Genomic DNA, 56,455 nt, shown 5'->3' with positions numbered 1-56,455 from the left:
GGCCCAGCGGGCGCGCGCACTGCTGCCCGTCCGGTTCGGGCGGCTGGCCCTCGCCGCGGCCTGCGCGGCGAGCAGCGTGCCGGCACGCGCCACCGAGGGTGGCGGCAACTCCTACCCCATCGGGGTCGACAATCTCTATTCCGGGCTGATGCTGCCCGAGGGCGCCAACTGGCTGCTGTTCTACCAGCACTACGATGCGGGCAGTTTCAAGGACAACACCGGCCACGACAACCCCAAGCTGGCCAGTTTCCACTTGCGCCTCGATGCGCTGGCGCCGCGGTTGTCGTATGTGTGGCCCGACGTCAGGCTGTTCGGCGCCAACCTGGAAACGCGCGTGGTGGTGCCCGTCGTGTCGGCGAATCTCGCCATGTCAGTGGCCAGACAAGTTCCCCTGCCGCCGCTCGCCAAAGGCGGTAACAAGACTGGCCTGGCCGACATGACGCTGGCGCCGGTGGTCCTCGGCTGGCACGGCGGCGCATTCCACCAGATGGCGGGCGTGGAGTTCCACCTCAAGACCGGCGCCTATGATGTTCACGACCCCGTCAATATCGGCCGGAACTACTACCAGATTGCACCGAGCTACGCCTTCACCTGGTTCCCCACGCGCAACGTCGACATCAGTGCCAAGCTCCGCTACGGCTTCAACACGCGCAATGAGGCCACCGGCTACCAGTCGGGTAACGAGGCGACCATCGAGTTCAGTGCCGGCTACCGGGTAACGCCGAGGCTGACGCTGGGCCTGAACGGCTATTACTACGTCCAGACGACCGACGACACGCAGAACGGCGCGCGCGTCAACGGCAATGGCAACCGTGGCCGGGTCACGGCGCTGGGGCCGGATATCTGCTTCCAGCTCACCGACAAGGTCAGCTTCTCTCTCAAAGGGCAGTTTGAGTTCGGCGCCCGCAATCGCCCCGAAGGCAACCGCATCTGGGCCATGGGCCGAATCTCGTTCTGACTGGCCTGAACCATACCGAGCAGCATTGGAGACCCTACGATGAACGCATTCCAGTACTCCTCCCGTGCCCAGCGCGTCGTCTTCGGCGCCGGCACCATCCAGCGGGTTGGCAAGGAAATCGATACGCTGGGCGCGTCAAGCGTTCTGGTGCTAAGTACACCCGAACAGCGCCCGCTGGCTGAACACGTGGTGGACCTGCTTGGCGCCCGCGCGATCGGCATCTTCGGTGGTGCAGTGATGCACGTGCCGGTCGAGGCGGCTCGCGCGGCCTGTGCGATGGCATTTGAACTGGGCGCCGACAGCGTGGTGGCGATCGGTGGCGGCTCTACCACCGGGCTTGCCAAGGCCATCGCACTTGAAATGGGACTGCCAGTACTGGCGATTCCCACCACCTATGCCGGCTCAGAGATGACTGCGATCTACGGCCTCACCGATGCGGGACTGAAGCGCACAGGCATTGACGTGAAAGTGCTGCCGCGCATCGTCATCTACGATCCTGAACTCACTTACTCGCTGCCGGTTGCGGTCAGCGTCACCAGTGGCATCAATGCGCTGGCCCACGCCGCAGAGGGCTTGTACGCCCACGACCGCAACCCGATTTCGGATTTGATGGCGACGGAGGGCATACGGGCCATCGCAGCGGCGTTGCCGGTAGTCGCGACCGAACGGGATACGGCCATGCTGCATGAAGCGCGCGCGCAAGCCTTGTACGGAGCATGGTTGTGCGGCGCCGTGCTCGGCACCGTGGGAGTGGCGTTGCATCACAAGCTCTGCCACACGCTTGGCGGCAGCTTCAACCTGCCGCATGCCGAGACGCACACCATCATCCTGCCGCACGCGCTTGCCTACAACGAGAAGGCTGCACCGGGTGCCATGGCCACCATCGCGCAGGCCATGGGCGCAGCCAGTGCTGCGCAAGGCGCTTTCGACCTGGCACGTACGACCGGCGCCCCGCTCGGCTTGCAGCAAATCGGCATGCGCGAGGATGAACTCGACAAGGCGTGCGAGATCGCGTTGCAAAACCAGTACCCCAATCCGCGTCCGCTCGAAGCCGGTGCGATCCGGGAACTGCTGCAGAACGCCTGGGAGGGACGCCGGCCGGTCTGACGCCGGCGTAACGCTTGACCGCTACCTGCGCAATTCGCAGCAGCGCCGCAGGCTTTCGCACAGGTCACCGTTTCGGACAAATATTCAAAGGTACGAGATGTGGAAGCTTCCAAAGGAATACAACCATTTTGCGTTTGGCGTGATACAGGCTGGCGTCACGTGTGCGGTCGCATCGGCGATCGCAAGCATGCAGTTCGTGGCGGAAGGCACCTTTGTTTCGCATTGGCTGCGTGCGTACTTGTATTCGTGGGTGGCGATGCTACCCGTCGTCGTGGTCGCGGCGCCGTTCATTCGCTGGCTCGCGAACCGAATCACGCGTTAAACGCTGGCGGAGGTTCTGGCGGCCGCAATGCGGCTCGTCTCAACGGTACATATCCATTGGGTGGATAACGATGATCAAACATATTGTGATGTGGAAGGTGAAGGGTTCGACCCCGGAAGAAAAAAGCGAGGGCGTGCGTCGCATACAGGCTGCATTCCACGGACTGGTTGGCGTCATCCCGGGCCTGACGGCTCTGGAGGTGGGCGCCGACGTCAGTCGCATCGACTACGCGTGCGATGTGGTGCTCTACACGGAGTTCGATTCCCAGGAGGCATTAGACTCATATGCTAGCCATCCTGACCACCTGAGGATCAAGCGCGAACTGGGCGATGTCAGGATTGCCCGTCACCAGGTGGACTACGTCATTGGCTTGCGGGCGGGTATGTGCGGCGCCTCCGTGCGGGATGTACCCTGAGCAGCAACATGGCGCGCAAGTCAGCCATCCAGGCATGCCCGTAACGTACGCGCGAGACGGCCCGCTTCGTTCGCATCGGTGATGTTCGCGAAACCCATCACCAGGCCTCGCGGCGTGTCCCGCATACGGCCGTGCGCATACCAGATCGAAAGTGGCAGCACCGCAAGTCCCGCCTGGCGGGCACGCGAGGCAACGGCGACATCATCGACCGGACCATGGGCAGCCTCGGCGAATTGCACTGAGAATTGGATTCCGCCGGACGGCAATTCAACGGTCAGCTGTTCGCCAAACGTCTGCTTCAAGGCTTGCGCAATCAAGAGGCGCCGCTGTCCATACAACGTGCGCATCCGCTTTACATGCCGCGCAAAATGGCCCTGTTCAAAGAAATCTGCCAACGCCGCCTGAAACAGCGTTGGCGCGCCGGCATTCATGCTGCACGCCACCCGTCCAACACGCTCGACCGCGCGCTCCGGCACCACCGTGTACGCGAGCCGCAGACCGGGGAACATCACCTTGCTGAACGTGCCGCAATAGAGCACGCGGTCATGCCGGTCGAGGCTCTTCAAGGCCGGCAAGGGTCGACCCAGGTAGCGGAACTCGCTGTCGTAGTCGTCTTCGATAATCCAGCGAGACCCTGTCTCCGCCCAAGTCAGCAACGCCATGCGCCTTGCGAGCGACAGCGTGTTCCCCAGGGGGCTCTGATGCGATGGCGTGACGAGCGCGAAGCGCGCCTCCGGGTCCCGTTCGATGCCGCGCTCGACATCGATGCCTTCTTCATCGATGGGCACCGGGACGAGCTGCACGCCGGTCTCGGCCAGGAAGCTGCGCGCAAGCAGATAACCGGGGTCCTCGAACCACATGCGGTCGCCGGGGCTCGCAAGACTGCGCAATACCAGCTCGAGCGTCGCGCGGTAGCCACTGGTAATGAACACCTGGTCGGGCAGACACGTGACGCCACGCGACAGGCCAAGATAGGTGGCGATATGCTCGCGCAGCGGCAGATAGCCCACCGGATCCGGGTAGGCAAGCAAAGTGCGTTCGCCGCTGCGCGCACGCCGCGTAACGAGCCGGCTCCATATCTTGCGTGGAAATGCATCAAGCGCCGGGAGCCCTGGCTGCAAGGCTCGCGGCTCGCCGCTCAGGGCGACGGCGATCGCCGACTGGCGTGCCCTTGGCTGGCCGCTGGGTGATGCGTCTGGCGTCTTCGCTGCGCCAGCGGCCTCAGTGGTCTGCGCGTCAGGGGCATCCTGGCTGCCGCCTGCAGGTGCCGCTTGCATCAGGGATTCTGATAGCGAAGGCGATACAAAAGTGCCGGCAGCGCCACGCATCTGCAAGTAGCCCTCGTCGACAAGGATCGTATAGGCCAGTTCGACGGTGCCTCGCGCCGTGCTCAACTGCGCGGCGAGGCCGCGCAAGGCCGGCACCCGATCACCCGGGCGAAGATGTCCCGCCGCAATCGCCGTTCTGAAACGCTCGCAAATCTGCAGATAGATCGGCAACGGCTTCTGGCGGTCGATCTCAATGGCCAACGTCGGGTTTCGTACGGTCATGACAGTCTCGCGGGCAAAAGGGGTGCAGAAAGAACTTGGACTAGTCGAATGGTTAATTCTTGGCCCTTATCCATAGGGCATGATTGTTCCACAATGGCCTCATGCGATGCGACGGGGACAGTCACTTTCAGTGATGCCGCCACACCAGGTGCGCAGCGCGTTCCTCTACCCTCATATGGAAAATCTGCCATGAAGATCGTTGTAATCGGTGGTTCTGGCCTGATCGGCTCACGTCTTGTCACGCTGCTCAATGAGGCGGGCCATACGGCAGTCGCCGCATCGCCGCGTACCGGTGTCAACACGGTGACGGGCGAAGGCCTAAGCCATGCACTGGTGAATGCGGATGTGGTCGTTGACGTGACGAATGCGCCGTCTTGGGAGCCGCAGGCGGTGCTCGACTTCTTCCGCACCTCGGCACGCAATCTCGGCAAGGCCGAGGTGGCCGCGGGCGTGCGCCATCACGTCGCGCTGTCGATCGTCGGTACCGACCGCATGCCCGACAACGCGTACTTCACGGCCAAGGTTGCACAGGAAGCGGTGATCGACGCGGCCGGTGTGCCGTACACGATCGTGCGCGCCACGCAGTTCATGGAATTCATCGGCGGCATTGCGGACTACGGCATGGATGATGGTGGCACTGTGCGCATGGGTGACGGGCTGTTCCAGCCGATCGCTGCGGATGACGTCGCGGCAGCGCTTGCGCAGGTCGCGCTGGCGGCGCCGCTAAACGGCACCATCGACATCGCCGGACCGGATCGCGCACCCTTCGCGGAGATCGTTTCGCGCTATCTGAAGTCGGTGGGCGACTCGCGCACCGTCGTGACAGATCGTGACGCGCGATATTACGGCGGCCACGTCGAGGAACTGTCGCTCGTGCCGCTGGGGGACGCGCGGATAGGCCGCACCAGTCTTGATCAGTGGCTGGCGCGCGCTCATGTGGAGTAAATCCCCGCCGTGGCGGCTCCAGTCAATGGCATCGACGAAATCGCCGGTCCGGAGAGTCAACCGTTCGACGACATTGTCAGCTGCCACGTGGCTATGAGCGGTGACACATGCCAGGTAGCTCGCGACCCCGAAGCGAAGTACTTCGGGCGGGACCGTCGGGCGAGATGTCCCTCGTGCCCCTCCCTCGGCGACGCTCGACTTGGCGCGGCTACACAGGGCGCTTGGTTTCAACGCCAACAGCCCGTCTGCTGATATCGACTGTGAGCGATATACCTACACCCACCGGAGACACAGCATGAAGCTCCTTATCGCGTCTATGATCTTGGCCGCCCTGCCCTTGCAGGCAGCCTTCGCCCAAGACCATTCCGGCCATCAGGCAACTGTGCCAGTGCAAGGATTGGCAACCACCTCCACGGGCGTGAAAGTCACGCTCGTGTACCAGCAGGAAATCCCTAACTTGCCGGGCAAGAGTGTCAAGGGCGTACTGGTGGAGTATGAGCCGGGGGGCGTCAACGCCGCGCATACCCACGCCAAGTCGGCAATGATTTACGCAACAGTGCTGGAAGGCGCCGTGCTGAACCAACTCAACGGAGGACCACTTCGCACGTTCACGAAGGGGCAGAACTTCACCGAAATGCCTGGCGACCGGCACGACGTCAGCGCCAACGCGAGCAAGACCGAGCCCGCCAAGCTGCTTGCGGTGTTCGTCGTGGACACGAATGAGACCGTGCTAACCACACCATTGAAGCGTTAAGGCAACCTTCGTAGCCAAGCCAGCTATCTGACTTGGCTTTGATGGTCTGAGCCTCCAAGATCCGCTTTGGTACGTCATTTCGGCCCGAAGAAGCGGCACCTGACGACCGCGGCGAACGAATGGGCTAGATCGGGTGTTATGTTGAACGAGCGATCCAACTAACCCATGACAGGGCAGCCTACGCATCGGCGAAAGCTGAGGCCGTGCGGGATCGGAGGCACGCCTCCAGTTGAGCAACGACTTTCCAAATCTCAAGCAAGGCAGCCATCTCACTCTGAATCGTCTTCCTCCGGCCGGACCTCCAGCTCCAGTTCTTGCGTTAGTGTTTCGACGCTCGGCAGGCTTTCCTGCAACTCGGCGGGGAGTTCCGCCACGAATTGGTACTGAGCCACGCCGATCGGATTGCCCATGCCACGTAGTGCGTACTCCACCACCAGTCGATTGTGCTCCTGGCAAAGGAGCAGCCCAATGGTCTCCAAGTTGAAAAGCGGCGATCAGTGGACGATTCAGGATGCCCGCGAGTACCTGAGTTTCCAGGTGGCCGACCCTTGGAGGGCTACTGGGACACCAAGCAGGTGTTGACTGGGGCCCTTAAGCGGTTGGGCTAAGCGGTATGTGCCTCAATCGGCCCATGTTCGCGACTCGGCGTCAGACGGGGACTTTCAAGCTTGAAAGTGCTCCTTTCGTTGCCCGGGGCTGTGTTGGACGTAAATCAGTGCCAAAAAAGGCGTTTAATTCAGATTTAGATTTTTCTTACCGCTCGTATGATGTCTCGGCAGTCCTGCTACCGCCCGCATCCATCGTCCCCCCGGCATGCGGGCGCTTTTTTCCTCCGGCGTAACGGAGGCGAGTGTTGGGATAGATCAATTTGCCTAGCACGGTGCGACGGGGCCATACTGAAGGCGGGTAGGGCAATCTTTACCCGATTTCTTCATGGACGTTGCGCGGCTCTCTGCTATTGCTGGAGAGCCGTCTTTTTCACGCCGATCGCCTTTACGCAGAACTCGTGAGGAACCCGCTGAAGTCCCGCGACCAGGCGCCTATTCGCTCAACCCTGCTGCTCAATCAGGAAGCGCTCGGGCCGTTTGCTTAGCCATGCCGGCGTCCGGCCGCGCCCCGACCATGTTTTTCCGGTTTTGGGATCCATGTACTTCGGCGGTAGCGGGGTTTTCTCCGCCCCATCCGATGCGGCACCGGCAGGCCGGCCCCGACGACGGCGGGGTGCCACGTCTTCCGGCGACAGGTCATACCTGAGCATCAGCTCGCGGATCTGTTCGATGACGCCTGCCACTTCGGTGGAACGCGCCTCTGCGATCTGCGCTTCCAAAGCTTCCTTTTGCTGCAGCAGTTGCTGATACGTTGCCATTTTGGCCTCCAATTTATCGATCACCATTAACTTATACGCATTCCAAAGAAGACCTGCAAGGATCGTTTCTAAGTCGGCCGCCAATGCAATTTGGCGTCTATGCTTCTTTCCGACAAAGGCGAAGTACAGAGAAATGGTGCACTGTAAGCGGGTGACATTTGTACCGAATTGCGCTCACTGCCGCGTTCGCAGAAACGGGTACGCCGCTGCACTAGGCGCGAATCACAGCGATGCAAGTTTTCAGTCAAGTCGATGGTATGGAGGCCTTCCTGACATCGTCGGCACTCGAATAGGGAAGGCCTAGTCTTAAGGCACATCTGTGTGTCAGTCTGCACTAACAGTTGCCGGCGGAACTCACCTGTGAACCGGAAGGGCTCTGTCGTGAAGATGTCCAGCGCAAGTCAGAGTAAAAAATCGAAGGTCCGTCGTCAGGTTCGGTCAGTCTGTCCCGATCAAACAGTCGTATTACTTTCAGGAGCCAAGGGCGCTTCACTGCATCTTCAAGCGAGATCGACATTGGCTCAGCCATGGCAGACTGTTTGATGATCTTGCGGTGGATCAAGTAACAGACGCGCACTCTGTGTCAAATTCATGGCATCTACAGGTACTGGGGCGCTTGCGGCGCCTCGGTATTTCCCCGAAGTTGTCTTCACATTGCCTTCCCTGAATAATCGCGCCCTCAGCCAACCATCACGCCTGTGCAGGGAGACGTTGTTGTCCACGAACAAAGGAGTCCACATGTTTCGCTTTGAGTATGGAACGAGCAATGTTTATGCGCAGCTGGGCTTCGCGGACGCCGATGAAATCCCGCTCAAGGCGGGCATTGTGAAAGACATCACGGACCGGATTCGAGCTACCGGGTTGACGGTCTCGCAGGCTGCTGCCCTTCTTGGCACATCTCAGACCGACCTATTGCTGGCAATCGCCGGGAAATTCCAATCCTTTCATGCAGCCGAGCTACGTGGCTGGCTCAAGCATTTAAGCTCGCCGTTGCCGTGTACTACGCAGTAAGCCCAGAAACCAGCGACTAAGCCGTTGTACCTATGGCAAGCGCGTTACTCGGCTTTTCCATCTGGTAATGCAGTCGACGTGGGTATTGCATCCGACGCCGCATCAGCCGGCTGGTGAATACCATTTTGGCGACTTTGGCCGGCCTTGTTCACTTCGCACCAGCGATTACCTGGCACTGCTGCGGCGCAGCACAAACTTGACTTGCCCACCATGGCAAAGAAGATTACGGTAACGGCTCGGTGTGCGCATCCCCTGCGCGTCCTTGCACCGAGGCGTTCATCGTCGTTCTCATCATTCTTCGTGTAGTTCGATCCACGGACCAGCCTGTTGTAGGTTCCGATTTTCCGATCTCGGCAAAGGAGGCCACATGCTAAGTCCACACGAAATCGCTGCATTACTTCTGCTGGGTGATGCACCCGATATCGATGATCTGGAACCTGAGCAACTGGACGGCTTGCTGGCTCACAAACTGGTCACGATGGAACACGGGCATGATGGCGGCAATGCATATCCCCGCCTGACATGCCAAGGACACTCAATGCTCGAGGCAGTCCGAAGCATTCGGTAAGCCCTTGTTCTGGGCTGTTTATCGACGCATTCCGGCACGCCATCCCTACATGCACCCTCGCTGTATGGGGTTTAGGGATGTCGTAAGCGTAACGGCAGTGGCCCGCCCGTAATTGAACTTCCTTGTCCAGACGTTGTTCCCGAGCACGCTGCCCGGGATCGGTCTCAATTTCCACTGGTTGCGCTCGATGTTACGTCGTCGAAAGAAAAGCCCTCGACCAATTGGTCGAGGGCTATGAGTGTTGACGGGTTGTTCGCAGACCCGTCACTGACATCATCGCATTCCAGTTCGCTGGTGGTCGCCCCCCATTAGTGGGTGACCGAAACGAGCGCATAACGACACCGCCGCATCTTTTCGCCCAAGCTGGCCAGCTAGCCTGGTGCAGGCACGGACCTTTTGCTATGACGTCGGAAGCAGTTAAATGCACAGTGCATAACAGGCGGTGGGCAACGTCGGCAGGGACCAAAAAACACTGCCGCAATCGCCAGACGATGGACGGCCGCGCGGTAACGCGGATCTGAACTACCATATTCTCGTTATTGCGCGCGGTCCCACCCCTACCCCATGATGGCTGCCGCCGGACTGCGGGCATTATGGCCTGTTCTCTGGTCAAACCTGGCGTACCGAAGTACTTCCGAGCGTTAGGGACATGACGCGGCCACACGTGTAATCGCCTGTGGTTGGCGTCCGCCCTACCTGCACTATTGCACTCGTGAGGCGGCGATTCTAGTGCCTCTCGGATTTTTGCCGCTCTTGGTGACGCACGCTGCGGTCGAGTCTCACGTCGAAGCACCGCGTCTCGAGCCGCTACGCGTCGTGTCGTTGCTGCTGCCGATACCGAGGGGGCCATTCCTGCCCCCTGCGATTCGAAGGCAACGAACTTAAGAGCGCGGAAGCCGCGAAGCAACAGTCTTTCAGCTCTTCTCCATCGCGACGGACCTAAGTCGACGGATTCCCGCTTACAATTTTGCGGTGCAACAAGACCGGCGGACCGATAAGTGTGTGTAAAGCGGCACATGGCCTGTCGGCGTTGGAGGAGAAAATGGGGATAGTTCAAGCTGCCACCAAAGGGCAGGCGCTGAAGCTCCTGGAAACAGAGGGCGTAACGGTCGTGGATTTGGATTACGAGACTGGTTGGCAAGATGCGGTCGAACTTGGGCGTCTGGGAGACAAGCGTGGAGTACGCGTGCAGTATCGCGGCCATGAGAGCATCGCGGTCAACTCGCCTGCGGCGCTTGCTGCTGGACTGAGTCGGCTGAAGGGTACGTTCCGTCAGCGCAATCTCTACTGCCAATTTGCACTGAGCGACCTGCCCGCCAGTGAACTGGAGCGCCTGGAGTCAAAAGCGACGCAACTCGGCGACTACATCCTCGCGGGGCATTTAATGAGGGATGTCGACGCGGTATGGAGTGAATAGCGGCACGCCAGTCAGGGTGGCAAGCCGAAAGCTCGCCACAAGGCCCGCTTCTGACCTGTATTGCACCGTCCACGGGTCCCGCATTGCAGTTAAGTCCGGCTGATCACCGTAGCTTCCTTGTTCAGGTGATCCCGAGCTGAACCTGCAACGGCGCAACTGGACAAAGGCGCAAACACCATGACGAATCAGCTCGACCTATTCAACGATTGCCGTGATGTCATGCTTCGTAATGACGTGCTCGTGGCGCTTGAGCAGCGCAATGCCGCCGACGGGCGTGAAGCGCTTAATCGGCTGACCGCAGAGTATCACGACGATGAACTGGTACCAACCCTCGAGACCCTGGTGCGCGTTCTTGAACGTCCAACCCGCGGGCCCGTCACCTGCCACATAGCACTGAGAGATATGTGCGAGGCATGGTGTTTTCCGAGCGTGCCCGCGGCACGCCGGGCATTCGGCGATGCCCTTGGCGTAGCCTGGTGCAAGCCGCTGTGGCGCGCCATCGCAGAAGCCGCTACGCAGTTGCCGTTCCACCGCGAAATGCCAGAATGGCATGCAGCGCCGCTATGGATGCGGGCGGCGGACTGGGCTTCGGCACGCGAGAGTATCCATCGGATCGAATCATGGCGGCGTATTCCAGTCACGCTCGCATGGATGGCGGAGACGGTCTATCGGCTCGAGGGGCTCGAATCAGCATGGCCGCTCCTGGCCGAGCTTGGCTGGTTGTCACCCAGCAAGCTTGGTGCGCTGATACCAATGCTCGAGGATTCGTCGCTGCTAGCGCTACGCCGGGCGTTCGATTCGAATTTCGACGGTGAGGGAACCATCGATGATCTTGCCTGGTTTGCGGCTTATGCGATCACGGAGAAACCCGGTCTTGCTGCGCACTTACGCGTGTGTGAGCCCTCGACGCGCACCTTACCGGAAAAGGGGATGCGAATCCTGCTGGAATTATTGACCCTCGAACGCGAGGGCCGACAGCATGATTTGATTGAACGACGAAAAACATTGCGCGGCATGCATTCGGGCCTCTTTGACGCCTACATGCGTACGCGATAAGGGCATCTGATCGCGCTATATCGGCAGAGTTCGCGTGGCTCGCCGTAGACTGGGCGCGCGGGCCAGAGGCGGCGTCGTCAAGTACGGAGGTCGCGACCGGGGCTATGGCGCCAAGGTCGCTTGTATATCCTATCCAAAGCGGGACGGCCAACGCCCTGCGCGGCGCGTGCGTTCCCAGTCGATGCGGGGCGTAGCATTGAGATACGCCCCCGCATCTTTGGGCAATCAGCTGGTTGGCAACATCGCCTAACCGAGAAATGAATTAGGCCGCCACTGCAGGGGATGCCGCCGGCGCTACCGTCTTCTTTGCGGGGGCTCGCTTCTTCGTCACGACTTTCACTGCGGCCGCTTTCGCAGACGCTTTCTTCGCTGCGACTTTATTGCCAGCCACTGCTTTTTTTGCAGCCGGCTTCTTGGCAGCCACCTTACCAGCTGCTGCCTTCTTTGCGCCGGCGGCCTTGGCCTTCTTTGCAGCCGCCTTATCCTTCGCCGCTTGCTTTTCAAAGCGAGCTGCAGCCTTTGCGGCCTCCGTTGCCTTGGCGACATCGCGCTTTGCTGCTTCGATTGCCTTCTTCGTCTCGGTGCGCAGATTCAGCAAACGCTTCTTAGCGGCGAGCGCCTCGCGCGCGAGCACGCTGGCCTTCTTCGTCGGCACGGCAACCTTCTTTGCGGCAGGCTTGCTCTTGGCAACCGCATTTACCCGAGTTGTTGATTTATTTGCTGCGACCATGTTGGTTATTCATCGTATTGTGGAGTGCAAAGTATAACCTCGCACGTGCGAAAAAATGGAAATCGATCGCATTGGTTTCCGAAGCCGTGCTTCGATGATCCGACCGTTTGAGGTGCGGAGATCGCCCGCAAGCCACGTTCTTCGAGCAGGGAACTGAGTAATCCGAGCCACGCGGGGAAGCGCAAAATTATCAGCAGTGCTTCAGGCTCCGCAGTATCCGTCGGTATGTGGCGCGCGGTGCGAACGCCAGCTTCAATTCCTTACCGGCGCAAGACATCTTCAACCATGTTGACGAAGGCTGGTGCGATCCGGTCGTAACCTTTCGCGGTCAGATGAATTTCATTCAGCCAGTTTGGGTCCGTGGCGTTCGGATCGGCCGGGGCCGGAGGGGCCATGGCTCGTGAATCAAGGACGTGGAAGTTCTCCAGGCCTGCCGCCTCAATTATCTCGTCGTGCAGCAAATCAATGAAATGCCTGGTAAGTTCCAACCAATCGGTGGGCGGCACCTCATAGGCTAACAACGATGGGAAGAGCCAAGGTCCCAGTGGCCCCGCCCCGACATTGCGAGGCTGCGCATAGGCGTAACAATGCGTGAAAATTGGAACTTGGCGGTTCTTTGCGCTGCTGGCACGTAACGAATCCAGGGCGCTGTATTGCGCAAGCATGTGCTCACGAAAAGCAGCCCAGCCGTCCTGAGACACGTACCGATCAATATTACCCGTGGCGGCCCTCTCTAACCTGGTGAGCAGCAGACGCTCTCCGGTCATACGTGGTATCCCATTCGCGTCGCGCGGCAACACCGCCAGCGCGTCAATCAGATCATTTCCGCCGCCGGACAAGAGCAGTCCATCCCACTTTTCCTCGAACCCTGCGCCTGCGGCGAAGTGCCTGAAGAAAAAGGGATCTCGACGCCATTCCACCATATGTTTGAGCGTATCCGCAGGATCGGCACAGTTCACTATCGCGGTGTCCACACTGAACTTCATTCTCACGAGCAGCGATGACGCAGCAAACAGGCTCAAGCCGTTGATGGAGAACCAGGAATCGCCTTGTGCCAGCAGCTTTAGGGCGAAGAGGTTGAAGTCGGGCGCTGCGTCAGTCTGAAGGTGCGAGGCCGGTGCTATGCGGACAATCGGCATGATTCCCCATCTCCGCGAATGCTCTCTACGCTGGAGAGAGCCCGTAAGCTCCAGCCTTCTCCGCCAGTCACGATTTTTGGCGGCCTGGTGCAATTGAAGAAGAATAGGGATTGCTCGCGCACCGGGCTATCAGCCAAAAGGTTGACTGTCCCAGCGCGTCGGGGTGAAGTGGCCGGCGCTCAGCCCTGCGACCACTGCGCGTCCGCACCGCAGCCATCCATCATGCATTTTCCGGACGTGGGTCGCCACCGGCACCACCTTGTCAATTACGACAGGACTTAACGAGATGCTTAGCGATCACCGCATTGGTGCGGCCAGCAGCGCGGGGCTCGGTTGACGCACGACTATCTTGCCCCCTTTGGGATTTTCTTGCCTAGAATTTCTGGCATGACCAGTTGCCTTCTTCTTCGTTAAAGGAGGTTCATTATGTCAGGCGATCATGAATCCAAGATTCAGAAAGGTGGCGACGCGCTCATCAAAGAAATAAGAAAGCTAAAGGAAGTAGGAAGCAGCTACTTGAAACGAAAAATAATCAATCAAAAGAAAGCGCTGCGAAAATTGCAGGCAGATGAAAATCAACTCCTGACGGAGCTAGAAGAGATCCGCCGCGGTGAACATTCTGATCCCTGGCGCATGCAGACGTGGCTCCAAGAAAAGCGTGAGGGACTCACTACGAACATGGCCTTCCGATGCGAGAATATCCACGCGGCACCTGTTAAGCGTGCACATATGATCTTCATTGATGGGACTAACAACGATCCATTTATGGGCAGTGTCAAGGGGGACGATGCCAGTCCGACCAATGTTTACCGTCTCTATAGAGCGATCGTCCAAAAAGATTGCAATCAGTATGCAACTTATTATGCTGGGGTTGGAAGCCAGCAGGACGATCCGAACCCAATACGGGTGCTTTTTCGACAATTTGGGGGGAAAGGCGCAGACAGGATACGCGATGCCGCTTATATGGATCTTGTCAAGGCCTATCGTCCCGGTGACAGATTATTTCTTTTCGGATTCAGTCGCGGTGCTGCAATCGCCCGTATGTTAGCCAACCTGATTGCCAGGGAAGGAATCGCGGAGCAGGGAATCGCTCGGTATGTTGAGATGTATTCTTTTGTTGTCAACCAAGGAGCTGAACACCCGGAACAATTTGATGAAGGCCACGTGTTACTACTCGACCGAATAGAGCTTTCTGGTCAAAGAATGGCAGCGGATATTGAGTTTATGGGGCTGTGGGACACTGTAGCTGCATTTGGCGACCCAATGAATCAATATGAACCGAACAAAGAACTATCAGTTCCTGACATTGTCAGAAAAGTCACTCATCTTTTGGCGATCGATGAGAATCGCCAGCCATTCCAACCGACCCTGCTAGCGCAGAGCGATGACGATCGAAGGGTAAAGGAGATATGGTTTCGAGGGGTTCACGCTGATATTGGCGGGGGCTACCGCGAACATCGGCTCGCCGATGTCACCCTCAGATTCATGAGAAACAGGTTGGAACAGGATCATGACATCTGTTTAAAGGAGCCAGATAAGGATTATGATCCCGATCCGCTTGGAGCAATGCATAGCCACGATCGCAGCATGATTCCAAAAATGCCGCGCGTCGTGTCAGTGCTGGGTGGTCATCGAAAACCGTGCATTCACAAGAGCGCTCTCATAAGAGATGATGCTGTGACTGAACGCTTGAAGGCACTTCGGGAAAGTCGACAATGTGAAGTCGAGACGCAAGATTAAGACGACATAGTCGGCTTTTTTTCGCCTATTAAGCGAGATCGCCGAGCCTATGAGCTCTCGAGGCGTACTGGCCGTACCAGTCGGACGGCCAACGACCCGATTGCTCAGACGTTCATGCGAACGGAAAGCACGTCGCCTACTGAAGAAGCTGCATTGGAACCACTCAAGGCGATGCTATCGTGGCGGTCACTGCGCTCAAGGTGGATCGACAGGACCTGCAGAGCATCGGCCGCAGCAACCTGGCCCAGGCGCAGCGGGCGGCATCGCTGAGTGACGAGTACAACCCATTGGCTCTTTTTCCCGGCACATACCACTTCATGAACCGACAAGGACTCCATTCCAATTCCGCCATACGACTCATACCGGGCACTGTTGCATTGCGTAACCTTCGAAATACAGCCCGCGGATGGGGATTCGGGACTGGAAGCGGATAGCGAGGTCAGGAGCAGTAACTGGGCCGCGAGTTGTCTTGCCATCACTTCATTGTCGCCAGGGCAATCGGCGGTGAGCGCCTTCGCAAGGCACTTGATGAACACTGCCAGGCGGATTACGCGCCTGGCGGGGGCAAGCTCAAGCTTCTATCCGAACGGGCCGATGCCCACGATATCGTTGGAGCTCTGCTGGAGCGGCATGCGATAGCGTTCAGGACGCCTGACGGCCGATCGCGATCACGCTGGGTCTACCGTCAGCGTCCTCAATCCGCGGCAATTCGCCTGCGGCAATGCGCTGTCTGACTGCCACCATCAGTTCAGCAGAGATCCATCGACCCTGCTCGATAGCGCCCAAGGCGTTGCCAGTGATTGCGAATCGCCCGCCACAGGCCGCGCAGGCGATCTTTTCGGTCGAACCACCGTCGCGCTCTTGCCGCGCAAAGTATGCAAGGTACGGCTTCGGTTGTATTCATGGTTCCCCCCCGGTCAACTGCCTTCGCGTTCGCGGCATTGACGTTAGTTTCAACTAAGAAACGCGCGCTGCCGCAATAGAAATGTCGGTAGCGCAACAGAACCAACCTGCGTGCCCTCACAGGGGAGGACGTACTGCGGCGCTGCTTAGCCGAACTCGCTCTTTTGAGCTGACAGGCAGGCGGTGCTTGGCAACGGATCAGGTGCTCGTCGCACTGCGCTGGGCGATTTCAACGTCCGCTCCCACAAGTTGTCACGCCTGCGTTTGAGCTGGAGTTGCCATTGGGCCTCATCGTGACCGTGAGGTGCTGCTGAGTAGACACTCGCCGCGACGGCGGTCGGAAACCCCGGTCGCAAGCAAAGCATAGCCAACGCATATTGCATTGCACAACGTCGTCATGTACTATTCAAAGTTCCCCATTTTGCGCACGCGGATTCCGCGCGAGGTCAATCCGGCCTCGACTGTCCATGCGTCATTCCACGATTTCGTTCCGACAGGCTGGACCAGCCATCATGTCCGCGAGGATCGTCGGCCAACCTGTCGAGGAGAATGTATTGGCAAATCCGGTTCGCGACGATTCAGCATCCCGCGTGATCGCGGTCACCTCAAAGACCGGCCGCCGCACGCCAGCGCCAAAAGGAAAGACCCAGGCGGTCGCAACACCGCTGGACATCGCGTCCATGGCGCGCCAGGACGAGGAGCGTCAACGCCAGATGCGCGCGCTGATCGCGCTTGGCCGTGAGCGCGGCTATCTCACCCACTCGGACATCAACGATCACCTGCCCGACAACTTTACGCAAACTGCTGCGATGGAGACGATCGTCAGCACGTTCAGCGACATGGGGGTGGCCGTGTACGAGCAGACGCCGGACGCGGAGACGCTCCTGTTAAGCGACGCCGCGCCTGCCGCGGCATCCGACGATCAGGCGGACGAGGAAGCAGAAGCTGCACTGTCGACCGTCGATTCCGAATTCGGCCGCACGACTGATCCGGTCCGGATGTACATGCGCGAAATGGGCGCCAGTGAACTGCTGACTCGCGCCGGCGAAATCGAGATCGCAAAACGCATCGAAGGCGGCCTGCAGAACATGATTCAGGCGATCGCCGCGTGTCCGTCAGTCGTGTCCACGATTCTAGCCGATGTGGACCGCATCCTTGCCGGCGAACTGCGTATCGACGAACTGGTCGATGGCATCAGCGACGACGTGAACGAAAGCGAAATGGCGCTAGAGTCCGATGACATTCAAGTGGAAGCAGACCCCTCCGACGATGACCCGGACGGTGATGACGCTGAAACGGACGCCGTGGATCCGGAGAAAGCGAACGCAGCCCGCCTCGAACAACTCACGATCGGCAGTCTTGCGATTTTCGCGCGCGTGCGTGTACTGTTCGAGCAGTTGCCGGATGCACCTGTTACTGGGAAAGCCCGTTCCGCAGCCGTTGCACAACTGCGCTCGGAGATCCAGCGCGAACTAGGACCGATTCGCTTTACGGCCAAGACTATCGACCGCCTGTGTGCCAGTGTGCACGAACAGGTTACTGAGGTTCGAGCGATCGAGCGCAGCATCCTGGAGATCGCCGTCGACCGCTGCGGCATGCCGCGCGAGGCGTTTGTCGAGTCGTTCCCGGGCCACGAGACCGACCTTGAATGGGCCAGCCACATGGCGGCGACTTCGCGGCAGTTTGGCGCGGCGCTCGAGCGACATCTGCCGGCCATTCAGGCCGGCCAACAGAAACTCATCGATATCGAGGCCAGGGTCTCGCTGCCGCTCCAGCAGCTCAAGCGGATCAACCGCCAGATGAGTGCCGCGGAGTTGAAAATGCGGCAGGCCAAGCGGGAGCTGATCGAAGCGAATCTTCGTCTTGTCATTTCAATCGCCAAGAAATACGTGAACCGCGGCATGCAGTTCCTGGATCTGATCCAGGAAGGCAATATCGGCCTGATGAAGGCGGTGGACAAGTTCGAATACCGGCGCGGCTGGAAGTTTTCGACGTACGCCACTTGGTGGGTCCGGCAGGCTGTCACGCGTGCGCTTGCCGATCAGGCGCGCACCATTCGTGTGCCGGTCCACATGATCGAGATGATCAACAAGCTGAATCGGATTTCGCGCGAACTCTTGCAACAGACGGGACAGGAAGCGCATCCCTCCGTCCTCGCCGAGCGCATGGAGATGTCCGAGGAAAAAGTGCGCAGTATCCTCAGGAGCGCGAGGCAACCTGTCTCGCTCGAGACCCCTGTGGGCGACGACGCCGACGCGACGCTCGGTGACATGATTGAGGATGTTTCTGCGAGTTCACCGGCTGAGGCCGCGATTCACGCGAACATGCGCGCCGCGATCGATGAGGCACTCGACGGGTTATCGCCGCGCGAGGCCAAGGTCCTGCGGATGCGATTCGGGCTCGATACGACCTCTGATCGGACGCTTGAAGAGGTCGGCAAGCAGTTCGACGTGACCCGCGAGCGGATCCGTCAGATTGAGAGCAAGGCGATGCGCAAACTGATGCATCCCAGTCGCGCTGACAAGTTGAGGCCCTTTCTCGAGCGCTGAGCAAAGGCGGAGGGGCGCGCCCCCTTTCGGCGCCCTACTCCAGACTTACAGCGATCACGCATCGGCCCGATCGCTGCCCTGACAGGACGCGTTTTGCGGCGCGGAAAACTTACAGCGGTTTGATGTTCGCTGCCTGTTTCCCCTTGGGGCCTTGCTTGACTTCAAAACTGACCTTCTGGCCCTCCTGAAGTGATTTGAAGCCGTTTCCCTGAACCTCGGAGAAGTGCGCGAACAGGTCATCGCCGCCGTCGTCCGGCGTGATGAACCCAAAACCCTTCGCATCGTTAAACCACTTGACGGTACCTGTTGCCATGTTCTGAGTGTTCCAAGGAAGACTAGTTGTAGATGACGCTACCGGCCTGCGCCAGACGTGCGGCTATCTTGTATCACAGGTGAGCCATCGCCGACAATCCAGGTTTTTTCGAACGGCTCCGACGAGCTGTACCATGACGTTGTGCGCGATCTGGCCCCCAATTTTCCCCCTCGAAACCGGTACGCAGACGCTACTGAGCCAGCGGCGCCCCTCGGCTCAGACCAGGCGCTGCGAAATGCGGCCCGCACGATCCTCGGCGGATAGCGGCATCGGGGGACCGCACGGGATACCGTCCAGCCCCCCTGAGCGTTGCGAAGCCGCCGGGACGATCGCCCGGCCCGAACCTATCCTTGTTACATTGCTACTGCCGCCACGAAAGGCGCGAGTGATGACGACAATCTGGACGCTAGCTGCAGATGGCAGCCATGCGCGGATCTTCCAGGCGCATGGGATGGAACGGGATATGGAAGAGATCCAGGACTTTGTCAATCCGCTTGGCCGGGCCAAGGACAGCGAACTGCGTGACGATGCGCAGGGGCGCTTTGCCGGCAAGGGAGAGCCCATGCACTCGATGGCGACGCGGGTCGATCAGGCCGAGAAGGAGCGTGAAGAGTTCGCCCGCATGCTGACCCAGTATCTCGAACAGGCACGCAACGGAGCAGCGCTACGACAAGCTGCGCCTCGCCGCCTCGCCGAAATTCCTCGGCATGCTGCGCGAGCACCTTGGCAAGGAAGTGCAAAAGGTGGTGTTCGAGGAAATCAACGAGGATATGTCCAGGCTGGGCGCGAGCGAAGTGCAGAGCCGTCTCGCCAGCCGCGGAGCTTGGCCGGCGCCCTAGCCGCCTGCCAAGCCGCGCCATGACGCCCTGCCGGCATGGCGCTTAGTCTACTTCCCGCGTATATCTGCAAGGCCATCGGCGTTGTCAACTTGCCGATAGCATTGGGCCACTTCAGTGAATTCGTGCCAGGCAGCGAATCTCGCAGCGAGGTGCTTGCGATAGAGCAAAGCGCGCAGCAGGTACCGTTTCAACGCGAAGTGTTGCCGGATCGGACCGAAGCTATGTACATCGCGCTCTTCAGCAACTTCATTCCATGCGTTGTTCATGAGGCCGTGTACATCCTGGACGGGCTGATCCACAATGGCTCCGACATCCAGCCAACACCATTCATGGCGACACCCAGGCGCAAAGCGGGCCGGTGTTTGGTCTGTCCTACCTGCTGGGCATCAACCTGATGCCGCGCATGCGCAATATCAAGGGACTGGTGCTGTTCAAGGCGGACCGGCGCCGGAAATACGCTCACATCGAGTTCCTTTGCCGCCAGCCCATCGACTGGAATCTGATTCAGCGCCTCTATCCCGACATGCTGCGAGTGGCGGTCTCGATCAAAGCCGGGACAATGACGCCGTCGACCATCCTGCGGCGGCTGGGCTCAGCAAGTGCCAAGAACAAGCTGTACTTTGCATTCCGCGAACTCGGCCGCGTCGTCCGCTGTGACTTGCCTGGCGCGATGCCCTTCGAGTCAAAGCCACCAGATTGTGCGGTCACCGTGTGTGGGAAGGGATCCTTGTTGACCCACACGACGATGTCACCGGGCCAGATGCTAAGCGTCTGCGGTTCGAAACGGGTTCCCTCGATCACCACGGTGTGCATGACGGGCCTGGCGCGGATTGAGCCGCTCATAGGCCGTCGCGGCGTCGAAAGCCATGACCGACTCGGAAAGCCCTACTGTTCGAGCGCTTCATCTCAAAGGAGTTCGGCGAGCCGAGCGCTCGATATCGACGGGGACTTCGAACACCAGCACATACCAGCACATCTATGCACGCCCCATAAGCATAGTGCGGACACCGTGCTATTTCGCCGTGCTGGCCTCGCGCATGCAGAGGCAATTCCGCAATGCGCGCGCGGTGCGCTGGCAGAACCGCGTCTTCGGCAACGTGCTGGTCCCGGTAGGCGCCGCGCTCTTCTTCGTGCGCAGGCAGTCCGCCTGAGTCTTTATGCGGGGGCATGGGCGTGCTGGTGGCACTCGGGCGGCGGGTTTGCTTCAATGAAGGCAGATCGCCATCGCGGAGACGCCCCATGCGCATCTTCCTGACGCCGCTTGCCCAGTCCCACCACCGGCCGGCCCATACAGTGCCGCCGATCGAGGAGCCGCCGCCCCCGGGCATTCCGCCGGACCTGCCGCCGATCGAGCATCCACCGCCACCGGCGGAACCGCCAGTGGCGGTACTGCCGCCATCCTATGAGGAGCGCAGCGCGCGCCGGTATTGAATCGCTTCGCCCACGTTGGCGGCCTGCAGGATCGCGGCGCGGTCGAGATCCGCGATGATGCGGGCGATCTTTAGCACTCAAAAGTACGAAGGGGCGGACCAACGCAGCTTTGTCATGGCCCCGCACAGCAGCGCCTCCGCTTCGGACGCCAGCGGCCAGTGGCCGTCGATCTCGCGCCCCGCGTTGAGTTTGCCCACCGCGCCAGTTGCCGTTCGGGCGCGGCCAGCATGCGGACCTCGGCGCTCGGCTCGCCCGGCGGGCCGTCCAGCATCTCCTCTGACAATGGTGGCCCGGTACCTGGTCTATAAGACCTTCCACTATTGCTGTCACGTCCACGACAATTGATTCGTGCGCAACATGCCCGGATGAAGTACATGAACCTCACCTTTCCCGTCACCGACTGGTTGCTGGGCAACAGCGACCTGCGCAGAGGTCGGTTCGGTCCCCTCTTTTATCGCTACAGTGAGTATGTCAAGGAAGAGCTCCGGCCCATCATCAGCAAGTTCCATAACGACCATTCCCGCATGACCCTGGATGGACCGACGATAAACGCCGCTAGATGGCGGCCTGAGGGCGCGGCAACCACCTGCCATGAGAGATATCCTTACGTTTCACGCAAGCTACCGATGAAAGCCTGTTGCAGGAGCCGGTAGCGGACAAGGCCTCGGTCGCCCGCTTCAGGCGCCATCGTGTGTCACGGGCGATCGATGCAGTCGCCCTCCCGTTCCTACTGGCGTCCTCGGTGTATTGAGTTGCAAAATCGGTTCTAGCAGGAGCGTCGCTGCTGTCATGCACACCCGATCCCGCGAAGTCGCGCTGCCAAGTGCCCGCAACCCGGCCGCAGGCATGGGCGCACCCTGCCGGGCGCACCCAAAGAAAAGGCAGAAGCGAACGCTTCTGCCTTCCCTCGCTGACACACTCCACCGCCCCGGGATGAGAGCCCTTGCCGGCGGCAATGCCAATGCTTAGACGTGTTACGCGCTTGACTTCGAACTCGCTGATGGCGGTTTGCGTAGCGCGGCGGGCCTTCTTGTTCGGGATCAGAAGTTACGGGCGTAGCCGTCCTTCATGCGAACGATGTCACCCAAGCAGCCCAGGCTGATAATTTTTTCCTTGCATCGTATTTTCCTTAGCCGCCTGGGCAATCAGTGCTTGTGCAGGTCCGTGTAGGGCAGCAGCGCGAGGAAGCGCGCGCGCTTGATGGCCGTATCGAGCTGACGCTGATAGTGCGCCTTGGTGCCAGTCAGGCGAGCGGGCGTGATCTTGGCATTGTCGCCGATGAAGTCCTTCAGGGTGTCCAGATCCTTGTAGTCGATCTGTTCCACGCCAGCCACGGTGAAGCGGCAATAGCGCTTGCGCTTGAACAGTGAGCTTTCCTTTTTGAAAGGCTTCTTCTTTTTATCGCTACGTTTGATGAATGCCATGATTCGATCCCCTACCGATGCCTTACATATCAGCGATATGGAAGACGAGAGCCTTGCCGTTGCGGCGCCTGCGAGCCCGCGGCGGTCAGGCCAGGTGCGAAGCGTGAGCGCAGTGCGGGGGAGCCCAGGCCAACTTACAGTAGTACGACTCTCATTGTGCCCGATCGTGGCCGCCATGAAAGCCTGCGCCACAACACTACTTGATGCTCAGGCCGCTACTGGGGTTTCGGCAAGCGACTGGAGTGCGGCCTTGTGGGCTTCTTCGCGCTGCACTTCCTTCATCTTCGGCGACGGCGCGGTTTCGGCGTTCTTGGTCTGGACCATGGGGTGACGCAACACGGCATCGTAGTGACGGGCTACGCCGTCTCGGCCTCCCGCTCGCGGGCGGTGCTGGCGACGGTGCAAGCCTGGTCAATGGGCCGAGGGACCGGCTTCGCCGCGGCCTCAGCCGGCTCGGCCTGCTCCAAGGATGTGGCCGTCACCGCGCTGGTTGTTTTTGGCGACGGACGCAGCCACGCCATCGCCGCCCAGCGCTCGTTGAGGCGAGAGCGAGGCGACAAGGTCGTCGGGGTATGCCGCTGCTGGGCCGCTTTCTCTCGCGGGCGATCCAGATCACGAATCCGGTAGCACATGGGACACCTCCTTTCGGAAGGTGGAGACGAAAACTCGTCCCCACGAGCATCGCTGCATTCCGGCGGGGGCGATCACTTCCAGTATGGAATGTGCACGCGCTGAGCGCCACCCGAACTGGCTGTTTCACCAACCGGGGCACCCGGAGCAGCCATGCCACAGAGCGCGGTACTACGGGATACTGGCCGCTCCTGCCTGCTGGCCACTGCCCTCGCCTACCTGGCGCGGGCCTCCCGGCAGTTGGCCTGCGAGCGCCGCTTTCGGCTTCGGCCCACTCGGCCCGGAACTGCGCCGCGGCGCGCAGCGCGGTCAATTCCGCCTCCAGTCGCGGTATCGCTTCCATCCGCAACTGCGCCTTGGCAATCCAGTACGCCCTTGCGCCATCCTCTCTGCACATTTAGGGGTGATCGTACCTTTCGTGCAAACGCGGGAGGGATAATACAACTATTTGATGCGAAAGGATTTTTAGGCCAACACCGCCATATTTCGCACGAAAGGTACGATCACCCAGCTCACGCAGCGCGCGCCGCTCGCTGGCCTCGGCCCGCTCCTGCGCGATGACGACCTGCTCGCGCGCGCTCCAGCTCGGTCGAGAATTGGGTACGCAGTTCGGCCAGCTGAACTCCCTGACTCCCGCTCTTCGCATCGAGATCCGTGCCATGCGAGTTCAGTGCGGCGTACAGCGAAACGAGTTCACGCGCGTCTCGCGCGCGGGTCGGCTTTGGCGTGTTCGATCGCCGTAAGCGTTTCTGAGTCCAGCGCTGCCTGGGCGTCGGACGAAATGGCAAACAGTTTGCCGTCGATGTCATGGACGTGTACCTGCTCATGGGTGACAGCATCCGTCACCAGCGCGCGGCCGGTCAGCCGCAGGGCGGCTTGGAGATGTGATTGTCCCGAGACGATCCGGTAATTGCGTCCTCCTAATTGTCTCACCACCGCGTCAGTGGGGATCTCGCCGAGCTCGATAGTGCCGAATCCGGGGAGCGACATTTCCTCGATACGATTCTTGATGCATGCGACCATCACGGCCGCGCCGGGGCGCTCGGTTGCCGCAAGCCGTTCATACTGACTGAGGAGGATGTTGGCCTTCTCGATTGAGGGCGTCGTATAGATAAAGGATTGGATGGCGGTCGGCGGGCGAGTCAACCGGGTCGCCATGATCGCGAATGCCCAGTCCCTTTTGAAATTGCAGTGTGGGCAAACCCAGCCGTATTTGGTGGCAATCAGGATGCCAGGGGCGCCACCTTCGACTCCGTGGCGATGATCGGCGCTGTTCCTGCAGATGAAGGCGCGCAGAACCGGGCCGCCGAGGCCGACCTGGTTCTCGTTGAGCTTCTGGACCTGATCGTCGGTGAACGGTGCGCGAATGTAACTCATGGCATTTGAGACGGCAGCTTCCGCGTGGCGTGGCTATCGCCGCGCAGCCGGCACCCGGGGCGCTCGGGAGTCTGTCCGGCGGCTAACAGAAACGCTGGGCGCCAAAACACACTGCGGCCGCCTCCTTGCAGTTTATGCCCGGGAGAAGGTCTATGTTGCTTTGGCCGGGCCCGAACCCATTGTGTGCTGCTCGACCTCAATCCATTCCCAGGAATGGCCGGAATTGCGGTCTCGCGAACGGGCGCTGCAGGCGCAGTACCCCAACCCGCGCACGCTGGGCGCAGCGGGCATCTGGGCGCTCCTGGACGACGCGTTCCACGGCCGGCGGCCGGGGGGGATACCGGCCCCGAAAGCCTGCCGGCATAGCGTGCGAGTGTAGCGCTTCGCACTCGCACGCCAGTTCGTCAGCGATAGACCAATACCGGAATCCGGCAGTGCGTCAGCACCCGTTGCGTCTCACTGCCGACCAGCAGGCTTTCGAGCCCACGTCCTCCGTGCGACGCCATGAAAATGACGTCACATCCATGCTTGGTCGCCGCATCGATGATCCCCTCGTACCGCATTCGAGATCGTCATTTCGGTCTGGCATGTGACGCCTGCTGCCTTGGCTGCCGCCACAACCTCGGCCAGCCTGGTGTTGGCCACTTCTGCCGCACGTCCTTCGAACGCCTTGCGGCTTGCATGCCCGGCATCGCCCGACGACAGACGCGACTGCAGAAACCTCACCAAGCATTTCTAACTCAGCTTTCTGCCAAGCTGAACAGCGTCTTGAGCTCGTCCCCGCTAAGATTACCGATCCACTGTTCGCCCGTGCCGACTGCCAAGTCGGCCAGTTCCCGCTTGGCGCGAATCATGTCATTGATACGCTCTTCAAACGTAGCGCGAGTGATGAATCGGTGGACCTGAACGTTGCGCTGTTGGCCAATGCGATAGACTCGGTCCGTTGCCTGCGCTTCCACCGCTGGATTCCACCATAGATCGTAGTGGATGACGTTGGAGGCCGCGGTCAGATTTAGCCCTGTCCCGCCGGCTTTGAGCGACAGGATAAAAACGCGCTCGGTACGGTCGTTCTGAAATCGCTCGACCATCGCATCTCGTTTGGTTCGCCCGACACCCCCGTGCAGAAATAGCGGATCGCGGCCATATCGCTGTCGCAGCCAACTGCAGAGAAGGTTTCCCATCTCGCGGAACTGGGTGAAGACCAACACCTTTTCGTGGCTGGCGTGGATATCGTCGATGAGCTCGAAGAAACGCTCCGCTTTGCCAGACGCCGCCGCGTCAGCCTGTCCCTGTTTCAAATATTGCGCCGGATGGTTACAGATCTGCTTCAATGCCAGAATCATCTGCAGCACCAGACCTTGGCGCTTGAAGGTGTCGGATTCCCCCGAGATGACTCGCAATCCTTCCTGTACCACCGATTGATACAGCGCCGTCTGAGCCTTGGTCAGCGTGCAGTATTGATCCTGCTCGATCTTGTCGGGCAGATCGCTGATGATGGCCTTGTCGGCTTTCAGGCGTCGCAGCAGGAAGGGGGCCGTGACCCGCTTGAAGCGCTGCACGACATGCTGATCGCGCTGGATCTGAATCGGCATCGCATATTCCCGCGCGAACTGGTTGAGGTTTCCCAGATAGCCCCGGTTGGCGAAGTCCAGGATGCTCCAATACTCGGACAAGCTGTTCTCCACCGGCGTCCCACTCATGGCAATAAAGCTGGTGGCCGGGATCGCCTTCACGGCCTTGGTCTGGGCAGCAGCCGGGTTCTTGATGTTCTGGGCCTCATCCACGACGACGATGCGCCATGCCAAGGCATGGAGGGAAGCAGCAGCCGTACGCGCGATACCGTAGGTCGTCAGCAGGACATCGGGCCGAATCATCGCGAGTTCACGCTTGCTGCCGTGGAAGATGCCAACCTCCAGATTGGGGGCGAAACGCCCAATTTCCTTCTGCCAATTGGTCAACAAACTGGTAGGCACGATGACCAGGGCCTTGGCTTCGTCAAGCGCGCCATCCTCCTTGAGCTTTTGCAGCGTAGCGATGACCTGCAGTGTCTTGCCCAACCCCATGTCATCGGCGATCACGCTGCCCAAACCGATTCGCGCGTTGCGATAAAGCCACGCATAACCCCGCTGCTGGTAAGGGCGTAGGGTGGCGTTGATACCACGAGGCAACGGGACCGTGCCGGCTTCCACCAAATCTTGAATGATCTTGCGGGCCTTGGCATCCAGGCCAACGGTCGTGCCGGCGAATTCGCCTGCGAGGGCAACGCGCAACAGTTCAGCGCCCGAAGGTGCCAATGGCTTAAGGAGTTGGGCACGCAGGCGCTCGATCTCTTTGGGATCCAGATAGACGTACGCCCCTTTGAAACGTACAACGCCTGCGGCATCCTTCACCAACCTTTCAAACTCGGCGCGCGTAATCAGATGGTTACCGACGGCCACTTTCCAGTCGAAGGCAAGAACATCGTCGGCGCAAAAAAATCCCGCAGTATCGGTCGCCGTACCCTTGATCTGCATGGACAGGTGAGGTCGCAGTAGATGGTCGAGCGCCTTCGGTAGCAGCGCGCGAATCCCGAGCAAGCGGATTACCGGCAGCGTCTCAAACAGCAAGGCCGGCAGCTCATCCGCAGCAATCTTGACGGGGGTCTTGGCGCCAGCACTGATATAGGCATTGAGCGGTGGGAAAAACTCGGCCAATAGCGCGATTGTCTGCAGAATGCCAAAACGGGCCTTCGACCAGGCCTCATCGGTCAGAATCACTGCCAGTGGTACAGGTTTCTTCGGCGCTGCCGAACGATGCTCGATCGCGAGTGCCAGCCCGAAACGGCCCGCTTTTGCCTCCTCGAGGCATAGCACCGGTACATGTTCTCGGCGCGCCAGATGGTATCGGGATAGCCAGGTGTGAATGCCGGCGGCGATTTCCCCTTCACCGGGACCGTCGTAGCGGGCTCGGCCGGCGCAGAAGAACAAGGCCATCGTCTTATTCCCGAGGGGCTTTTCGCTGGCGCCATCCGCCCATGCGTGAATGAAGTGATTCAGAAACAGGGAACAGAGGAACGTTGCCTGGGCCTCCTGGGTGAGGACGGCATGCTTCCTTCCCTTCCCGGTCTTGACCAGGCCAGCTGGCAACGCAGTGGCAAGGCGCTGCATGACGGTCGCCACGAAACCATCGAGCGTGGCTGGGAGCCAGCGCAGCAAGACAGTGTCGGTATCCTCCAAGAGGATTTGCGGGATTACCGCGCCATGCGCGATCAACTGCAGTGCCAGCAGGCGCACGTGGAACAGCGCGGCAACCTCGGGCTGCACGTCTGGCAGATTGCTCACATCGACGTGAGCCAGTGCCGCTTCCAGCGCTTCGATGGTGGTGATGTCCTTCGTGCCGAACACCGACGGGTGCAATCTTGCGTCCAGTTCAATCCCCGGCCGGTCATCACCGGAGAACGTGAGGCGCTGCGCGTCGATGGCACCGGCGCGGGAATCCATGGCTTGTCGCGCGGCCTTGCTCGAGCGTGCCAGAAGACGCCGCAATGTCTCGCGAAAATCTCCGTTGGGAAAGAACGTGGGTTGGGCCGGCAGCACGTGTAGTAGTGGACCGGCCAGGTCCGGAATCCCGGAGAAATCAAGCTGATCAAGTGCAGTAAGATCCCCCGCATCAGCTCGGGCCTCTGAGGCTGTCGGCAGCAGCTCGGTCAATGAGGGCAGCACAGCGCCACCTGCCGGCTCCAGATGGATGTCGCGCGACTTCAAGGCTTTCGCTAGGTCGACGCCTCTCAATGCAAACACCAGGAACGGATTGCCGTCAATTTCCCGGCTCAGGAGGTAAATCACAGCAGCCAGGTGCTTGCAAGGCACGGCCCAATCGGGGCAGGAGCATTGCATATCGAGGTCCTTCCAGCGGGCGGGGAAGACGGAAATCCCAAGATCGCGCGCGTGGTCCAGCACCGACGGATCCAGTTCCCGGTTGAGCATCCGGGCGATCAGGGTGGGCTCCGCGGCGATGGCGTCCAGAAGCCGTGCGGAATCCTTGGCGGAAAGCGGCGGCACCGTGATCGTTACCTGGTAGGGACGTGGCCGGGAGCCCTGTACCTGGGCGTGGATCGTCCCGGCCCCGACGACAAGATCCTTGACCGCCCCTTTGTTCGCGTAGGTCCGCCCGCGCGGCAGACGATTGTCGTAGTCGATGTATGTCAGGGCACTGAGCCATTGCTCGCCCCACCACGTTCTACCGAAGGACTGTCGCACCACTGGCCGGAATCTCTTCAAGGTTCGGTGGATGTTCTGATCTGGGGGGAATCCGCTATCCCAATCGGTGCCATTCCCCGGCGGCGGATCAAAGCACCCCGCCGCCTCCAGTTCCTCCATGGTCAACCCGTACTCGGCCACCTGGGCCTGGATCCAGCGGATCGCCTTCGCCCGCTCATTGTTGACTGTCATCGTTGTCGTCACTGCTGTCGCTGCCGTCATCCGGGGCGGGGGCGGCCGCAGACGCACCCTGATCCTCATCCAGTTTTTCGCCCGGCTTGTCGCTCGGCTTCCCGGTCGGCGCCGGCCCCCCCGCCTTACGCCGCCGTCCCGCCCGGGCGGCGCCACCCGCAATTCTGCCAGGAGCTGTCGCGCGAGCGCCGCATCGGCTTCGGCGCGCTCGGCGCGGCGCGGCGCCGCGGCCAGCTCGCCCTGTCTGGTTTCCAGATCGCTGCTTGCGTTCCGCTGCGCATGCTCTGCGGTGGCGAGTTCCGCCGCTCGCTGGTCGCGCGACATAACCGGCAATTATCTCTAAACCCAGGGTTGGGAGATGAATCAGGAGCCGAAAGCCGTGACGGCCCCTCAGACACGTCGCCTGACCGCGCTAGGCGTTCGACGTCCAATCGTCGTCGGTTGGCGCTAGGCCAATTTGATTGGCCGTCAGATAGGGGCCCAATTCGGGAAAGTCGAACAGCGGAGTTGGCATACCTGCTGGCACCAGTTGCGCACGGTCATCGAAGATCGCGACGCTGGGCTCACCCGCCAGGCGCGACTGAAAATACAAGCCGTCGATCCGAGGAAATGCCGCATGCAATGCCGAACTCCACAGGTTCGGGCCAAGGTAGTCGGTGACCGAAAACACTCGAGCGTCCATGCCAAGGGTAGTCAGCGGACCGGTAAGATCAGCGAGCACTAGAGGCCGGCGATCGGCCACGGCGAGCCGGCAAACGCATCGGCTGCTCAGTTCATGCTCATCGAGCAGTAGCGGCAGACGTTGTCCCTGGAAGCGCTCCCGAATGACCGCTTCGGCCATGCACGCGGTAAAGCTGGGAGCTGCATAGAGGACGCCGAACTCGCCGCCTGCCGCATCGAACCGGTAATGGGTTACGCCCGGCGCGCGGCGATTGTAGTAAATAGGGTCCAGGTGCGCGCGATGGATCCGCCAGAGCGCTACCCTCTCGAGATCGAGCATCTTTGTGGCAAGCCGACGGTCGGCCAGGTCGGCCGGCGGCAGCGGACAACCCAATTCTTCTGCACTAAAGGTCATGCGGCGCCCTGCTCGTCGCGGTACCGCGCGTCGACGAGCCGCACAACGGCGTCTATCGGGGCCGCAGCGTCGGCGATCCAATCCGCCGGCGTGCGTCCCTCCAGGCCCTCTTGTGGGCGATGCAGAAAATTATGGATAACCCAACTGCTCGCTCCCGCAGCCACGAACGGTGCAAGCACCGCGGCCAGCCGCTCGGAATCGACGTGGAACTGCCACGACGGATAGCGAAATCCTCGCTCGCGCCCCGGCAGCACGAGGGCATAGAGGCGCCCCGCCTGGCGGTCCTGGTTGATGGCGCGGTCCGAACGTCCCGCATAAAGCGCGGCGTCCTTAAGAGACAGGTTTTCCGGCTGTTCCCACTCCCGTGCGGCTGCCAGCCGACCACGTTCGCGCGCCTCCTGCAGCGGATCGGAATGTGCAGCCCCGCCGGCATGTTCCGCAGGCTCTCCGGCAGCAACAGAACGATGCTCGCGCAACGGACGATTCGGCTTCGCAAAGATGCGAACGATCCTGCCAAGTGCAGCGTCCAGTTCGTGCTGGACCTCGACGGACAACGCGACCTCACGGGACGCGTCGTTGACGAGAGCCACAGCGGTCTCAACTAGCTCACGGGGCGTGGCGAGTTGCTGCTCGCGCGCTGCCGCAGACGATGCCGCACGCCGAGCGCGGGCCCGGCTAATCGGAAGCTGCGCAGATTCGAATCGGACGGGGCCGGCGGCGAAACGCGCGCGAAGAGGAATACGGCGGTGTACGGTCATGAACCCATTTTAGTTCATGAAGTTCATGACGCCAACCACTTTGCAGTCCGGAGGTCGCGCCGTGCGCCTGGCGTTCGGCGTCCAAGTCTGCATGCACCGCCTCCACGTGCTACCGACCCGCGATAAGGACAACGTTATCGCACCTTATCGCCGCCCCTAGGGCAAGCCGGCGTCACAAGCTTTTCACCTCTGTACCTTGCTAGGCAAGGTGCAGAATACGCCGCTTACGAATGATATGCCGTTCAAGCGCTCGCCATGGTTGCTCTCGTGTAACGTGTTGGTAGACCGAATTGCATGAGCGCCAAGGTCAGGCCATCTTTGGAAGCTGATCCCGCACAGGACTGAACTAGTCGCTACCCGAGACCAGAAGGCGAACCGGGCTGCTGCAGTCCATGTAGCTAAATTTGGCGAGATATGAACGTAAATTGTCATTCATGCCACTAGTTCGTTCAAGCCGCGCTCCCTATCCTGTGCTCGGTGAATCGTGGCCCGACAGGGGCATAGTCCGCCAGAAACTTCCACTTACTGTGAGATAGAAATTGAAAGAAAAGCTACTGGTGCTCCGCGCCGATTTTACTCAAGCCTCGGACACAGCCAGCTAATGGACATGGACCGCTACGACAAACAAATCCTTGACATCCTGCAGGAAGACGCCACGGTCTCCGTAACGGAAATTGGGGACCGCGTCGGCCTGACCTCGACGCCGTGCTGGCGTCGCATCCAAAAGCTGGAAGAGGCCGGCATCATTCGCAAACGGGTTGCATTGCTGGACGCAGACGCGTTGAACGCCGGTGTCACAGTCTTTGTCTCAGTGCGTACCAGCCAGCACAACCTGAAATGGATCAAGCTGTTCCATGGATTGGTGGCATCGATCCCGGAGGTGACCGAGTTTTACCGGATGGCCGGCGACACCGATTACCTGCTGCGTGTGGTAGTACCGGATATCGCGGCCTATGATCGCGTTTATAAGAAGCTGATCCAAGGGGCGGAGCTTGCCGATGTTAGCTCCAGCTTTGCGATGGAACAGATCAAGTACACCACTGCCCTACCATTGGATTACGCGTAAGCGCGCACCGGTCATCCATGGACTGGCGAAGAGCCTACCATCTCACACGTATAGGTGGCTCGGTTGGATGGACACCCCCCGTGCCACCATAAAATAGCGCAAGAGCAACTGGGATCCGGCATTGGCCGGAATCAATGCAGCGCAGATGTACTGAATTGTCGTCTGTAGTATCCGGGACTCGTTCCGAGCCGGATCCGGAAGTGATTGCGCAGCGTGGCTGCGGCACCGAACCCCACTTGCACCGCGATGTCATCCACGGATGCATCGGTCTCTTCGAGCAACACCCTCGCGCGGCTTAAACGCTCTATCAGCAACCACTCGCCAGGCGGCATACCCACCATACTGACAAAGTGACGCTGGAACGTGCGGGCACTCATTGCGGCTTGCCTTGCCATCCTGGCAATCGGCCAGTCTTCGTCCAATCTTGCGCGCACCGCGTCCACCAGGGGCGCCAACGAAGCATTGCTGCGCTTCGAAACCGGCTCGGCAATGTACTGGGCTTGGCCGCCTTCACGGTGTGGCGGCATGACAAGTCGGCGTGCGACCTGATTGGCCGCGCGAGGCCCAAAGTCCCGGCGGATCAGATGCAGGCACAGATCGATTCCGGCTGCACTTCCGGCCGACGTCAGGACATCGCCGGCATCGACGTAGAGGACATCTGCCTCCACCTGGATTTCCGGATATCGCTCCACTAGTGTTGCCGCGTGACGCCAGTGCGTCGTCGCGCGCTTACCGTCGAGCAATCCTGCAGCGGCCAATACAAAGGCACCCGTGCAGATCGACATGATTCTCGCGCCTCGCTTGTTCGCCTTTCGCAAAGCCAGGCAGAGCTCCGGTGGCACAACTGCTTCAATATCCCGCCAGCCCGGGATGATGATCGTCTTCGCCTTCAACAGAAGTTCAAGGCCACCGTCAGCCTGTACTTGGATGCCACCCGGCCCGCGCAACGTCCCCAACTCGGCCGAACACGTCGCAAAGCGATACCACGTGCTTCCCATTTCCGGTCTGGGCAAACCGAACACTTCAACGGCGCAGCCGAATTCAAAGAGGCTCAGGCCGTCGTAGACGACGACTGCGACAAGTCCCCCATTGGCGCCCGATTTCGATTCGTTTCTTGCCACGATGCAAATAGAAATAGGAATTGATGCCGTCTCGCCGGATTTTGCGCCCTCTGCATCGCGTCTCGCAAGCGTCGAGACGGGTCAGTTTTGACAGCGCCGAGAGCATACCAGCCTGCTCGTCGGCGCTGTGGACATCATGCGGCGCACTTTGGCATGATCGAGACTAAAAGTGTCGTTGGTGCCACTAGTCGTTAGACGCTCGCTCCCTATTCATTGCTTGCTGGATCGCGGTTCGACTTTATTGGCGGGACTCCACGTGCTTCGAGAAATGGTCTTCACCCCGCCTTGTGCCGGTCAACGGCGACACCGGCGGCGCGTCGAAGGCACGAACCTCCGGCGGTTCTCCGTTGGACCACGGCGCGATCTCAACCAGTGCGGAATGCGCGCTGCACCCTTGGGCCAGGCGGGACGTGCCGCGGTCGATTGTCAGGACGTTGGGATTGCCGTGGCGCTCAAGCGAACTGTCGCTCGCATCGAACCAGGCACCGGTCGACATCACTACGACTCCTCGTATCAGCGTATCGTCAAGACGAGCGCCGGCCAGGCATGCCCCGCGCTCGTTGAACACGCGTACGATCTCGTTCTGCACAATGCCGCGCTCCGCCGCGTCCATCGGGTGTATATGGACTGCCTGCCGGCCGCTGACCTTCAGTGACACGGAGTGGCTACCCGCGTCCAACTGGGAGTGCAGTTTGTCCGCCGGCTGGGACGTGATCAGGTGCAAAGGCCAGCGCTGGGCTGCGGCATCTCCAAGCCATTCGGCGGGTGGCAGCCAGGACGGATGGGGAGGACAATCCTGATAGCCGAATTCGCCAATGCGCCGGGAGTAGAGCTCGATCTTGCCGCTGGGTGTACTCAGGGGACTGCCCTGTGGATCGGCACGGAAGTCCGAGAACAGCACAAACGGCGTGACCGGCTCCGGCAAGCCGGTGTACCCCTCCTCCCAGAACTGTTCAAACGGCGGCGCTTCGAAGCCTGCCTCGGCCCAGCGTTCCACCATGCAGTCATAGATATGGCGAATCCACGCAGATTCGTCGCGGCCTTCAGTAAACGCGAATTCGCAGCAGGCGCGCAGTGCCAGGTCTCGATAGATGTCGAAGTCGTTGCGGCTGCTGTACTGAGGCGGCAGCGCCTGATGCATTGCCAGCACGTAGCGGTCTCTTGACGAGCCTCCGATGTCATTGCGCTCCAGCGTCGTGGTGGCCGGAAGAACAATATCCGCGCGCCGGGCGGTGGGCGTCCACCAGCTGTCGTGCACCACGATCGTCTCCGGCACCTGCCAGGCGCGCGCGAGCCGGTTCAGGTCCTGATGGTGGTGGAACGGGTTGCCGCCGGCCCAGTACACCATGCGAATATCCGGATAGATGCCTTCGCGGCCGTTGAAGTCGTAGCGCTGCCCCGGGTTCAGCAGCATGTCAGAAATACGCGCGACCGGGATCGAGCTGCGCGCAGGATTGGCACCCGCGCCCATTTCCGGTGCCGCGACGTCGGGCCGTGGCGTCCCCGCGCCGTTGATGGAGCCATGCCCGAACGCGAAGCCGCCGCCCGGCAGGCCGATCTGGCCGAGCATCGACGCCAGGGCGATACTGGCCCAGTATGGCTGTTCGCCGTGGTGCGCGCGCTGCAACGACCACGTGCAATTCAGCATCGTGCGCTGCCCGGCAGCTTCCGTGGCCAGTTCGATGATGGTCGCGGCCGGCACCGCGCAGATCGATTCCGCCCAGCGGGCGTCCTTGGCCTGGCCGTCGTCGCGGCCCAGCAGGTAGGCCGCGAACGCGTCAAAGCCCTCGCAATGGCTCGACAGAAAATCCGCGGCGTGCAGGCCGCGCGTCAGCAGCGTGTGCGCGATGCCAAGCATCAGCGCGGTGTCGGTGTTGGGCCGGATCGGCACCCATCGGGCCTGCAGGCCGTCGGGTATGTCAGCGCGGGTCGGGCTGACTACTACGAATTTCACCCGCGAGCGCTTTGCATGTTCTATCCACTCTCGCGAGCTGTGCGCACCGGCGCCGCCGGAAGTGATCTGGGTGTTGCGCAAGGGCAGGCCGCCAAAGGCGATGAACAGCTCCGTGTGTTCAAGAATGCTGCGCCAGTCGGTCACTCTTCCCGTGACCGGCTTGTAGGTGCCGATCACATGGGGCAGCAGGAACTGCGCGGCGCCCCAACTGTAGTTGCCCGCCTGCGTGGTGCAGCCCCCGCCCGCGAACAGGAAGCGGTGTGTCAGCGTGCGGGCATGATGCAGGCGCCCGGCGGAGGACCATCCGTAGGAACCGCCAAAGACGGATGCATCGCCATGGTCGCCGCGCACCCGTGCCAGCTCGCCGGCCACCAGGTCCAGCGCGGTGTCCCAATCCACCTCGACGAACTCGTCATTGCCCCGCTCGCCGCGCTGCGCGCGCTCGCGCTTGCGCAGCCAGCCGCGCCGCACCGCAGGCCGGCGGATGCGCAGGGGGGAATGCACCATGCCCGGCATGGATTGCAGGATCGGTGAAGGTGCGCTGTCGCAGGGAAACGGCTCGCACGCGACGAGTTTTCCGCCTTCTACGACCGCCGTATATGCACCCCAGTGCGAAAGCGTGGGAAAGCGGCTGCGAGTATCGGCTGCAGCAAGCTTCGTTGTCATGTTGGTCTCCTCCACCGGAATACAGACGCCCGCTATGGGCGGCGCAAGCACCCAATGTTGGGCCGGCCGCGCGAGCATTTTTTTCTCTTTTGGATGAGATACTCAAGTGGAATGAGATGAATTTTCTCCGCACGCATCCCTAAGCTGATCGACATTCCAGCGGCGATCACCACACGAAAGCCGCACCGCTCAGCTACGGAGATTCGATGAAAGAAAGCACTCAGTTAGTATGCGCCGGCCGTCACCCGGCACGTTTCGGCGGGGTCGTCAACACGCCGATCTTCAGGGCATCGACCATCCTTGCCGGGTCAATGGCCGAATGGGAGGAAATGAAGCGCGCCCGCGCTGCGGAAGAGCCTGGTGCGACGACCTACGGCCGCTACGGCACGCCCACCACCCACGCGCTGGAAGAAGCCGTTGCCGCGCTGGAAGGCGGATACCGGTCGCTGGTGTTTCCATCCGGCCTCGCGGCGATCAGCACCGCGCTGACGGCGCTGCTGTCGGCCGGTGACCACGTGCTGATCACCGACAGCGCCTATTCGCCAACTCGCGCTTTCCTGGAGCGCGTCCTGACGCGGTTCGGCGTCGAAGTCGAGACCTACGATCCCGTCGGCAGCACGCCGATCGAGTCATTGCTACGACTCAACACGCGTGTCGTATACGTCGAATCACCGGGGTCAGAGACGTTTGAGATTCAAGACATAGCGGCCATTTCGGCGGCCGCACATCGACATGGCGCCGTCGTGGTCATGGACAACACGTGGGGAACGCCGCTCTTCTTCAAGCCTTTCGCCCACGGCGTCGACGTTTCGATCCAGGCCGCCACCAAGTACATCGTCGGCCATTCCGACGCCATGCTCGGCGTGGTCACATGCAATCGGGATACCTGGCCGCTGATCAAGCAGACCACGCAGGACATGGGACAGACCGCGGGGCCGGACGACATCTACCTGGCACTGCGCGGCCTGCGCACGATGGCGGTGCGGCTCCAGCGCCACTGGGAATCCGGACTGCGCGTCGCCCAATGGCTTGAGCGCCAGCCGCAGGTCGAGGCAGTGCTGCATCCCGCGCTGCCGTCCCATCCCGGCCACGTGCTGTGGAAGCGCGACTTCACCGGTGCCTGCGGCCTGTTTTCCGTAGTGCTGCGCACGAGCTCGAAAGCATCACTCGCCGCCTTCATCGACGCACTGGAGCACTTTGGCCTGGGGGTTTCCTGGGGCGGCTATGAAAGCCTCGCCATCCCGTTCACGCCGGGAAAGAACTGCACCGGCGCGCGCTGGCCGCATCAAGGGCAAGCCGTGCGCCTGCATGTGGGTCTCGAAGACCCGCAAGACCTCATCGACGATCTGCAGCGCGGCCTGATGGCGCTTTCCGCGCATGAATCCAGCGGGGAGGCCTTGCAGGACGCCCAGGCCGACCAAGCTTGCCCGACCTGAACGACAACGCAGCCTAAAGCCGGGTGTTTCCGGCACTTACCCCTCCCCTACACGAATCCACGACGGAGACAGACATGAGCAAGATGAAGATTGAAGGGTCCTTTGTTGCCCTGATCACGCCCTTTGCCAAGGACGGCAGCCCGGACTTCGGCGCCTTTCGCGAACTGCTGGATTTCCAGGAGCGCCACGGCACCTCGGCGGTACTGATCATGGGATCCACAGGCGAGGTCTCGATGCTTTCGCAAAAAGAGCGCGAGGCCATCATCGTGGAAACCGCGAAGATGAAGACCGGCAAGATGAAGCTGTTCTATGGCTGCACCGGCAACAACACCCAGACCACCAAGGACTACCTGCGCTTTGCCAGGGCCAACGGCGCGGATGGCGCCATCATCGCCGCGCCCGCCTACATCTGCGCGCCGGAGGCCGATATCGAAAGCTACTTCCTGGAAGTGGCCGACGAGACCGACCTGCCCCTCGGCATCTACAACAACCCGCCGCGCGTGAAGACCGACCTGCATTGGGACAGCCTGCTGCGCATCTTCAGGCATCCCAACTATGTCGTCCACAAGGAGTCGACGACGCGCGTGGGACAGGTAGCGCAAGTGCTGCGCGGCGCGCCGGACGTCTCGGTGATGTGCTGCGACTCGCCCAACCTTGGCCTGGTCGTTCCAACCATGAGCCTGGGCGGCCATGGCACCGCGAACATGACCGGCAATATCGCCCCGGCGGAGCTGACGCAGATCTCGCGTCCGTGGACATCCCCCGACACCGCGGCCGGCTTCCACCAGGCCTACCTGCAGAACCTGCAGTTGCTGCACTACGCCTACTCGGCCATCAACCCGGTAGCGATCAAGTCGCTGATGAAGGCGGTGGGCCTGCCTTCGGGCGAACTGCGCAAGCCGCTCACCGGACTGGAAGGCGAGCCCCTGCTGCGCGGCCTGCGCGTCATCAAGGAGCTTGAACTCGACCGGAAGTACGGCTGGTCGTCGCCGCTGCTCAAGGCCGTCTGAACCGAACCGGGAGCGATCAATGGACCTCGGCATTGCAGGGCGCCATGCACTCGTCTTCGGCGGGAGCAAGGGCATGGGGCGCGCTTGCGCGCACCAACTGGCGGCGGAAGGCGTGAAGGTATTCATCGCCGCCCGCACGGAGAGCATGCTGGCCGCGGCGGCAGCGGAAATCGGCGCCGCGACGGGTGGTGATGTCCGCTACGTGGTAGCGGACATCACCACGGACGAGGGGCGCGCCGCCGCGCTGGCGGCATGCCCCGCCCCCGACATCTTGGTCAACAATGCGGATGGTGCCCCGCCCGGTGATTTTCGCCAGTGGACAACGGCGGACTGGCACGCCGCGATCGATGCCATGATGATCGGGCCGATCGACATGATCCGGCGCACCGTGGACGGCATGATCGAACGCCGCTTCGGCCGCATCGTGAATATCGTCTCGCGCAGCGTGAAGACGCCGCAGCTGGAACTAGGCCTGTCCAATGGCGCGCGCTCTGGCCTCGTCGGCTTCGTCGCAGGGCTTGCGCGCCAGACGGTTCGCCATAACGTCACGATCAACAACCTGCTCCCGGGCGTGTTTGCGACCGATGCCCAGCGCCACCACATCGAAGGCATGCTGGAATCGACCGGCAAGAGCTTCGAGCAACTCTGGAACGAACGCGGCGCCAACAACCCGGCTGGCCGCTATGGCCGGCCGGAAGAGCTCGGCGCACTCTGCGCCTTCATCTGCTCCGGGCACGCGAGCTATATCTGCGGTCAGAACATCCTGATCGACGGTGCAGCTTACCCCGGCACCTTCTGAGCCACCAGCTTCACGGAAGCCATTCCAAGGCAGCGCCGCCCGCCGCGCCCCGCGTCATCGCGCGCGATGGCGCTGCCGTCCCCTGTCCAGCAAGTTACGTTGATCCGGCCATGCAACCACGCCCCCTCACCCAGATCCGTTCCCGCCACATGCCCGTCGTACGCGTGGGCATCCTCCTCCTGTCCGTCCTGACGTCCGCGGGCGTCGCAAAAGCAGAATCCAGGCCTGACAGCACCTACCCCGTCCGTACGATCACCGTTGTCGTGCCGCATGCGCCTGGCGGCTCGGTGGACGGCCTTGCACGCGTGTTCGCAATGAAGCTCGGCCAGGAGCTGAAGCAGACCGTCATTGTCGACAACCGGCCGGGCGCATCGGGCCTTGTCGGGGCCGGCATCGTCGCCCGCGCGCCGGCAGACGGCTACACCCTGTACATCAACGCTTCGATCCACAACATCAATCCGATGCTCTATCGGAAGACCATCAAGTTTGATGCGGTCAAGGATTTCACGGCGGTCAGCATGCTCGCGCAAGGCGCGCTGATCTTTAGCGTGAATCCGCAGGTGCCGGCGAACTCGCCGCAGGCACTGGCGCGCGCCGTGAAAGCCAACCCCAGGCAGTACAACTTCGCGACCAGCGGCAACGGCTCCGCCGGCCACCTGGCCCTGTCCCAGTTCATGTATGACAGCGGCATCGCGGACCTGCAGGTGCCCATTGCCCTGTACAAAGGCGGCGGTCCGGCGCTGACCGACCTCATGAGCGGCCAGGCCCAGGGGATGATGGATCCCATGCTCTCCTCGCTGCCCGGGGTCAAGTCCGGCAAGCTGCGCGCGATCGCGGTGACCGGGCGCACGCGCAGCCCGTTGTTACCGGAGGTCCCGACCATGCAGGAAGCGGGATTCAAGAACTTCGAGTTCTATTCCTGGTACGGCCTGTGGGCGCCGGCCAGGCTGCCCGATGGGATCAGGAAGAAGCTCGACAGCGCCTCGGCGAGGATCATGTCGTCGCCGGACATCAAGGATCGCCTGAACGGACTGGGATTCGAGAGCGCCTACAAGGATGGCGGCGAGTTCGAGAAATACATCGACAGCGAAACCAGGCGCTATCGCGCGATCATCAATCGTGCACACATCACGGCCGACTGAATCCTTGGAGCGGGGCAGCAGACATGCGCGTACTAGTGCTTGGCGCCGGCGTCGCCGGCGTATCCGCCGCCTACCACCTGTGGCGCGACGGCCATGAGGTGACCGTGCTGGAGCGGCAAACGGGGCCGGGGATGGGATCGAGCTTCGGCAATGCAGGGGGCCTTTGCCCCGGCTTTGCCGGCCCGTGGGCGTCGCCGGGCATGCCGTACAAGGTGCTGCGCATGGCCCTGCAAAAGCATGCGCCGGTGCGCTTTTCGATGATGCCGGATGCCGAGCGCCTGCGCTGGCTCGCCCAATGGCTCAAGGAATGCAATGTGCAGCGCTTCGGCATCAACAAGGCGCGCATGCAGCGCATGGCGCACTACAGCATGCGCTGCATGCAGGTCTTGCGTGACGAAGTGCCGGAACTCAACTTCGGCTTTCACCGCGACGGCACGCTGCAATTGCTCGAAACCGACCAGGAAGTCGAACTGGCACAGCTGGCCACGCGCACACTCAGTCAGTTCCAGGTGCCGTGGCGAATGATCGGGCGCGATGAAGCCATGGCGCTCGAACCATCGCTGCGGGCGTCTGCCGCCGCATGGCAAGGCGCACTGCATCTGCCGGACGATGCCTCAGGCGACAGCGCAAAGTTCTGCGCCGGCCTTGCCAGCTATCTTTCCCGTCGCGGCGTGTCGTTTCAGTACGGCGCTTCGGCAACCCGCCTCGTCCATGCGCACGGCCGCCTTCGCAGCGTCGAGATCACGCATGGCGGGCAGACGGAACAGCGGCACGCCGATGCCTGCGTGGTGGCGCTCGGCTGCCAGGCGCCCGCGCTGCTCGCTACTGCAGGCCTGCGGATCCCGATCTATCCGCTCAAGGGCTATTCGATCACGATCCCCATTGCCGACACCGGGGCTGCACCGCGCATGGCGATCATGGACGAGCACAACAAGATCATGCTGACCCGCCTGGGCGACAAGTTGCGCGTCGCGGGAATGGCCGAGTTCGTCGGATACGACCTGTCGGTGCGACGGGTCCGCACGGAACTGCTGTCGGCACTGACGCGACGGCTCTTTCCACGCGGCCTCGACTATGCCGCGGCCACGTCGTGGGCCGGGCTTCGTCCGATGACGCCGGACGGGCCGCCCATCCTCGGCGCGACACCGCTGCAGGGCCTCTACCTGAATGCTGGCCACGGCTCCAATGGCTGGACACAGGCGTGCGGAACCGGCCGGCTTGTTGCCGACGCGGTCTCCGGCAAGCCGCCGGAGATCGACATGGACGGACTGACCGTCGAGCGCTTCGGCATGCACCGCGCCGGACGCACGCCGGCGCGCGTGGCCTGATCCAGTGACTTGCACGGCCGCCGGCAGCGGCGGCCCCGTTCGGGCCGAGTGCCATCGGCGCGGATGGCAGCGCCTGCGTGACGCGCCCGCCCGCTGAACCGCCATAGCCGCATCACCAGCTATCGCCGCATCGCCCGTGCCCCGGCTGTGGCGGGCGCTGCCCTGCACGGGCATCAAATCGAACATACATACGGAGGAGAACGATGAAAACATCAGGAAAGTGCGCCATTGCGGCATCAGTGGGGTGCCTGCTTGCCGCGACGGCACAGGCGCAGTCGAGCGTCACGCTATACGGCGTCATGGATGCCGGCGTGGAGTATGTCAGCCATGCCGGCACGAATGGCTCGGGGTCCGCATACCGGGCCACCTCCGGAAACACCGCGGCATCGCGGTGGGGCATGCGGGGCAAGGAGGCACTGGGCGCGGACATGAGCGCGATCTTTGTGCTGGAGAGCGGCTTCCTGACGGACACCGGCATGGCCGGATTTGGCGGCCGCCTGTTCGGCCGGCAGGCATTCGTCGGCATCGCGGGGCCTTGGGGCCAGGTCACGCTCGGGCGCCAGAACAATATCCTCTTCGATTTCTTCATCCCCTTTGACGCAAACCGCTATGCGCCGTACTCCGTGCTTGCCCACGATGCGCAGTTCGCGGGTCGGGCCGACAATGCCATCAAGTACACGGGCAACTTCGGCGAACTGACCATCAGCGGGCTGTACAGCACCGGCTACGACTCGACCATCGCCAACGGCGGCGAAGTCCCCGGCGCGCCGCGCGTCGGCCAGGAAATCGGCGCCGGCGCCTCGTACACCGTCGGCAAGTTCGGACTGGCCATTGCCTATGACCAGCGCCGCGGCACATCCACGGCCACGGCCGGCAACATTGAACGCCGCTACGCAGCGGGACTGCTCTACACCAGCGGTCCCTTCACTGCCGAGGCCGGATACCGGTTCCTGCAGAACGGACTGGGCGCGCCCATCAGCAGCCGCTCCCATCTCTACTGGCTGGGTGGTGCCTACGCGGCAAGGCCGGCACTGACGTTGCGCGCCGGCATCTACCGGACGGATAACCGTGACTCGGCTGACGACGCCACCAGCTACGTGCTGCAGGCGGCGTACAACCTGTCGAAGCGCACGGAGCTTTATGTCAACGCGTCCTACATGGACAACGCGGGCCGCTCGACGCTGGGCGTGGCGAGTGCGACCAAGGTCGCGCCAGGCGTGGGACAGACCGGCCTGGCAGCGGGCATGAAGCATATTTTCTAGTCCCGCACGCGGGGCGCGGTCGGTATTCCCGGCCGCCCGCGACCCAACATCGATCATCATCCAAGGAGGCAGAGATGTACATAGGTATCCCGCGCGAGACGCGGGCCGGCGAAACTCGCGTCGCCGCCACCCCCGAGACTGTCAGGAAGTACGTCGCGCAGGGCCACAAGGTTTTGGTGCAGGCGGGTGCAGGCGTACGCGCCAGTCAGCCCGACAGTGCCTATGAGGCCGTCGGCGCGACCATCAGCACGGCCGCCGAGGCGCTTGGCGCCGACCTAGTGCTGAAGGTGCGCGCGCCCGAGATCACCGAGCTGGCGCACATGAAGCCGGGCGCGGTGCTGGTGGGCATGCTCAATCCGTTCGATGACAAGAACAAGGCACGCATGTCCGCTGCCGGCATCACCGCCTTCGCGCTCGAAGCCGCGCCGCGCACCACGCGCGCGCAGAGCATGGACGTGCTGTCGTCGCAGGCCAACATCGCCGGCTACAAGGCCGTGCTGGTGGCCGCGCACCACTACCAGCGCTTCATGCCGATGCTGATGACCGCCGCCGGTACCGTCAAGGCTGCGCGCGTGCTGATCCTGGGCGCCGGCGTCGCCGGCCTGCAGGCGATCGCCACCGCCAAGCGGCTGGGCGCGGTGATCGAAGCGTCCGACGTGCGCCCCGCGGTCAAGGAGCAGATCGAATCGCTCGGCGGCAAGTTCCTCGACGTGCCGTTCCTGACCGACGAAGAGCGCGAGATCGCGCAGGGCGTGGGCGGCTATGCGCGGCCGATGCCGCCGGACTGGATGAAGCGCCAGGCCGAGCTGGTGCACCAGCGCGCGATCCAGGCCGACATCGTCATCACCACCGCGCTGATCCCGGGCCGCAAGGCGCCGGTGCTGCTGCAGGAAGCGACCGTGCAGCAGATGAAGCCGGGCTCGGTGGTGGTCGACCTGGCCGCCGCGCAGGGCGGCAACTGCCCGCTGACGGTGGCCGACGAAGTGGTCGAGCGCCATGGCGTCACCCTCATCGGCCATACCAACCTGGCCAGCATGGTGGCGGCCGACGCCTCGGCGCTCTATGCGCGCAACGTGCTGGATTTCCTCAAGCTTGTCGTCGACAAGGATGGCCAGTACACGCTCAACCTCGAAGACGACATCGTCGCCGCCTGCCTGGTGGCGGGACGCAAGGAAGCGGCGCTGGCCGGCTGATTCAAAGGAGACCTCAATGGAAATGGTTAGCCACACGGTGATCAACCTGATCATCTTTGTCCTGGCGATCTACGTGGGCTACCACGTGGTCTGGACCGTCACGCCCGCGCTGCATACGCCGCTGATGGCGGTGACCAATGCGATCTCGGCCATCATCATCGTCGGCGCGATGCTGGCCGCAGGACTGACCGAAGGCAATGTCGGCCGGGCCATGGGCACGCTGGCGGTGGCGCTGGCGGCGGTCAATGTGTTCGGCGGCTTCCTGGTCACGCAGCGCATGCTGGAGATGTTCCGCAAGAAGGCACCGAAGGCACCGCCGCAGGACAGCGCGCAGGCGGGCGGGAAGCTGGCGGAGGTGGCGCGATGAACGGCCTGTCGATGAATCTGGTGACGCTGTCCTACCTGGGCGCATCGGTCTGCTTTATCCAGGCGCTGAAGGGGCTGTCGCACCCGACCACGGCACGGCGCGGCAATGCCTTCGGCATGGCGGGCATGCTGGTGGCCGCGCTGACCACGGTGGCGCTGATCCTGAAGCTGAAGAACGAGGTGCTGGCGGGCGCGGGCGAGGCCGGCAACACCGGCAGCGGGCTGGCATTGATCCTGGCGGCGCTGGTGGTCGGCGGCGGCATCGGCGCCTACGTGGCGCGCAAGGTGCAGATGACCAGGATGCCCGAGCTGGTCGCGGCGATGCACTCGCTGATCGGTCTCGCGGCGGTGTTCATCGCGGTGGCCGCGGTAGCGGAGCCTGCGGCATTCGGCATCGCGCCGGTCGGTTCGAACGATATTCCGCTGGGCAACCGGATCGAGCTGTTCATCGGCTGCTTCGTCGGCGCCATCACCTTCTCCGGTTCGGTGATCGCCTTCGGCAAGCTGGCCGGGCGCTACAAGTTCCGCGTGTTCCAGGGCGCGCCGGTGGTGTTCGCCGGCCAGCACTGGCTGAACCTGCTGCTGGCGGTGGCAATGGTCGGCTTCGGCGTGATCTTCTTCATGTCGCAGGACTGGCTGCCGTTCCTGATCATGCTGGCGATCGCGTTCGTGCTGGGCGTGCTGATCATCATCCCGATCGGTGGCGCCGACATGCCGGTGGTGGTGTCGATGCTGAACTCGTACTCGGGCTGGGCGGCCGCGGGCATCGGCTTCTCGCTGAACAACCCGATGCTGATCATCGCCGGCTCGCTGGTGGGGTCAAGCGGTGCCATCCTCTCGTACATCATGTGCAAGGCGATGAACCGCTCGTTCTTCAACGTGATCCTCGGCGGCTTCGGCAGCGATGCTGCCGCCGCGGGCGGCCCGGCGGGGCAAGCCCAGCGCAACGTGAAGTCCGGCTCGGCTGATGACGCCGCCTTCCTGATGGGGAACGCCGAGACCGTGATTATCGTGCCGGGCTACGGGTTGGCAGTTGCGCGCGCGCAGCATGCCCTGAAGGAGCTGACCGAAGCGCTCACCGAGAAGGGCGTGACCGTGAAATACGCGATCCACCCGGTGGCGGGCCGCATGCCGGGCCACATGAACGTGCTGCTGGCCGAGGCCGAGGTGCCGTACGACCAGGTCTTCGAGATGGAAGACATCAACAGCGAATTCGGCCAGGCCGACGTGGTGCTGGTGCTGGGCGCCAACGACGTGGTCAACCCGGCGGCCAAGACCGATCCCAAGTCGCCGATCGCCGGGATGCCGATTTTGGAGGCCTATAAGGCCAAGACCATCATCGTCAACAAGCGCTCGATGGCGGCCGGCTACGCCGGCCTGGACAACGAGCTGTTCTACATGGACAAGGCCATGATGGTGTTCGGCGACGCCAAGAAGGTGGTCGAGGACATGTTCAAGGCAATTGCATAGATCCATGACCGCACTTGCGCTAAACGTAAGCAGACTGCGGAAAACGCCGGCCTTGCGCCGGCACACCGAGACGCCATTTCGGCGCTCCGATCACTAGCCCACGATGACACCAGCCCAAAATTCCTCGTCGTCCATGGAAGTCGACGCCTTCTTCGACCCCGATACCGGCACCCTAAGCTACATTTTGCTCGATAGATCAAGCCGGCAATGCGCCCTTATCGACAGCGTGCTCGACTACGACCCGAAGTCCGGTCGCACCCGCACCACCAGCGCCGACCGGTTGGTAGCGCGCGTGCAGGAACTGGACGCGACCGTGCAATGGATTCTGGAAACTCATGTCCATGCTGACCATCTCTCGGCCGCGCCATATCTAAAGCGGCGACTCGGCGGACAGACCGCCATTGGGAGCCAGATCACCACAGTACAGAAGGTCTTCGGCAAGCTGTTCAATGCCGGTCCGGAATTCTCGCGCGCGGGGTGCCAGTTCGATCTGCTGCTGAACGATGGCGATACCTTTGCCATCGGTAGCCTGCAGGCGCGGGCGATGCACACGCCCGGCCACACACCGGCCTGCATGACCTATGTGATCAGCGACAGGGATGGCCATGAGATGGCAGCCTTCGTCGGCGACACACTGTTCATGCCCGACTATGGTACCGCCCGCTGCGACTTTCCGGGCGGCGATGCAGGCACTCTTTACCATTCCATCGGCAAGTTGCAGAGCCTCCCGCCGGAGACTTGCCTTTACATGTGCCACGACTACAAGCCTGGCGGCCGGGAACTTCGCTACATGACCACGGTAGCGGACGAGCGCGCGAACAACATCCACGTGCGCGAAGGTATCCCTGAGCAGCAATTTGTCGCGATGCGCGAGGCGCGGGATGCCACATTACCGATGCCCGCGCTGATCCTCCCCTCAGTGCAGGTCAACATGCGCGCCGGTGAATTCCCAACGCCAGAATCCAACGGCGTGCGCTATCTAAAAATTCCACTCGACGCGCCATGATGGCACGAATGTCTTCGCACGACCGTAGCGCGCGGCTTCGAGGGCGGCGCTTTTACCGGTTTGCCAGCCGGAGGCAAACCAGCAGCCCTAGCCTCGTCCGCGGGCCACACAACCGCGCGGGCAAAGGCTTCCTGAAACCTCTCGCTCATGAGGTATTAGGACAGTTTCGTTGCCATACTTGGACGTCCTGTTTTGCTAGTCTACCGGACTCGGACCGCTTGCGCAGCGCAGCGAATTGCCGGGCCAGGCATGACAGCGTCCTTGCCGAGTTATGGCAAATGCCACGCTCGATAGCCCGTGGAAAATTTGTCCCGTCGAGGCCGTCTCGCCTGGGTGTCCTAGACCAAGTGAGAGGCGCTGCCTGGCGACGCCGGGCAGGCAGCATCGCGCTCGAAATCCTGCATGAAGGCTTCTTGCCGCACTGTCAGCTCAGTCACCCTATGCCGCTGCGCGAGTTGGGGTGAGCCAAGCGCCAGCCCAATAATCAACTCGCCAGAGTAAGTCTTCCAAACTGCTTGTAGTGGCACCGACATTGTCATAAGCCGGCAGCCCAGTCGGCATGAAGTGAGCCAACACAAGCTCGCAACGATTTCCACTAACCGATGGCACGCCTCCCATAAACGTGGGAATCCGCTATCACAAGTGTACCGCCCCAGACCGGTCCGCTATTGAAGGAGGGAAACCTTGAGTCCATTATCAGATCCGATAAAACTCCGCACTTTGCCCTGCATTGACCGCCGCGGCAGCCAGTCGGGCATCTCGGCGGTCCCGTCCCCCGCATGTTCCCGCGGCGTTTCGGTAGCCCGGCGACGCGCGGTGACATGCGAAGCGGGCAATGAAACCGCAGTCCAGACGGGCCTCACGCGTTGGACAAGCTCACCCCGGATGCGAGGTTAGCCGCGGCCGGCTATGATGAACTCACAAACCACAGAGGCGGAGGCGCCATGGCTTCGAAACTGACTTACTACATCATGAGCCAACGCTTTCAAGACGTGGTCGGACGTGCGATCGAGCAGGCGGTGGCCAGGACGCGTGCGGCAGGTTTGACGCCGGCCGGCGATCCGATCATCCAGCCGAGCGCGCGTCCGACGACGACGGTCATCGTGGAAGCTGCCCCGCCCGCCAAGCCCGAGCGCAAGATCGCTGCTACACCGCGTCGCGGGAACTCCTCAGACGATCCTAATGTTGGTTGAGGCGCTGGGCTCGCCCAGTGGCGAATGGCATGTGCGGCCGCCCACGCGCCCCTAGCCCCCCCGCTAGGACCCTCATTTTTTGCTTCCTCCGTATCGTTGCAACGCTATGCAATTTGACATATGGCGGGCTATGTCAAATTCCGCGTTAGGGAGCGCTTTTCCTACTAGATGAATGGATTGCAGACGCCGTTGCTGTAGGAAACCGGAATTAGCCGGACTACAGATCAGGTGGCTATACTGGAAATTTGGAATTAGCTGGACTGCCGTGCAATTCTCGCCGGCGCTTAGCCAGGATCTGTAGGTCGGTTTGTTGACTGGGCGTGGCTGAAGATGTGGGCGAGGCGGCCGTCAATACGGGACTCCATTCCCTGTCTTCGCCATGCGTTACATCCCGATCCGCGACCAGCAACTCACTATCCTCACCCGCGACGCTTGGCAGGGCTCGGGCGGAACGCCTCTTTGACGTCGAAGATCTCATTCGGGCATGCGTTCCGGATGCCGACACTTGCGATCCAAGCGTTGTGGCCGACGCGATCCGGGAATGGTTCGATAGTTTCGACGACGGCATTCCGACATGGCGGCAGGAGTCGCAAGGTCAATAAAAAGGCCTGCACCACGGGCTACCACACTTGGCCAGCCGCCGCGACCGCGACAGTCTGACTGCCTTCAGCGTCGACAACCGGCCAGGTACGCCCACTCGCGACCATGCGTTGGACGGCCGTACAGTGCTACACAGCGGTCAGAAAGGACAGCTTCATTTGCCGAAAGCACCGAAACCACAACGAAACAGGCTCTCTGCAGTTGAATATTGACAACAACTGGTCGCAAGCCGCGCATGACCCGGACGCGCTGCAGGCGGAGTTGGCCTCGGCGCGGCGCCGGGCCGAACGCGCCGAGGCCGAAGCGGCGCTGGCGCGCCAGCTGCCGGCAGAACTGCGCAGGGCCGCCCGAGCGAGACGGTGGTGGGCCGCTACCGCGACCAACATTTCCGTCTGTAACACACTGTGGCGCACAGCCTTCGCTAACTCAGGCACGACCCTTTCAACGGTAGCGGCTGTTCGCCCGCGGTCCACCAGGCAGAAAACAGCGCCTGCACGGCATCCTTGCCCACGGCGTCATAGGTGGTGATACGCCACCGTGGAGCATTGTCCTTGTCGACGATCAGCGCGCGCACGCCTTCGATGAAATCCCCTTGCGAGAAGGTGTTGACCACCACTGCCAGCTCCATGCGGAAGCAGTCGGCGAGGTCCATGCGCCGGCCGCGCAGCAGCAGTTCACGTGTGGCACACGCCGACAGCGGCGAGCGCGTACGCAGCACGTCGATGGTGCGCGTGGCCCAGGCGGTGTAGAGCGGATCGTCCTGGCACGCCAGGCCGGCCAGGATTTCCGGCAATGTGGCATGCGCGGGGAAGTGGCGCAGCAGCGCGGGCAGCACGCAGCAGCGGTGCGTCGGCGGCGCTTGTCACGGGTTCGCGCACCAGCGCATGGCGCAGGTCGGCGAGCACGTCGTCGCCCCAGGCGATGCCGGCCAGTGTCTGCTCCAGCCCGGCCAGCGCGCCGCTGTCGACCGCGGCATCGGCCAGGCCGCACAGCAGTGCGTCGGCGGCACCAATGGTGACGCCGGTCAGGCCGAGATACAGCGCCAACTGCACCGGCAGCTTCGACATGAAATGGCTGGCACCGACATCCGGCACCAGCCCGATGCCCGTCTCCGGCATGGCCACGCGCGAGCGCTCGGTGACGATGCGCAGGTGCGCGGCCTGTGCCAGCCCCATGCCGCCGCCCATGACGACGCCGTCCATCAGCGCCACCAGCGGCTTGGGATAGCGGTGCAGGCGGTAGTCCAGCGTGTATTCGTCGATAAAGAAGCGCCGGTGCAGCGGCGTGCCGTCGCGGTAGCTGTCGTACAGCGCGCGGATATCGCCGCCGGCACAGAAGGCCTTTGGACCCGCGCCGCGCAGCACGACGGCGCGGATAGCGCCGTCCTGCGCCCACGCTTCCAGCTGCGCGCCCAGCGCGATGATCATCCGGTACGAGAGCGCATTGAGGTGGCGCGGCCGGTTCAGCGTGGCAATGCCGACGCCGTTGACGACGTCAAACAGAACCTCGGGCTCGGCGGCATCCTGCGTGCCGGCCTTGCGCCGCGAGATGGCCGGTTCGGTCAGGCGCATGGCGGGCTCCTAGGCGTTGCGCCATTGCGGCGCGCGTTTCTCGAGGAAGGCGTTGACGCCTTCGCGCTGGTCGGCGCCGTCGAACAGGTCGACAAAGCGCTCGCGCTCCAGCGCCAGTGCTGCCTGGCGCGGCACGCCCTGACGTGCCAGGTGCACCAGCTGCTTGCTGTAGGCGGCGGCGCGCGGGCTGACCTTGCCGGCGCGCTGCGCCATCTCCAGCGCGGTGGACAGCGCCTGTCCGCGGGGCACTACTTGCTCGACCAGGCCGATGCGCAGCGCGGTGGCCGCGTCGACGCGTTCGTTGGTCAGGATCATGCGCTTGGCCCAGCCTTCGCCGACCAGCCACGGCAGCGTCTGCGTGCCGCAGCCGCACGGCAGCAGGCCCACGGCGGCTTCGGGCAGTGCCATCTGCGCGTGTTCCTCGGCGAGGCGGATATCGCAGGCCAGCGCGCATTCCAGGCCGCCACCCATCGCGTAGCCGTTGATGGCGGCGATGACCACGGGGCGCGCGTTCTGCAGCGCTTCGAAGGCACTGCCGAACTGCTGCGCCATCGCGCGCGCATGGGCACGATCACCGTCGGCGAAGCCGTTCAGATCGGCGCCGGCGCTGAAGAATTTCTCGCCAGCACCGGTGACAACGACGGCGCGAATCTCGGGGTTGGCGTCGATCATCGCCACCAGATCGCGCAGCTGCTGCAGGCCGTCGGCGGTGAAGGCGTTGGCGGGCGGGCGGCTCAGCGTCAGCGTGGCGACGTGGCCATCGAGGGCGAATTCGATCATGGCTGGCGCTTCTTGTCGGTGGCGGACAGGTACTGGCGGATCACGCCGGAGAAATCGAGCTGGCCTTCGCCGGCGTGGCTCATGGCCTGGTAGACCTGCTGTGCCAGCGTGCCCAGGAACAGCGGCTGCTTCACGCTGCGTGCGGCATCGGCGGCCAGGCCCAGGTCCTTGAGCATCAGGTCGGCGCCAAAGCCACCGGTGTAGCCACGGCCGGCCGGGGCGGCCTCAATCACCCCGGGGTAGGGGTTATAAGTGTCCGACGACCAGCAGCGCCCGGTCGAGGTATTGACGATGCCGGCCAGCACGTTGGCGTCGATGCCGAGCTTCACGCCCAGCGCCATCGCCTCGGACACGCCGATCATCGAAATACCCAGGATCAGGTTGTTGCAGATCTTGGCGACCTGGCCGGTGCCAGTGCCGCCGCAGTGGACCAGGTTGCGGCCCATGCTGGCCAGCACCGGGCGCACCTGAGCGAACAGGGTTTCGGTGGCACCGACCATGAAGGTCAGCGTGCCGGCCTGAGCGCCGCCGGTGCCGCCGGAGACGGGGGCATCGGCCAGAGAATTGCCGTGCGCCTCGGCGGCGGCGGCCAGCTCGCGCACGGTGGCCGGATCGATGGTGCTGGAATCAACCAGCGGCACGCCCGGGCGCACGCCGGCGAGCACGCCGTCTTCGCCAAGGTAGGCGCTGCGCACGTGTGCGGCGGCGGGCAGCATGGTGATGACAAAATCCGCTTCCGCCACAGCCTTGCGCGCGGTGTCTGCACTGGCTGCGCCGTCGGCGCATAGCGCGGCGACGGTGGCGGCATTGAGGTCGAACACGGTCAGGGTATGGCCGGCTTTGAGCAGGTTGCGCGCCATGGGCGCGCCCATGTTGCCCAGGCCGATGAAGGCGATATGCATGGGGGTCTCCTTCGTGATAGGTCTCAACTTGTGCTTGTCTTACCTCCCTCTCCGCTTGCCGGAGAGGGAGGAAGCCGTTCTCACTTCAAGCTGATCGTCGTATTCACTCCGTCACTCACTGTCGCGTCATCGAACCACCGCGCCGTCACAGTCTTGGTTTGCGTATAGAACTGCACCACCTGCTTGCCGTACGGCCCCAGGTCGCCCAGCTTGGAGCCGCGCGAACCGGTGAAGCTGAAGTAGGGCACCGGCACCGGGATCGAGATGTTGATGCCGACCTGGCCGACATCGATCTCGCTCTGGAACTTGCGCGCCGCGGCGCCGCTTTGCGTGAACAGGCCAACGCCGTTGCCCATCGGGTTGCGGTTGATTAGCGCAATGGCTTCGTCCAGCGAGTCGACTTCAAGCACCACCACCACCGGACCGAAGATCTCCTGCGTATAGATCGACATGTCGGTGTTCACGCCGGAGAAGATGGTCGGGCCGATGAAATTACCCTTTTCGTAGCCGGGCACCTTGACGCCGCGCCCGTCCAGCAGCAGTGTGGCGCCTGCCTGCACGCCCTCCTCGATGAGGCCCGTAATGCGCGCGTGTGCGGTCTTCGAGATGACCGGTCCGACATCAGTGCCCGCCTCGTGGCCGGCGCTCACCCTGAGCAGCTTGGCCTTTTCCACCAGATCGGGCAGCCATTCGCGCGACTGGCCTACCAGCACAACGACGGAGGTGGCCATGCAGCGCTGCCCTGCCGCGCCGAAGCCGGCACCCACCAGTGCGTTGATAGTCTGCTCGCGATTGGCGTCAGGCAGTACTACGGCGTGGTTCTTCGCGCCCATCATCGACTGGACACGCTTGCCATGCTTGCTGCCCAGGTTGTAGACGTGCGTGCCGACATGGGTCGAGCCGACAAAGGAAATTGCCTTGACATCCGGATGGGTGCACAGCATGTCCACTGCGGTTTTTCCGCCATGCACTACGTTCAAGACGCCGGCGGGGAGGCCCGCTTCCATGGCCAGTTCCACCAGTTCCATCGTGGACAGAGGATCCTGTTCAGACGGCTTGAGCACGAAGGTGTTTCCGCACACGATCGCCATGGGGAACATCCACAACGGGATCATGCCCGGGAAGTTGAAGGGCGTGATGCCGGCGCACACGCCGATCGGCTGGCGCAGCGTGTAAGTATCGACGCCACCGGCCACATTCTCCGAGAATTCGCCTTGCTGTAGCGTGCCGATGGAGCAGGCATGCTCCACCACTTCCAGTCCTCGAAAGATGTCGCCCTGCGCATCGGGCAGTGTCTTGCCTTGTTCGGCAGTGAGCGTGCGGGCGATCCGTTCGAGATTGCGGCGCACCAGATCCTGGAACTTCAGCATGATGCGCAGGCGCGTGCCGATGGACGTGTGTCGCCAGGTCTGGAATGCGCGCTGGGCCGAGCCAATGGCGGCGTCGATTTCGTCCACGGTGGCGTAGGGTACGCGACCGATGACTTCCTGAGTGGCCGGATTAACGACGTTGCCCCACTCATGGGTATGCGAGTCGACGAACTTTCCCTCGATCAGTAGTTTGGCGGTAGGGAGCTGGAGGGTGGCTTGAGGTACGGCAGCGTTCATGAAAAATCTCCGGATATGGTAGTTGAACTCCGTTGTTCCCTAGCAGCCTGCAGGCGTGCAAGGTTTCGGCCGAGTATAGTTATGCAAACAACCATGATGTAGCGATAAATTGGCTGGACGGTTGTGTAAAAATGCATGTCGGTGCGAGCCATCGCAGCCGCCACTGCGAGATCAAGATCCTTCCCATGCAAAAACAAACCGACCTGGTCCCGGGCAAGCTCAATTGGGACGACCTGCGCTTCTTCCTTGAAGTGGCCCGTACCCAGCGCGCCAGCGGTGCAGCCAAGCGCCTGGGTGTCGACTACACGACCGTAGCCCGCCGCATCCGCATACTGGAGGAGGCTATGGGTACGCTCCTGTTCGATAAGTCACGGTCCGGCGGCTTTACGCTCACTGCCGAAGGGCAGCAACTTGTCGCCTACGCAGACGCTATGGAGACCACCGTACAGTCTGCCTGCGATCAGGTGGCCAACACCGGGCATGCCCTTTCCGGTCATGTGCGGATCGGCTCGACGGAAGGCTTTGGCTGTTTTTTCCTGGCGCCGCAGTTGACTCGCTTCCGCGCCGCCCATCCCTATGTCACGGTAGATCTGCTGCCAGTCCCGCATTTCGTCAGCCTGACTAAGCGGGAGGCCGATCTGGCAATCACCATCGAGCGCCCCGACCGAGGGCCATATGTCTGCACGAAGCTTTGCGACTACCAGTTACGACTTTATGCCTCGCGTGAGTACCTTGCGAGCCACCCCGCCATCAAGAGCAAGGCAGACCTCCCCGAGCACGCCTTTGTCAGCTACGTGGATGACCTCGCGTTCAGCAGCGAATTGCTATACCTGGAGCGGACCGTGCCAGGCGCCACGGCCGGGTTACGTACCACCAGCGTAATTGCGCAATATTTCGCCGCGATGCAGGGCGGTGGGCTTGCGATCCTGCCATGTTTCATTGCCGCGCAGCAGCCGGCGCTGGTGCCGGTGCTGCCCGATGAGGTGGTACTGACCCGCTGCTTCTGGTTGTATTGCCGGGAGGATCTGCGCAAGTTGCGCCGTATTACGGTCTTGTGGGACTACCTCCGTGCGGCCGCAGAGGCGAACCGTGCCCTCCTGGCCGGGGAGGAAGGGGAAATCCGCTTTGTTGCGGCGATGTGAGGGCGCCGTGCGTAAAAGCAGACGCTAGTTAAAGCGCATCTACAATCGACTTCAGCAGGCCTGGCAGCGCCCTCCATACTTCGCGAGTTGCTGCGGTCAAAGGATGATGTGTAGTCGTCTTAAGCAGCGTGCTCTGCTTGATGGACGGATCCACAATTGGAATGCCACGCAAAATGCCCATCTGCCGCTCAACGGTGATACTGTGCAACGGCAGAACGCTGTAGAGCCCTCCGGTTAGAACCGCTCCTTTGATGGCAGTGGCGGAATCGGCTTCAAGCTGCAAATTTAACAAGACACCATCTCGGTTGCAGTTCTCTTCTAGCAACATACGGAAAGCGTTGGGTCGCGTCATCAACGCAAGCGGTAGCCCTGCCAAGGCCTTAAGCTTGCACTCGTCACCGATGCTCAAATCGTCGGAACGGGCTATCAGATACATCGAGCTGGTCAGTATGGCTTCTTCCTGCCCGGCCGGGCGGTATCGGTTGAATATGCCAACATCTATTCGACCATTCGTGAGCCACTCCTCAATCTCTCCGCTATAACCCTCATAAATGCGTAGGCGGATTCCTGGGTGGTTGTTTCGCTGCCAGGAGACTAGCTGTCCGCTAAGGGGGCTCGACCATGCAGGAACCAATCCAATTGAAACCAGCCCGCTAGGCGAGTGCATCACATTAGCCGCCTCATCAACCATAGCTTGGGCGTCCGAGAGTAGCCCACGCGCACGAGGCAACATCGAAGCTCCAGTCTCCGTTAGCGTCACCCCGCGGCCGGTGCGATGAAATAGGCGTCCGCCGATTTCAGATTCAAGGGCCGAAAGCTGCCGGCTGAGCGCCGACTGTGCAACCCCAAGCGCCGCAGAGGCCTTGGATAAGCTGCCCAGCTCGGCAATGGTGACAAAGCCTCGCAAAACATCAAAATCCACGCGTTAGTCTCCCAGTCACGTCTTGCCAATTCAGTATAGCTGGTTTGCGAGAGTTGAGGATTCTGCAATGCTACCGCCTTGCACATAATGAGCCATCGAAGAAGGAAACAGGGATCATCTGACAGTCCAAAAGCAGGGGGAGACAAGCCATGCAAAGACGCGATTTCATCACGGCCATCGCGGCCACGATGCTCACAGGCCACGTGTTTGGGCAACCGAGTCGGTACCCGGACAAGCCCATCAAATTACTGGTTGGATTCCCTGCGGGTCAAGCAACTGACATCGTGGCTCGCCTGCTGGCCGAGCGGCTAAGGACGCTTGGTCAGCCGGTGGTCGTAGAGAACAAGGCGGGACAAGGCGGAAGCATCGCACTTGCGGCGCTCGCAAAATCCCCGGCAGACGGGTACACCCTGATGCTTTCCGCGACGGCCTCGCTTGTCGTCAACCCGCATCTGTACAAGACAGTGGGCTATGACACTCTCCGGGATTTTGAACCGGTTGCAACCGTGGCTGACATGCCGATGCTTCTTGTAGCCCATCCATCCGAGCCGTTCAACACCGTGTCCGACATGACGACGTACGCAAAGGCGAACCCGGGGCGGCTGAAGTACTCCTCGTCCGGTAATGGCACGCTGTCCCACCTTGGTATGGAAGTGCTCAAACGTCAGGCAGGAATTGACATGCTACACGTGCCGTACCAGGGAAGTACTCGTGCAATGACGGATCTTCTAGCCGGCAACATCGATCTGGGTCTTGACACCGTGGCGGTTACCTTGCCCCACATCCAAAGCAAGCGCCTGAAACCCCTCGCCGTATCAAGCGACTCTCGACTAGCATTTTTGCCGCAAGTTCCAACCCTTGCCGAGGCCGGCATGGCGGGTGCAGCGTTTACTCCCTGGCTCGGACTGGTGGCGCCAAAGGGAACTCATCAAGACATAGTCCTTCGACTCAGCAAACAAGTGGTCAACACTGTTAAAGATCCCGCATTCGGCGAGCGGCTGCGGACACTTGGCGCAGTGCCCCGGGCCGGGAACTCGGACGCCTTGAGCGCCATTCTGAAACGTGAATTCGCATTGTGGGGCAAGGTTGTGCGCGACTCGGGAGCGCGCGTT

48 protein-coding genes and 8 pseudogenes (2 of these 56 running past the window's edge) are annotated in these 56,455 nt (G+C 61.9%); 31 read left to right on the top strand and 25 right to left on the bottom strand.

Going from position 1 to position 56,455, the window contains the following annotated elements; all coding sequences use genetic code 11:
- The 4 genes from E0W60_RS29380 to E0W60_RS29365 all read left to right on the top strand — a co-directional run.
- Positions 1-958: the 3' portion of a SphA family protein gene (locus E0W60_RS29380; protein WP_135706502.1), read on the top strand. The gene continues 23 nt to the left of window position 1, outside the view; the window shows 958 of its 981 coding nt (coding positions 24-981); its start codon lies off the left edge, out of view; it ends in the stop codon at positions 956-958.
- A 39-nt stretch (positions 959-997) separates the two neighbouring features.
- The gene (locus E0W60_RS29375; protein ID WP_135706501.1) at positions 998-2,065 is read left to right on the top strand and encodes a maleylacetate reductase; all 1,068 of its coding nucleotides are present in this window, start codon (positions 998-1,000) and stop codon (positions 2,063-2,065) included.
- Between the two features lie 97 nt (positions 2,066-2,162).
- The gene (locus tag E0W60_RS29370; RefSeq protein WP_062799582.1) at positions 2,163-2,387 is read left to right on the top strand and encodes a DUF2798 domain-containing protein; all 225 of its coding nucleotides are present in this window, start codon (positions 2,163-2,165) and stop codon (positions 2,385-2,387) included.
- Between the two features lie 70 nt (positions 2,388-2,457).
- Positions 2,458-2,802: a Dabb family protein gene (locus tag E0W60_RS29365; protein ID WP_062799580.1), complete on the top strand. Its 345-nt coding sequence runs from the start codon at positions 2,458-2,460 to the stop codon at positions 2,800-2,802.
- 20 nt (positions 2,803-2,822) lie between these two features.
- Here E0W60_RS29365 and E0W60_RS29360 read toward each other — a convergent pair whose 3' ends face one another.
- On the bottom strand, positions 2,823-4,352 hold the full coding sequence (locus E0W60_RS29360; protein WP_135706500.1) for a PLP-dependent aminotransferase family protein: 1,530 nt from the start codon (positions 4,350-4,352) through the stop codon (positions 2,823-2,825).
- Positions 4,353-4,541: 189 nt separating this feature from the next.
- Here E0W60_RS29360 and E0W60_RS29355 point away from each other — a divergent pair, with 189 nt between their 5' ends.
- Both E0W60_RS29355 and E0W60_RS29350 read left to right on the top strand, forming a co-directional pair.
- Positions 4,542-5,297: an SDR family oxidoreductase gene (locus tag E0W60_RS29355; RefSeq protein ID WP_062799577.1), complete on the top strand. Its 756-nt coding sequence runs from the start codon at positions 4,542-4,544 to the stop codon at positions 5,295-5,297.
- Between the two features lie 295 nt (positions 5,298-5,592).
- Positions 5,593-6,051, top strand: coding sequence for a cupin domain-containing protein (locus tag E0W60_RS29350; protein ID WP_062799576.1), 459 nt, complete (start codon positions 5,593-5,595; stop codon positions 6,049-6,051).
- 269 nt (positions 6,052-6,320) lie between these two features.
- On the opposite strand, the gene E0W60_RS29345 is transcribed toward E0W60_RS29350, so the two are convergent.
- Entirely contained in the window at positions 6,321-6,482 is a 162-nt protein-coding gene (locus tag E0W60_RS29345) for a hypothetical protein (RefSeq protein ID WP_240746110.1), read from the bottom strand.
- 617 nt (positions 6,483-7,099) lie between these two features.
- Entirely contained in the window at positions 7,100-7,417 is a 318-nt protein-coding gene (locus tag E0W60_RS29340; RefSeq protein ID WP_135707082.1) for an H-NS histone family protein, read from the bottom strand.
- 738 nt (positions 7,418-8,155) lie between these two features.
- On the opposite strand from E0W60_RS29340, the gene E0W60_RS29335 reads away from it, so the two are divergent.
- The 4 genes from E0W60_RS29335 to E0W60_RS37710 all read left to right on the top strand — a co-directional run bounded on the left by E0W60_RS29335 (position 8,156) and on the right by E0W60_RS37710 (position 11,469).
- Positions 8,156-8,428 (top strand): XRE family transcriptional regulator, encoded by a 273-nt coding sequence (locus tag E0W60_RS29335; protein WP_135706499.1) that lies wholly within the window; start codon positions 8,156-8,158, stop codon positions 8,426-8,428.
- 1,139 nt (positions 8,429-9,567) lie between these two features.
- Positions 9,568-9,666: a hypothetical protein gene (locus E0W60_RS38415; protein WP_135707081.1), complete on the top strand. Its 99-nt coding sequence runs from the start codon at positions 9,568-9,570 to the stop codon at positions 9,664-9,666.
- A gap of 372 nt (positions 9,667-10,038) precedes the next feature.
- Positions 10,039-10,413, top strand: coding sequence for a PHA-granule associated protein 4 (locus tag E0W60_RS29320; protein ID WP_135706497.1), 375 nt, complete (start codon positions 10,039-10,041; stop codon positions 10,411-10,413).
- A gap of 177 nt (positions 10,414-10,590) precedes the next feature.
- A complete protein-coding gene (locus E0W60_RS37710; protein ID WP_240746076.1) occupies positions 10,591-11,469 on the top strand; it encodes a hypothetical protein in 879 nt (292 codons plus the stop codon).
- Positions 11,470-11,731: 262 nt separating this feature from the next.
- On the opposite strand, the gene E0W60_RS29310 is transcribed toward E0W60_RS37710, so the two are convergent.
- Positions 11,732-12,199, bottom strand: coding sequence for a fumarate hydratase (locus E0W60_RS29310; RefSeq protein ID WP_135706496.1), 468 nt, complete (start codon positions 12,197-12,199; stop codon positions 11,732-11,734).
- A 260-nt stretch (positions 12,200-12,459) separates the two neighbouring features.
- Positions 12,460-13,338: a hypothetical protein gene (locus tag E0W60_RS29305; RefSeq protein ID WP_167884633.1), complete on the bottom strand. Its 879-nt coding sequence runs from the start codon at positions 13,336-13,338 to the stop codon at positions 12,460-12,462.
- Positions 13,339-13,764: 426 nt separating this feature from the next.
- Between E0W60_RS29305 and E0W60_RS29300 the strand changes: the two genes are divergently transcribed.
- Positions 13,765-15,078: a T6SS phospholipase effector Tle1-like catalytic domain-containing protein gene (locus E0W60_RS29300; protein WP_135706495.1), complete on the top strand. Its 1,314-nt coding sequence runs from the start codon at positions 13,765-13,767 to the stop codon at positions 15,076-15,078.
- Between the two features lie 104 nt (positions 15,079-15,182).
- Here the strand turns inward: E0W60_RS29300 and E0W60_RS29295 are convergent, their stop codons facing one another.
- Positions 15,183-15,416, bottom strand: a complete 234-nt coding sequence (locus E0W60_RS29295; RefSeq protein WP_135706494.1) for a hypothetical protein — start codon at positions 15,414-15,416, stop codon at positions 15,183-15,185.
- 1,077 nt (positions 15,417-16,493) lie between these two features.
- On the opposite strand from E0W60_RS29295, the gene rpoD reads away from it, so the two are divergent.
- On the top strand, positions 16,494-18,530 hold the full coding sequence (rpoD, locus tag E0W60_RS29290) for an RNA polymerase sigma factor RpoD (RefSeq protein WP_135706493.1): 2,037 nt from the start codon (positions 16,494-16,496) through the stop codon (positions 18,528-18,530).
- A 109-nt stretch (positions 18,531-18,639) separates the two neighbouring features.
- Here rpoD and E0W60_RS29285 read toward each other — a convergent pair whose 3' ends face one another.
- A complete protein-coding gene (locus E0W60_RS29285; RefSeq protein ID WP_013954359.1) occupies positions 18,640-18,843 on the bottom strand; it encodes a cold-shock protein in 204 nt (67 codons plus the stop codon).
- Positions 18,844-19,231: 388 nt separating this feature from the next.
- Here E0W60_RS29285 and E0W60_RS38410 point away from each other — a divergent pair, with 388 nt between their 5' ends.
- Positions 19,232-19,705, top strand: coding sequence for a host attachment protein (locus tag E0W60_RS38410; protein ID WP_431189928.1), 474 nt, complete (start codon positions 19,232-19,234; stop codon positions 19,703-19,705).
- A 24-nt stretch (positions 19,706-19,729) separates the two neighbouring features.
- On the opposite strand, the gene E0W60_RS29275 is transcribed toward E0W60_RS38410, so the two are convergent.
- The gene (locus tag E0W60_RS29275; protein WP_431189934.1) at positions 19,730-19,948 is read right to left on the bottom strand and encodes a hypothetical protein; all 219 of its coding nucleotides are present in this window, start codon (positions 19,946-19,948) and stop codon (positions 19,730-19,732) included.
- Here E0W60_RS29275 and E0W60_RS29270 point away from each other — a divergent pair.
- The 3 genes and pseudogenes from E0W60_RS29270 to E0W60_RS29260 form a co-directional block, all read left to right on the top strand.
- Positions 19,907-20,334: pseudogene (locus E0W60_RS29270) on the top strand (Tn3 family transposase); the annotation flags it as partial. The gene E0W60_RS29275 and the pseudogene E0W60_RS29270 sit on opposite strands and share 42 nt — an antisense overlap.
- Positions 20,335-20,698: 364 nt before the next feature.
- A pseudogene (locus tag E0W60_RS37695) lies at positions 20,699-20,833 on the top strand (lysine transporter LysE); the annotation flags it as partial.
- Positions 20,834-20,921: 88 nt separating this feature from the next.
- Complete coding sequence (locus E0W60_RS29260; RefSeq protein ID WP_135706492.1) at positions 20,922-21,113, top strand: hypothetical protein; 192 nt, start codon at positions 20,922-20,924, stop codon at positions 21,111-21,113.
- Here the strand turns inward: E0W60_RS29260 and E0W60_RS38405 are convergent.
- Complete coding sequence (locus tag E0W60_RS38405) at positions 21,083-21,190, bottom strand: hypothetical protein (protein WP_431189927.1); 108 nt, start codon at positions 21,188-21,190, stop codon at positions 21,083-21,085. The two genes, E0W60_RS29260 and E0W60_RS38405, sit on opposite strands and share 31 nt — an antisense overlap.
- A 199-nt stretch (positions 21,191-21,389) precedes the next feature.
- Here E0W60_RS38405 and E0W60_RS37685 point away from each other — a divergent pair.
- Positions 21,390-21,766, top strand: a pseudogene (locus tag E0W60_RS37685) (hypothetical protein); the annotation flags it as partial.
- A gap of 325 nt (positions 21,767-22,091) precedes the next feature.
- Here the strand turns inward: E0W60_RS37685 and E0W60_RS37680 are convergent.
- From E0W60_RS37680 to E0W60_RS29205, 9 genes and pseudogenes are all read right to left on the bottom strand, one after another.
- Positions 22,092-22,237 (bottom strand): annotated as a pseudogene (locus E0W60_RS37680) (50S ribosomal protein L9); the annotation flags it as partial.
- A gap of 21 nt (positions 22,238-22,258) precedes the next feature.
- Positions 22,259-22,537, bottom strand: coding sequence for a 30S ribosomal protein S18 (gene rpsR / locus E0W60_RS29245; protein WP_039015607.1), 279 nt, complete (start codon positions 22,535-22,537; stop codon positions 22,259-22,261).
- A gap of 207 nt (positions 22,538-22,744) precedes the next feature.
- A pseudogene (locus E0W60_RS29240) lies at positions 22,745-22,882 on the bottom strand (30S ribosomal protein S6); the annotation flags it as partial.
- Positions 22,883-23,651: 769 nt separating this feature from the next.
- A pseudogene (locus tag E0W60_RS38400) lies at positions 23,652-23,793 on the bottom strand (DNA-binding protein); the annotation flags it as partial.
- Positions 23,794-23,860: 67 nt separating this feature from the next.
- Positions 23,861-24,544 carry a hypothetical protein gene (locus E0W60_RS29230; RefSeq protein ID WP_135706491.1) on the bottom strand — a complete coding sequence of 228 codons (684 nt, stop codon included), beginning with the start codon at positions 24,542-24,544 and terminating at the stop codon, positions 23,861-23,863.
- Between the two features lie 404 nt (positions 24,545-24,948).
- Positions 24,949-25,249, bottom strand: a pseudogene (locus E0W60_RS29225) (universal stress protein); the annotation flags it as partial.
- A 35-nt stretch (positions 25,250-25,284) separates the two neighbouring features.
- Positions 25,285-29,298, bottom strand: a complete 4,014-nt coding sequence (locus E0W60_RS29220; protein ID WP_240746075.1) for a DEAD/DEAH box helicase — start codon at positions 29,296-29,298, stop codon at positions 25,285-25,287.
- An 88-nt stretch (positions 29,299-29,386) separates the two neighbouring features.
- The gene (locus tag E0W60_RS29210; protein ID WP_135706490.1) at positions 29,387-30,049 is read right to left on the bottom strand and encodes an RES family NAD+ phosphorylase; all 663 of its coding nucleotides are present in this window, start codon (positions 30,047-30,049) and stop codon (positions 29,387-29,389) included.
- Positions 30,046-30,639 (bottom strand): hypothetical protein, encoded by a 594-nt coding sequence (locus E0W60_RS29205; protein ID WP_135706489.1) that lies wholly within the window; start codon positions 30,637-30,639, stop codon positions 30,046-30,048. The genes E0W60_RS29210 and E0W60_RS29205 overlap by 4 nt, the downstream gene beginning before the upstream one ends.
- 775 nt (positions 30,640-31,414) lie before the next feature.
- Here E0W60_RS29205 and E0W60_RS29200 point away from each other — a divergent pair.
- A complete protein-coding gene (locus E0W60_RS29200) occupies positions 31,415-31,873 on the top strand; it encodes an Lrp/AsnC family transcriptional regulator (RefSeq protein WP_116323418.1) in 459 nt (152 codons plus the stop codon).
- Positions 31,874-32,004: 131 nt separating this feature from the next.
- Here the strand turns inward: E0W60_RS29200 and ftrA are convergent, their stop codons facing one another.
- Entirely contained in the window at positions 32,005-32,994 is a 990-nt protein-coding gene (gene ftrA, locus E0W60_RS29195) for a transcriptional regulator FtrA (protein WP_135706488.1), read from the bottom strand.
- A 238-nt stretch (positions 32,995-33,232) separates the two neighbouring features.
- A complete protein-coding gene (locus E0W60_RS29190) occupies positions 33,233-35,614 on the bottom strand; it encodes a molybdopterin guanine dinucleotide-containing S/N-oxide reductase (RefSeq protein WP_135707077.1) in 2,382 nt (793 codons plus the stop codon).
- 206 nt (positions 35,615-35,820) lie between these two features.
- Here E0W60_RS29190 and metC point away from each other — a divergent pair, with 206 nt between their 5' ends.
- The 11 genes from metC to E0W60_RS37120 all read left to right on the top strand — a co-directional run bounded on the left by metC (position 35,821) and on the right by E0W60_RS37120 (position 47,819).
- Positions 35,821-37,050: a cystathionine beta-lyase gene (metC, locus tag E0W60_RS29185; RefSeq protein WP_135706487.1), complete on the top strand. Its 1,230-nt coding sequence runs from the start codon at positions 35,821-35,823 to the stop codon at positions 37,048-37,050.
- A 74-nt stretch (positions 37,051-37,124) separates the two neighbouring features.
- Positions 37,125-38,060 (top strand): 4-hydroxy-tetrahydrodipicolinate synthase family protein, encoded by a 936-nt coding sequence (locus E0W60_RS29180; RefSeq protein WP_135706486.1) that lies wholly within the window; start codon positions 37,125-37,127, stop codon positions 38,058-38,060.
- Between the two features lie 19 nt (positions 38,061-38,079).
- Positions 38,080-38,859, top strand: a complete 780-nt coding sequence (locus tag E0W60_RS29175) for an SDR family NAD(P)-dependent oxidoreductase (protein WP_135706485.1) — start codon at positions 38,080-38,082, stop codon at positions 38,857-38,859.
- Positions 38,860-38,969: 110 nt separating this feature from the next.
- Entirely contained in the window at positions 38,970-40,001 is a 1,032-nt protein-coding gene (locus E0W60_RS29170; protein ID WP_240746074.1) for a Bug family tripartite tricarboxylate transporter substrate binding protein, read from the top strand.
- A gap of 23 nt (positions 40,002-40,024) precedes the next feature.
- Positions 40,025-41,329, top strand: coding sequence for a D-amino acid dehydrogenase (locus E0W60_RS29165; RefSeq protein WP_135706484.1), 1,305 nt, complete (start codon positions 40,025-40,027; stop codon positions 41,327-41,329).
- A 203-nt stretch (positions 41,330-41,532) separates the two neighbouring features.
- A complete protein-coding gene (locus E0W60_RS29160) occupies positions 41,533-42,591 on the top strand; it encodes a porin (protein ID WP_135706483.1) in 1,059 nt (352 codons plus the stop codon).
- A gap of 74 nt (positions 42,592-42,665) precedes the next feature.
- Positions 42,666-43,784, top strand: a complete 1,119-nt coding sequence (locus E0W60_RS29155; RefSeq protein ID WP_135706482.1) for a Re/Si-specific NAD(P)(+) transhydrogenase subunit alpha — start codon at positions 42,666-42,668, stop codon at positions 43,782-43,784.
- Between the two features lie 16 nt (positions 43,785-43,800).
- Positions 43,801-44,151, top strand: coding sequence for an NAD(P) transhydrogenase subunit alpha (locus E0W60_RS29150; RefSeq protein ID WP_133095773.1), 351 nt, complete (start codon positions 43,801-43,803; stop codon positions 44,149-44,151).
- Positions 44,148-45,620, top strand: a complete 1,473-nt coding sequence (locus tag E0W60_RS29145; protein WP_135706481.1) for an NAD(P)(+) transhydrogenase (Re/Si-specific) subunit beta — start codon at positions 44,148-44,150, stop codon at positions 45,618-45,620. The genes E0W60_RS29150 and E0W60_RS29145 overlap by 4 nt, the downstream gene beginning before the upstream one ends.
- Before the next feature lie 133 nt (positions 45,621-45,753).
- Complete coding sequence (locus tag E0W60_RS29140) at positions 45,754-46,626, top strand: MBL fold metallo-hydrolase (RefSeq protein WP_240746073.1); 873 nt, start codon at positions 45,754-45,756, stop codon at positions 46,624-46,626.
- Between the two features lie 944 nt (positions 46,627-47,570).
- Entirely contained in the window at positions 47,571-47,819 is a 249-nt protein-coding gene (locus E0W60_RS37120) for a hypothetical protein (protein ID WP_167884632.1), read from the top strand.
- 1,021 nt (positions 47,820-48,840) lie between these two features.
- On the opposite strand, the pseudogene E0W60_RS29130 reads toward E0W60_RS37120, so the two are convergent.
- The 4 genes and pseudogenes from E0W60_RS29130 to E0W60_RS29115 form a co-directional block, all read right to left on the bottom strand.
- Positions 48,841-49,990 (bottom strand): annotated as a pseudogene (locus E0W60_RS29130) (enoyl-CoA hydratase/isomerase family protein).
- A gap of 9 nt (positions 49,991-49,999) precedes the next feature.
- Positions 50,000-50,770, bottom strand: a complete 771-nt coding sequence (locus E0W60_RS29125; protein ID WP_135706479.1) for an enoyl-CoA hydratase — start codon at positions 50,768-50,770, stop codon at positions 50,000-50,002.
- The gene (gene mmsB, locus E0W60_RS29120; RefSeq protein ID WP_135706478.1) at positions 50,767-51,672 is read right to left on the bottom strand and encodes a 3-hydroxyisobutyrate dehydrogenase; all 906 of its coding nucleotides are present in this window, start codon (positions 51,670-51,672) and stop codon (positions 50,767-50,769) included. Before mmsB ends, E0W60_RS29125 begins: the two co-directional genes overlap by 4 nt.
- An 80-nt stretch (positions 51,673-51,752) precedes the next feature.
- On the bottom strand, positions 51,753-53,279 hold the full coding sequence (locus E0W60_RS29115) for a CoA-acylating methylmalonate-semialdehyde dehydrogenase (RefSeq protein ID WP_135706477.1): 1,527 nt from the start codon (positions 53,277-53,279) through the stop codon (positions 51,753-51,755).
- Between the two features lie 185 nt (positions 53,280-53,464).
- On the opposite strand from E0W60_RS29115, the gene E0W60_RS29110 reads away from it, so the two are divergent.
- Entirely contained in the window at positions 53,465-54,421 is a 957-nt protein-coding gene (locus E0W60_RS29110) for a LysR family transcriptional regulator (RefSeq protein WP_135706476.1), read from the top strand.
- Positions 54,422-54,449: 28 nt separating this feature from the next.
- Here the strand turns inward: E0W60_RS29110 and E0W60_RS29105 are convergent, their stop codons facing one another.
- On the bottom strand, positions 54,450-55,343 hold the full coding sequence (locus E0W60_RS29105) for a LysR family transcriptional regulator (protein ID WP_135706475.1): 894 nt from the start codon (positions 55,341-55,343) through the stop codon (positions 54,450-54,452).
- A gap of 149 nt (positions 55,344-55,492) precedes the next feature.
- Between E0W60_RS29105 and E0W60_RS29100 the strand changes: the two genes are divergently transcribed.
- A protein-coding gene (locus E0W60_RS29100) for a Bug family tripartite tricarboxylate transporter substrate binding protein (RefSeq protein WP_135706474.1) crosses the window boundary here: on the top strand, positions 55,493-56,455 show its 5' portion. It continues 6 nt past the right edge of the window; only the first 963 of its 969 coding nucleotides appear in the window; its start codon is at positions 55,493-55,495; its stop codon lies off the right edge, out of view.

This window comes from Cupriavidus oxalaticus, from assembly GCF_004768545.1.
Taxonomy (GTDB): domain Bacteria; phylum Pseudomonadota; class Gammaproteobacteria; order Burkholderiales; family Burkholderiaceae; genus Cupriavidus; species Cupriavidus oxalaticus_A.
The sequence above is the reverse complement of the archived record's forward strand: the minus strand, read 5'-3'. Positions and strand labels throughout refer to the sequence as shown.

What these genes read in the sequence shown, in the direction of transcription:
- E0W60_RS29340 (WP_135707082.1), bottom strand. Translation starts at nt 7,417, where the DNA reads ATGGCAACGTATCAGCAACTGCTGCAGCAAAAGGAAGCTTTGGAAGCG.
- E0W60_RS29355 (WP_062799577.1), top strand. Translation starts at nt 4,542, where the DNA reads ATGAAGATCGTTGTAATCGGTGGTTCTGGCCTGATCGGCTCACGTCTT.
- E0W60_RS29320 (WP_135706497.1), top strand. Translation starts at nt 10,039, where the DNA reads ATGGGGATAGTTCAAGCTGCCACCAAAGGGCAGGCGCTGAAGCTCCTG.
- E0W60_RS29140 (WP_240746073.1), top strand. Translation starts at nt 45,754, where the DNA reads ATGGAAGTCGACGCCTTCTTCGACCCCGATACCGGCACCCTAAGCTAC.
- E0W60_RS29295 (WP_135706494.1), bottom strand. Translation starts at nt 15,416, where the DNA reads ATGGAGTCCTTGTCGGTTCATGAAGTGGTATGTGCCGGGAAAAAGAGC.
- E0W60_RS29160 (WP_135706483.1), top strand. Translation starts at nt 41,533, where the DNA reads ATGAAAACATCAGGAAAGTGCGCCATTGCGGCATCAGTGGGGTGCCTG.
- E0W60_RS29115 (WP_135706477.1), bottom strand. Translation starts at nt 53,279, where the DNA reads ATGAACGCTGCCGTACCTCAAGCCACCCTCCAGCTCCCTACCGCCAAA.
- mmsB (WP_135706478.1), bottom strand. Translation starts at nt 51,672, where the DNA reads ATGCATATCGCCTTCATCGGCCTGGGCAACATGGGCGCGCCCATGGCG.
- E0W60_RS29350 (WP_062799576.1), top strand. Translation starts at nt 5,593, where the DNA reads ATGAAGCTCCTTATCGCGTCTATGATCTTGGCCGCCCTGCCCTTGCAG.
- E0W60_RS29260 (WP_135706492.1), top strand. Translation starts at nt 20,922, where the DNA reads ATGCGCATCTTCCTGACGCCGCTTGCCCAGTCCCACCACCGGCCGGCC.
- E0W60_RS29220 (WP_240746075.1), bottom strand. Translation starts at nt 29,298, where the DNA reads ATGTCGCGCGACCAGCGAGCGGCGGAACTCGCCACCGCAGAGCATGCG.
- E0W60_RS29170 (WP_240746074.1), top strand. Translation starts at nt 38,970, where the DNA reads ATGCAACCACGCCCCCTCACCCAGATCCGTTCCCGCCACATGCCCGTC.
- rpoD (WP_135706493.1), top strand. Translation starts at nt 16,494, where the DNA reads ATGTCCGCGAGGATCGTCGGCCAACCTGTCGAGGAGAATGTATTGGCA.
- E0W60_RS29175 (WP_135706485.1), top strand. Translation starts at nt 38,080, where the DNA reads ATGGACCTCGGCATTGCAGGGCGCCATGCACTCGTCTTCGGCGGGAGC.
- E0W60_RS37120 (WP_167884632.1), top strand. Translation starts at nt 47,571, where the DNA reads ATGGCTTCGAAACTGACTTACTACATCATGAGCCAACGCTTTCAAGAC.
- E0W60_RS29145 (WP_135706481.1), top strand. Translation starts at nt 44,148, where the DNA reads ATGAACGGCCTGTCGATGAATCTGGTGACGCTGTCCTACCTGGGCGCA.
- metC (WP_135706487.1), top strand. Translation starts at nt 35,821, where the DNA reads ATGAAAGAAAGCACTCAGTTAGTATGCGCCGGCCGTCACCCGGCACGT.
- E0W60_RS29200 (WP_116323418.1), top strand. Translation starts at nt 31,415, where the DNA reads ATGGACCGCTACGACAAACAAATCCTTGACATCCTGCAGGAAGACGCC.
- E0W60_RS29275 (WP_431189934.1), bottom strand. Translation starts at nt 19,948, where the DNA reads ATGAACAACGCATGGAATGAAGTTGCTGAAGAGCGCGATGTACATAGC.
- E0W60_RS38410 (WP_431189928.1), top strand. Translation starts at nt 19,232, where the DNA reads ATGACGACAATCTGGACGCTAGCTGCAGATGGCAGCCATGCGCGGATC.
- E0W60_RS29365 (WP_062799580.1), top strand. Translation starts at nt 2,458, where the DNA reads ATGATCAAACATATTGTGATGTGGAAGGTGAAGGGTTCGACCCCGGAA.
- E0W60_RS29110 (WP_135706476.1), top strand. Translation starts at nt 53,465, where the DNA reads ATGCAAAAACAAACCGACCTGGTCCCGGGCAAGCTCAATTGGGACGAC.
- E0W60_RS29310 (WP_135706496.1), bottom strand. Translation starts at nt 12,199, where the DNA reads ATGGTCGCAGCAAATAAATCAACAACTCGGGTAAATGCGGTTGCCAAG.
- E0W60_RS29165 (WP_135706484.1), top strand. Translation starts at nt 40,025, where the DNA reads ATGCGCGTACTAGTGCTTGGCGCCGGCGTCGCCGGCGTATCCGCCGCC.
- E0W60_RS29190 (WP_135707077.1), bottom strand. Translation starts at nt 35,614, where the DNA reads ATGACAACGAAGCTTGCTGCAGCCGATACTCGCAGCCGCTTTCCCACG.
- E0W60_RS29300 (WP_135706495.1), top strand. Translation starts at nt 13,765, where the DNA reads ATGTCAGGCGATCATGAATCCAAGATTCAGAAAGGTGGCGACGCGCTC.
- E0W60_RS37710 (WP_240746076.1), top strand. Translation starts at nt 10,591, where the DNA reads ATGACGAATCAGCTCGACCTATTCAACGATTGCCGTGATGTCATGCTT.
- E0W60_RS29180 (WP_135706486.1), top strand. Translation starts at nt 37,125, where the DNA reads ATGAGCAAGATGAAGATTGAAGGGTCCTTTGTTGCCCTGATCACGCCC.
- E0W60_RS29285 (WP_013954359.1), bottom strand. Translation starts at nt 18,843, where the DNA reads ATGGCAACAGGTACCGTCAAGTGGTTTAACGATGCGAAGGGTTTTGGG.
- E0W60_RS29335 (WP_135706499.1), top strand. Translation starts at nt 8,156, where the DNA reads ATGTTTCGCTTTGAGTATGGAACGAGCAATGTTTATGCGCAGCTGGGC.
- rpsR (WP_039015607.1), bottom strand. Translation starts at nt 22,537, where the DNA reads ATGGCATTCATCAAACGTAGCGATAAAAAGAAGAAGCCTTTCAAAAAG.
- E0W60_RS29125 (WP_135706479.1), bottom strand. Translation starts at nt 50,770, where the DNA reads ATGATCGAATTCGCCCTCGATGGCCACGTCGCCACGCTGACGCTGAGC.
- E0W60_RS29150 (WP_133095773.1), top strand. Translation starts at nt 43,801, where the DNA reads ATGGAAATGGTTAGCCACACGGTGATCAACCTGATCATCTTTGTCCTG.
- E0W60_RS29375 (WP_135706501.1), top strand. Translation starts at nt 998, where the DNA reads ATGAACGCATTCCAGTACTCCTCCCGTGCCCAGCGCGTCGTCTTCGGC.
- E0W60_RS29360 (WP_135706500.1), bottom strand. Translation starts at nt 4,352, where the DNA reads ATGACCGTACGAAACCCGACGTTGGCCATTGAGATCGACCGCCAGAAG.
- E0W60_RS29155 (WP_135706482.1), top strand. Translation starts at nt 42,666, where the DNA reads ATGTACATAGGTATCCCGCGCGAGACGCGGGCCGGCGAAACTCGCGTC.
- E0W60_RS29370 (WP_062799582.1), top strand. Translation starts at nt 2,163, where the DNA reads ATGTGGAAGCTTCCAAAGGAATACAACCATTTTGCGTTTGGCGTGATA.
- E0W60_RS29305 (WP_167884633.1), bottom strand. Translation starts at nt 13,338, where the DNA reads ATGCCGATTGTCCGCATAGCACCGGCCTCGCACCTTCAGACTGACGCA.
- E0W60_RS29210 (WP_135706490.1), bottom strand. Translation starts at nt 30,049, where the DNA reads ATGACCTTTAGTGCAGAAGAATTGGGTTGTCCGCTGCCGCCGGCCGAC.
- E0W60_RS29230 (WP_135706491.1), bottom strand. Translation starts at nt 24,544, where the DNA reads ATGAGTTACATTCGCGCACCGTTCACCGACGATCAGGTCCAGAAGCTC.